49 protein-coding genes (1 of these 49 running past the window's edge) are annotated in these 57096 nt (G+C 74.7%); 11 read left to right on the top strand and 38 right to left on the bottom strand.

The annotated features are described in order from the left end of the window. On the bottom strand, positions 1-340 hold the 5' portion of the coding sequence (locus ACZ69I_RS23740; protein WP_467677037.1) for a hypothetical protein. The gene continues 32 nt to the left of window position 1, outside the view; the window shows 340 of its 372 coding nt (coding positions 1-340); its start codon is at positions 338-340; its stop codon lies beyond the left edge, outside the window. A gap of 69 nt (positions 341-409) precedes the next feature. Continuing rightward, positions 410-661 (bottom strand): hypothetical protein, encoded by a 252-nt coding sequence (locus tag ACZ69I_RS23735; RefSeq protein ID WP_467677039.1) that lies wholly within the window; start codon positions 659-661, stop codon positions 410-412. Between the two features lie 274 nt (positions 662-935). On the opposite strand from ACZ69I_RS23735, the gene ACZ69I_RS23730 reads away from it, so the two are divergent. After that, on the top strand, positions 936-2114 hold the full coding sequence (locus ACZ69I_RS23730) for a PP2C family protein-serine/threonine phosphatase (RefSeq protein ID WP_470834401.1): 1179 nt from the start codon (positions 936-938) through the stop codon (positions 2112-2114). Between the two features lie 15 nt (positions 2115-2129). Here ACZ69I_RS23730 and ACZ69I_RS23725 read toward each other — a convergent pair whose 3' ends face one another. The 4 genes from ACZ69I_RS23725 to ACZ69I_RS23710 all read right to left on the bottom strand — a co-directional run bounded on the left by ACZ69I_RS23725 (position 2130) and on the right by ACZ69I_RS23710 (position 5717). Beyond that, positions 2130-2345, bottom strand: a complete 216-nt coding sequence (locus ACZ69I_RS23725; protein ID WP_470834400.1) for a hypothetical protein — start codon at positions 2343-2345, stop codon at positions 2130-2132. 104 nt (positions 2346-2449) lie between these two features. Further along, positions 2450-3694, bottom strand: a complete 1245-nt coding sequence (locus tag ACZ69I_RS23720) for a cytochrome P450 (protein WP_470834398.1) — start codon at positions 3692-3694, stop codon at positions 2450-2452. Positions 3695-3750: 56 nt separating this feature from the next. Further along, positions 3751-4647 carry an SDR family oxidoreductase gene (locus ACZ69I_RS23715; protein WP_467677045.1) on the bottom strand — a complete coding sequence of 299 codons (897 nt, stop codon included), beginning with the start codon at positions 4645-4647 and terminating at the stop codon, positions 3751-3753. A 302-nt stretch (positions 4648-4949) separates the two neighbouring features. Then, complete coding sequence (locus ACZ69I_RS23710; protein ID WP_470834397.1) at positions 4950-5717, bottom strand: response regulator transcription factor; 768 nt, start codon at positions 5715-5717, stop codon at positions 4950-4952. Positions 5718-6318: 601 nt separating this feature from the next. Here ACZ69I_RS23710 and ACZ69I_RS23705 point away from each other — a divergent pair. Then, positions 6319-6978: a sensor histidine kinase gene (locus tag ACZ69I_RS23705; protein WP_467677049.1), complete on the top strand. Its 660-nt coding sequence runs from the start codon at positions 6319-6321 to the stop codon at positions 6976-6978. Positions 6979-7127: 149 nt separating this feature from the next. Beyond that, on the top strand, positions 7128-9842 hold the full coding sequence (locus tag ACZ69I_RS23700) for a helix-turn-helix transcriptional regulator (protein ID WP_470834396.1): 2715 nt from the start codon (positions 7128-7130) through the stop codon (positions 9840-9842). Between the two features lie 85 nt (positions 9843-9927). On the opposite strand, the gene ACZ69I_RS23695 is transcribed toward ACZ69I_RS23700, so the two are convergent. After that, on the bottom strand, positions 9928-12558 hold the full coding sequence (locus tag ACZ69I_RS23695) for an AfsR/SARP family transcriptional regulator (RefSeq protein WP_470834395.1): 2631 nt from the start codon (positions 12556-12558) through the stop codon (positions 9928-9930). A gap of 939 nt (positions 12559-13497) precedes the next feature. Here ACZ69I_RS23695 and ACZ69I_RS23690 point away from each other — a divergent pair. After that, positions 13498-15357, top strand: a complete 1860-nt coding sequence (locus tag ACZ69I_RS23690) for an HAD-IIIC family phosphatase (RefSeq protein WP_470834393.1) — start codon at positions 13498-13500, stop codon at positions 15355-15357. 17 nt (positions 15358-15374) lie between these two features. Here the strand turns inward: ACZ69I_RS23690 and ACZ69I_RS23685 are convergent, their stop codons facing one another. From ACZ69I_RS23685 to ACZ69I_RS23675, 3 genes are all read right to left on the bottom strand, one after another. Continuing rightward, positions 15375-16358 (bottom strand): AfsA-related hotdog domain-containing protein, encoded by a 984-nt coding sequence (locus tag ACZ69I_RS23685; RefSeq protein ID WP_467677057.1) that lies wholly within the window; start codon positions 16356-16358, stop codon positions 15375-15377. 129 nt (positions 16359-16487) lie between these two features. Beyond that, the gene (locus ACZ69I_RS23680; RefSeq protein WP_467677059.1) at positions 16488-17531 is read right to left on the bottom strand and encodes a helix-turn-helix transcriptional regulator; all 1044 of its coding nucleotides are present in this window, start codon (positions 17529-17531) and stop codon (positions 16488-16490) included. Positions 17532-18679: 1148 nt separating this feature from the next. Continuing rightward, positions 18680-19699: an AIR synthase-related protein gene (locus tag ACZ69I_RS23675; RefSeq protein ID WP_467677061.1), complete on the bottom strand. Its 1020-nt coding sequence runs from the start codon at positions 19697-19699 to the stop codon at positions 18680-18682. 263 nt (positions 19700-19962) lie between these two features. Here ACZ69I_RS23675 and ACZ69I_RS23670 point away from each other — a divergent pair, with 263 nt between their 5' ends. The 3 genes from ACZ69I_RS23670 to ACZ69I_RS23660 all read left to right on the top strand — a co-directional run bounded on the left by ACZ69I_RS23670 (position 19963) and on the right by ACZ69I_RS23660 (position 24460). Next, positions 19963-20358, top strand: a complete 396-nt coding sequence (locus ACZ69I_RS23670) for an acyl carrier protein (protein ID WP_467677063.1) — start codon at positions 19963-19965, stop codon at positions 20356-20358. 164 nt (positions 20359-20522) lie between these two features. Continuing rightward, entirely contained in the window at positions 20523-22868 is a 2346-nt protein-coding gene (locus tag ACZ69I_RS23665; protein ID WP_467677064.1) for a LuxR C-terminal-related transcriptional regulator, read from the top strand. Continuing rightward, complete coding sequence (locus ACZ69I_RS23660) at positions 22868-24460, top strand: AMP-binding protein (protein ID WP_467677067.1); 1593 nt, start codon at positions 22868-22870, stop codon at positions 24458-24460. Before ACZ69I_RS23665 ends, ACZ69I_RS23660 begins: the two co-directional genes overlap by 1 nt. Positions 24461-24487: 27 nt before the next feature. Here the strand turns inward: ACZ69I_RS23660 and ACZ69I_RS23655 are convergent, their stop codons facing one another. The 15 genes from ACZ69I_RS23655 to ACZ69I_RS23585 form a co-directional block, all read right to left on the bottom strand. Continuing rightward, positions 24488-24790 (bottom strand): DUF1330 domain-containing protein, encoded by a 303-nt coding sequence (locus ACZ69I_RS23655; protein WP_467677069.1) that lies wholly within the window; start codon positions 24788-24790, stop codon positions 24488-24490. A gap of 109 nt (positions 24791-24899) precedes the next feature. Then, the gene (locus tag ACZ69I_RS23650) at positions 24900-25427 is read right to left on the bottom strand and encodes an anthrone oxygenase family protein (protein ID WP_470834390.1); all 528 of its coding nucleotides are present in this window, start codon (positions 25425-25427) and stop codon (positions 24900-24902) included. Next, positions 25424-26137 carry a TetR/AcrR family transcriptional regulator gene (locus ACZ69I_RS23645; protein ID WP_467677073.1) on the bottom strand — a complete coding sequence of 238 codons (714 nt, stop codon included), beginning with the start codon at positions 26135-26137 and terminating at the stop codon, positions 25424-25426. The genes ACZ69I_RS23650 and ACZ69I_RS23645 overlap by 4 nt, the downstream gene beginning before the upstream one ends. Positions 26138-26223: 86 nt before the next feature. After that, on the bottom strand, positions 26224-26709 hold the full coding sequence (locus ACZ69I_RS23640; RefSeq protein ID WP_467677076.1) for a nuclear transport factor 2 family protein: 486 nt from the start codon (positions 26707-26709) through the stop codon (positions 26224-26226). Positions 26710-26796: 87 nt separating this feature from the next. After that, the gene (locus ACZ69I_RS23635) at positions 26797-27078 is read right to left on the bottom strand and encodes an acyl-CoA carboxylase epsilon subunit (RefSeq protein WP_470834389.1); all 282 of its coding nucleotides are present in this window, start codon (positions 27076-27078) and stop codon (positions 26797-26799) included. Between the two features lie 11 nt (positions 27079-27089). Beyond that, a complete protein-coding gene (locus ACZ69I_RS23630; RefSeq protein WP_470834388.1) occupies positions 27090-28643 on the bottom strand; it encodes an acyl-CoA carboxylase subunit beta in 1554 nt (517 codons plus the stop codon). An 85-nt stretch (positions 28644-28728) separates the two neighbouring features. Beyond that, complete coding sequence (locus ACZ69I_RS23625) at positions 28729-29085, bottom strand: acyl carrier protein (protein WP_467677082.1); 357 nt, start codon at positions 29083-29085, stop codon at positions 28729-28731. A 71-nt stretch (positions 29086-29156) separates the two neighbouring features. Next, positions 29157-30056: an alpha/beta hydrolase gene (locus tag ACZ69I_RS23620; RefSeq protein ID WP_467677084.1), complete on the bottom strand. Its 900-nt coding sequence runs from the start codon at positions 30054-30056 to the stop codon at positions 29157-29159. Further along, positions 30053-31630 carry an FAD-dependent monooxygenase gene (locus ACZ69I_RS23615; RefSeq protein ID WP_467677599.1) on the bottom strand — a complete coding sequence of 526 codons (1578 nt, stop codon included), beginning with the start codon at positions 31628-31630 and terminating at the stop codon, positions 30053-30055. Before ACZ69I_RS23615 ends, ACZ69I_RS23620 begins: the two co-directional genes overlap by 4 nt. After that, the gene (locus ACZ69I_RS23610; RefSeq protein WP_467677086.1) at positions 31627-33234 is read right to left on the bottom strand and encodes an NAD(P)/FAD-dependent oxidoreductase; all 1608 of its coding nucleotides are present in this window, start codon (positions 33232-33234) and stop codon (positions 31627-31629) included. Before ACZ69I_RS23610 ends, ACZ69I_RS23615 begins: the two co-directional genes overlap by 4 nt. A 3-nt stretch (positions 33235-33237) precedes the next feature. Beyond that, positions 33238-34776: an FAD-dependent monooxygenase gene (locus ACZ69I_RS23605; protein ID WP_467677088.1), complete on the bottom strand. Its 1539-nt coding sequence runs from the start codon at positions 34774-34776 to the stop codon at positions 33238-33240. A 2-nt stretch (positions 34777-34778) separates the two neighbouring features. Then, a complete protein-coding gene (locus tag ACZ69I_RS23600; RefSeq protein ID WP_467677090.1) occupies positions 34779-35714 on the bottom strand; it encodes an aromatase/cyclase in 936 nt (311 codons plus the stop codon). Positions 35715-35764: 50 nt separating this feature from the next. Beyond that, complete coding sequence (gene fabG / locus ACZ69I_RS23595; protein ID WP_467677092.1) at positions 35765-36547, bottom strand: 3-oxoacyl-ACP reductase FabG; 783 nt, start codon at positions 36545-36547, stop codon at positions 35765-35767. A 26-nt stretch (positions 36548-36573) separates the two neighbouring features. Next, entirely contained in the window at positions 36574-36843 is a 270-nt protein-coding gene (locus ACZ69I_RS23590) for an acyl carrier protein (RefSeq protein WP_389718533.1), read from the bottom strand. Between the two features lie 310 nt (positions 36844-37153). Further along, positions 37154-37780 (bottom strand): hemerythrin domain-containing protein, encoded by a 627-nt coding sequence (locus tag ACZ69I_RS23585; RefSeq protein ID WP_470834386.1) that lies wholly within the window; start codon positions 37778-37780, stop codon positions 37154-37156. Between the two features lie 268 nt (positions 37781-38048). On the opposite strand from ACZ69I_RS23585, the gene sigJ reads away from it, so the two are divergent. Continuing rightward, positions 38049-39095 carry an RNA polymerase sigma factor SigJ gene (sigJ, locus tag ACZ69I_RS23580; protein ID WP_470834384.1) on the top strand — a complete coding sequence of 349 codons (1047 nt, stop codon included), beginning with the start codon at positions 38049-38051 and terminating at the stop codon, positions 39093-39095. 10 nt (positions 39096-39105) lie between these two features. Here the strand turns inward: sigJ and ACZ69I_RS23575 are convergent, their stop codons facing one another. The 12 genes from ACZ69I_RS23575 to ACZ69I_RS23520 all read right to left on the bottom strand — a co-directional run bounded on the left by ACZ69I_RS23575 (position 39106) and on the right by ACZ69I_RS23520 (position 51971). Continuing rightward, positions 39106-40458: a cation:proton antiporter gene (locus tag ACZ69I_RS23575; protein WP_470834383.1), complete on the bottom strand. Its 1353-nt coding sequence runs from the start codon at positions 40456-40458 to the stop codon at positions 39106-39108. 108 nt (positions 40459-40566) lie between these two features. Beyond that, on the bottom strand, positions 40567-41007 hold the full coding sequence (locus tag ACZ69I_RS23570) for a nitroreductase family deazaflavin-dependent oxidoreductase (RefSeq protein ID WP_470834381.1): 441 nt from the start codon (positions 41005-41007) through the stop codon (positions 40567-40569). A gap of 50 nt (positions 41008-41057) precedes the next feature. Further along, complete coding sequence (locus ACZ69I_RS23565; RefSeq protein ID WP_467677102.1) at positions 41058-41606, bottom strand: flavin reductase family protein; 549 nt, start codon at positions 41604-41606, stop codon at positions 41058-41060. A 44-nt stretch (positions 41607-41650) separates the two neighbouring features. Continuing rightward, positions 41651-43162 carry an FAD-binding oxidoreductase gene (locus tag ACZ69I_RS23560; protein ID WP_470834380.1) on the bottom strand — a complete coding sequence of 504 codons (1512 nt, stop codon included), beginning with the start codon at positions 43160-43162 and terminating at the stop codon, positions 41651-41653. Between the two features lie 122 nt (positions 43163-43284). Next, positions 43285-44919, bottom strand: coding sequence for an MFS transporter (locus ACZ69I_RS23555; protein WP_467677106.1), 1635 nt, complete (start codon positions 44917-44919; stop codon positions 43285-43287). Between the two features lie 178 nt (positions 44920-45097). Next, positions 45098-45463, bottom strand: coding sequence for an antibiotic biosynthesis monooxygenase family protein (locus tag ACZ69I_RS23550; protein WP_389718513.1), 366 nt, complete (start codon positions 45461-45463; stop codon positions 45098-45100). A gap of 53 nt (positions 45464-45516) precedes the next feature. After that, positions 45517-46119, bottom strand: a complete 603-nt coding sequence (locus tag ACZ69I_RS23545; protein ID WP_467677108.1) for a nitroreductase/quinone reductase family protein — start codon at positions 46117-46119, stop codon at positions 45517-45519. Between the two features lie 39 nt (positions 46120-46158). Then, complete coding sequence (locus ACZ69I_RS23540) at positions 46159-47853, bottom strand: NAD(P)/FAD-dependent oxidoreductase (protein ID WP_470834377.1); 1695 nt, start codon at positions 47851-47853, stop codon at positions 46159-46161. Positions 47854-47916: 63 nt separating this feature from the next. Then, positions 47917-49131, bottom strand: a complete 1215-nt coding sequence (locus ACZ69I_RS23535) for a ketosynthase chain-length factor (RefSeq protein ID WP_470834376.1) — start codon at positions 49129-49131, stop codon at positions 47917-47919. After that, positions 49128-50384 carry a beta-ketoacyl-[acyl-carrier-protein] synthase family protein gene (locus tag ACZ69I_RS23530; RefSeq protein ID WP_467677114.1) on the bottom strand — a complete coding sequence of 419 codons (1257 nt, stop codon included), beginning with the start codon at positions 50382-50384 and terminating at the stop codon, positions 49128-49130. Before ACZ69I_RS23530 ends, ACZ69I_RS23535 begins: the two co-directional genes overlap by 4 nt. A gap of 31 nt (positions 50385-50415) precedes the next feature. Further along, complete coding sequence (locus ACZ69I_RS23525) at positions 50416-50745, bottom strand: TcmI family type II polyketide cyclase (RefSeq protein WP_467677116.1); 330 nt, start codon at positions 50743-50745, stop codon at positions 50416-50418. Positions 50746-51104: 359 nt separating this feature from the next. Continuing rightward, the gene (locus ACZ69I_RS23520; protein ID WP_470834375.1) at positions 51105-51971 is read right to left on the bottom strand and encodes a hypothetical protein; all 867 of its coding nucleotides are present in this window, start codon (positions 51969-51971) and stop codon (positions 51105-51107) included. A 685-nt stretch (positions 51972-52656) separates the two neighbouring features. Here ACZ69I_RS23520 and ACZ69I_RS23515 point away from each other — a divergent pair. From ACZ69I_RS23515 to ACZ69I_RS23505, 3 genes are all read left to right on the top strand, one after another. Beyond that, complete coding sequence (locus ACZ69I_RS23515) at positions 52657-54450, top strand: KR domain-containing protein (protein ID WP_470834374.1); 1794 nt, start codon at positions 52657-52659, stop codon at positions 54448-54450. Between the two features lie 247 nt (positions 54451-54697). Then, entirely contained in the window at positions 54698-55549 is an 852-nt protein-coding gene (locus ACZ69I_RS23510) for a response regulator transcription factor (protein WP_470834372.1), read from the top strand. Between the two features lie 163 nt (positions 55550-55712). Further along, positions 55713-56075, top strand: a complete 363-nt coding sequence (locus ACZ69I_RS23505) for a pyridoxamine 5'-phosphate oxidase family protein (RefSeq protein ID WP_470834415.1) — start codon at positions 55713-55715, stop codon at positions 56073-56075. 346 nt (positions 56076-56421) lie between these two features. On the opposite strand, the gene ACZ69I_RS23500 is transcribed toward ACZ69I_RS23505, so the two are convergent. Then, the coding region (locus ACZ69I_RS23500) for a phospholipase A2 (protein ID WP_470834371.1) at positions 56422-57096 on the bottom strand (675 nt) is incomplete at its 5' end.

Below are 57096 nucleotides of genomic sequence, written 5' to 3'. Positions count from 1 at the left end.
TTTCCTGGTCGCCCGAGGCGGAGCCCTCCTCGGCGACGGCGAAGGCCGCCGAGAGCACCGTGACGATCTGGTCGACCGCCACATAGCCGCCCTGCACGGCGGCGGTCACCGGGCCGCTCAGCGCGGGCGCCCCGCCCGGCCCGCCGCCCGCCGGGCGGGCGGTGTCGAAGACGCCGCTCCACACGGTCGGCCCGTCGGCCGGGCCGGGCCGCGGCGCCGCACTCGCCTCCCGGTCGGAGGCGAACGCCGCCCCCAGCACCGAGAAGACGCCGCCCGCGTCGTCCGCCGCACCGCTCAGTTCCACCGTGACCTGCGCCGAGGGTTCTCCCGCACCGCTCACCGTCGTTCCTTTCCATCGCGTCGTTCACGTCGGGCCGAAGACCGGGCCCGAAGGCCGGGGTCGCCGGCGTCACCCCGAGGGCTCCTCCGGAACCGGCTCCTGGGAGGGGGCGTCCGCCTCCTCCGCCGTGCCGGAGGCACCGCGCCGGCCCGTTCCGGCCTCGTCGGTGTCGGGCACGTCCTCATCCCCGCCGGCGCCGTCGCCGGTGTGCTGCGCCGGCTCCCAGGGGTCCTGGGTGCCGTCGGCCTGCTGGTCGGGCGGGTCCCTGGGGACGGGCGTGCTGCCGTCCGCGCCGGGGGAGGCCGGTACCTGCTCACTCATCGCTGTCTCCTCTCGACCGCTGGGCCCCGAAGCTGTCCCCGCCCTTGCGGCGGGGGCTGTGCCGGGGCTGGGGGTGCAGGTACCCGCGCAGGGCAGGACAACTCGTACTGATCACCGTGGACCACCCGCGTCCGATCGGCGACACGGACGCGGCCCGCGCCACCGGCGGACAGGAGCACCGTGCCCGCCCCCGCGGCGGGCGGCCGGGCGGGCCCGGCGGGGCGGTGTGAGACTGCTGGTGTCGCGCCGCCCCGCCGCGGACAGGGAGGAAGACGTGCCGTCATCGCAGCCCAGCGGGCTCGAGGAGTTCCTCGCGGACCCCGACAACGCCGTGCTGGACCTGGTCACCGCGGTCGGCCGGTGCGCGACGGCCCTGGACGTGCCCCAGGCGGTGGTCTACCTCGCCGACATCCAGCAGCGCCGTCTGATCCCGCTGAGCGAGGAGGAGGGCCCGGAGCCGGCCATGGACGGCTCACTGGCCGGCTGGGCCTACCGCACCCTCTCCCTGCGCGTGGAGGAATCCCCCATCGGCGGCATGACCGCCTGGCTGCCCCTGCTGGACGGCGCCGAACGGCTCGGCGTGGTCGCCGTCCACGCCCCCTTCCTGGACGCCGCCCTGCTGCGCCGCGGCAAGGCGCTGGCCGCCCTGCTCGCGATGATGATCACCTCCAAGCGCGCGTACAAGGACAACCTCGTCCAGCGCACCCGCGCCGAGCCCATGCGCCTGCCCGCGGAGATGCTGCGGGCCTTCCTGCCGCCGCGGACCATCGGCAACACCCGCGTGGTCTCCACCGCCGTCCTCGAACCCGCCTACGAGATCGGCGGCGACGCCTTCGACCACTGCCTCACCCGGACGGACCTGCACGCCACCATCGTCGACGCGATGGGCCACAACCTGCTCTCCGGCCTCACCACGGCGGTCGCCCTGGCCGCCTGCCGCAACGGCCGGCGCACCGGCGCGGACCTGCCCGAACTCATGGCCGCGGTGGACACGGCGCTGGAGGAGTGGCTGCCCGATCAGTTCTGCACGGGTGTGCTCACCCGCCTGGACCTCACCAGCGGGGCGCTGCGCTGGAGCAACTGCGGGCACCCCCCGCCCCTGCTGATCCGCGGCAACCGGCTCGTCGAGGGCGCCCTGGAAGGCGAGCCCGACCCACCCATGGGCTTCTCCGCCGACTTCCGCAGCGGCGAGCGCCAGGTGCACGAGAGGGTCCTGGAACCCGGCGACCGCGTCCTGCTCTACACCGACGGCATGACCGAGGCCCGCCTCCCGGACGGCACGGAGTTCGGCCTGGAGCGGTTCGCCGACTTCGTCACCCGCGCCTCCAGTGCCGGGGAGGTGGCGGCGGAGACCCTGCGCCGGCTCATCCACTCGGTCCTGGACGCGCAGAGCGACCGGCTGCGCGACGACGCCACCATCCTCATGATCGAGTGGCGGCCGCCCAGCCGCTGACCGCGCCGCGGGCTCTCAGTTCCGGTTCCCGCCCCCCTCGTCCTGGTGGATGTCCTCCTGGGCGGCCGGGCTGGGCGTGAGGGTGTCACCGGCCTCGCCGTCCTTGGCCCGCTCGCGCTCCGCGTCGGGCACCGGCCGCTCCTCGGCCTCCGCCACCTCCTCCAGCACCTCATCGGCCGCGCTCTGGGCGGGGGCGTGCGGGCGGGCGTCGCTGCGGTGGTGCTCCTGCATGGTGGTGCTCCTTGATCGCTCGAAATGCCGAGTCGTGCCGAGTCGTGCCGAGTCGTGCCGGGCCGTGCCGAGTCGTGCCGGGCCGTGCCGGGAGGAGAGGTCCGTCAGGCCTCCTGCTCCCGCCCGTTCGTGGTGAGGACGAAGCCGCTGCGCGGCCGGGTGGGCATCCGGTGCAGCGGGATGCGCAGGTCCTGCTCGGGCACCCGGTACTCCAGACGGGCCAGCCGGGGCAGCAGGACGCTCAAAACGGCCAGGGTGACGTCCTCGCCCGGGCAGCGGTGCCCCGCGGCCGCCGCGCCGCCGCCCTGCGGCACCAGGTCGTCCCGGCCGGGCTCGCCGCCGGTGAACCGCGCGGGGTCGAACGCGTACGGGGCGGGCCACAGCGCCGGATCGTGGTTCTGCCCGTACAGGTCGAGCAGGACCAGCGTGCCCGCGGCGATCGGCTCCCCGCGCCACGCGGTGTCCTTGGGCGCCAGGCCCGCCACGAACGGCGCGAAGGGGTAGAAGCGGCGCACCTCCTGGGCGAAGGCCCGCCCGTAGCCCGCCGCGTCCCGCCCGAGCGGCTCCCGCAACCGCGGGTGGCGGTGCAGGGCGTGGGCGCCGAAGACGGTGAACCAGGTCACCGCGACCGTGGGCCGGATGATGTTCAAGAGCTCGACGGCCGCCGTCCGCGGATCGAGCGGGCGGCCCCCGGCGTCCCGGTGGGCGGCCACGGCGTGCACGGCGTCGCCGGGCGTTCCCGTCCGCTGCGGCTCGGCCCGGGTCTGCTCCACCAGCCGGGCAAGGGCCCGCTCCTGGCGGGCCCGGGCCCGCCGGGCGCGCACATGGCGCGGCCCCGCGGTGGCGAACCCGTCGACCATCGCCACCAGATCCCGCGCCATCTGCCGCGCCCCGTCACCGGGCCGGTCCGCCCAGGGGATCCCGGCCCACCGGCACACCGCCCGGGTCAGCACCACGCTCACCTCGTCGAACAAGGTGACCTGGGGCAACTCGGCCCACTCCTTGCGGGCCTGGTCCCACTCCTGGGCGACCCGCTGCGCCAGCGCCTCGATCCCGGGCCCGTCCTTGAGCAGGGACAGGAACAACGCCTTGCGCACCCGGTGCTGTTCACCGTCCAGCGTGTGCACCGCGCCGTGGCCGAAGAGCGTGCTGAGCACCGGCTCGGGCAGCGCCGAGCGGCGCCGCACGTGCTCCTCGTCGTAGAAGAAGGCCACCGCCTGGGGGCCGCGCAGGGCGATGGCGGGCCTGCCCATCAGCCGGGCGCGCACCACCTCGCCGCCGGAGCGCCGGCTCAGGTCGGGCAGCCAGGCGTAGCCCTGGACCAGCAGGGGCAGCGTGCTGTCGATCATCGGTCTTCCTCCTGGGGAACGCGGGAGACGGGGCGCGGGGCCGCGGCGCGGCCGGCTCAGGGCAGCGGCGTGCCGCCCGTGGCGTTCACGATCCCGGCCGTGATGAAACTGGCGTGCTCCGAGGCGAGGAAGACATAGGACGGCGCCATCTCCGCGGGCTGCGCGGGACGGCCCATCGGCGCCTGCGCGCCGAACTCCGCGGTGTCGGGCAGCGTCGCGGGGATCAGCGGCGTCCACACCGGGCCCGGCGCGACCGCGTTGACCCGGATCCCGCGCTCCACCAGCATCTGCGCCAGCCCCTGGGTGAAGGTGACGATGGCGCCCTTGGTCATGGCGTAGTCCAGCAGCTGCGGGCTGGGCTTGTAGGCCTGCACCGACGTGGTGTTGATGATCGAGCCGCCGCGCGGCATGTGCGGCACCGCCATCTTGCACAGCCAGAACATGCCGTACAGGTTGGTGCGCATCACCCGGTCGAACTGCTCGGTGGAGATGTCCTGGATGCCCTTGGGCTGGGCCATCTGGTAGGCGGCGTTGTTGACCAGCAGGTCGATCCGCCCGAACTCGGCCACCGCACGCTCCACCAGCGCCCGGCACTGCTCCTCCTCGCGGATGTCGCAGGACACCGCGATCGCCCGGCGCCCGGCCTCGCGCACCCAGCGGGCGGTCTCCCGCGCCTCGTCGGCCTCGGACGGCAGATGGGTGAACAGCACGTCCGCGCCCTCGCGGGCCAGCGCGATGGCCACCGCCCGCCCGATGCCGGAATCACCGCCGGTGATCACCGCGGCCCGCCCGGGCAGCAGCCCGGAGCCGCGGTAGGAGTCCTCGCCGTGGTCGGGCGGCGGGTCCATGGGGCCGCTCCAGCCCGGCGGTTCCTGCTCCTGCTGGGGAAACTCCGGCCGCGCTCCCCTGGTGGTGGGGTCCTGCGGGCCCTGCTCGCCGGGGGTGTCCTTCATCTGCCGCCTCCTTGGTGCCTGTCCCTACCCTCCACACGAGCGGAGCGCCTCACCACCGGAAAAAAGGACCGGCGGGGAGGCGCGCCGCGACGTGCGGGCCCCGGGTGCCCGGGCACCCGAAGGACAAAACACCCTCACAAGGACCTTGCGGAGCGCGGCAGGCATGTCCCGGGCGATCGCGGGGAGCCGAAGACCATGAAGATCCTCATCGTTCTCGTCGTCCTCGCCGTCGCCGCCGCCTGGTACATGAACTCCCGCAAGAAGCGGTGAGCCCGCCCGCCCCTCCTTCGCCGGAGGGGCCCTCAGCCCTGGCCGATCCGGAAGCCCACCCCGTGCACCGTGACGATCCAGTCGCGCGAGCCGAGCTTGGCGCGCAGGCTGCTCACATGGGTGTCGATGGTGCGCCGGGACCAGGAGCCCGCCCACACCTCCCGCATCAGCTGATCCCGCGTGATGACCGCCTCCGGCCGGGCGGCCAGCAGGTGCAGCAGGTCGAACTCCTTGCGGGTCACGGCGATGCTGCGCCCGCCCAGGCGCACCTCCCGCAGCGCCGCGTCGATGCGCAGCGCGCCGATCGACAGGACGGGGGAGAGCGGGCGGGGCCGCATGCGGCGCATCACCGCCTCCATCCGGGCCAGCAACTCGCGCAGCCCGCAGGACTTGACCAGGTAGTCGTCGGCGCCGGCCCGCAGGCCAAGGACCACGTCCAGTTCCCCGCCGCGGGCGGTCAGCGCCAGGACCGCGGTGCGCCCCGAGGCCCGCAGCAGCCGGCACAGCTGCAGCCCGTCCACGTCGGGCAGGTCGAGGTCGAGCAGCACCACATCGATGTCGAGCGCGCCGCAGGCCTCCAGCGCGGCCCCGCCGTCGCGCGCCTGCTCCACGTGGTGGCCGTGCCGGCGCAGGGCCTCGGCCAGCGGCTGGGCGTCCTCGGCGCACGCGTCCACGATCAGGACGCGCCAGAGCTGATCCGCCGCCCCCGCGGCCCCGACCGCGGGGCCCAGCCCGGGCGAGAAGCCCTCCCGGCCCGGCAGCGCGCGGGCGCTGAGCATGTCGGCCGACGCCTGGATCATGGCTCGCCTCCCCAGCGAAACGGACCTCAAAGACGGTTACGGGACGTCGGCCACCGTAAGAAACGCCGTGCCAGCTCCCGGTCATCGCACCGACAGGAAATCCTCAAGCAGCCGCAGAGAACGTTCAATTGCGGGCACGGGTTCGGGCAGCGCCCCGGGGCGCCGGGCCGCTCCAGCGCTGCGCAGAGTTGCCGCACCGGTGCACCGCACCTGACACAGCCGTGCACCTGCGCTGGCACAGCACCGCCGATGCTGGCAGCAGCACCCGACCCGGGCACCACCACCCCGGTTCCCCCGGCCGGAGCCTTGACCAGCGGCCGCGGCAGGCCGCCCGGTGCACCCACACCCGGCAGCAGCGCGGCCCGCTCCCGCGGCCGGCGGGAGGCAGGCGCCCAGGCGCCCGGGCGCGGACCGCACAGGCCTCCGGTGCCACGTACGGATTCCTCCTGAGGGGCGTGAGCGCGATGAACGTAGGGGCCGTCGACGACGACGCACCGCGCGGGGCCCGCGCCCCGCGGCCCGCCCGGCCCGGCGCGCCCGGGCACCCGCCCGCCTCGCCGGCCCGGCCCCCGGCGGCGGCACGCGGTGCGGGGCAGCGCCGGTGACCGCCGTCGCCTACGACCTCGCCTCGGCCGCCGCCCACCAGGTGCGCGGCCCGCTGGCCTCGATCCGGCTGCGCCTGCAGATGCTGCAGGACCAGCGGCCCGACATCGCCGAACTGCCCGCCGTGCTGGGCGAGGTGGAGCGCCTGGCCGCCCTGCTGAGCCAGATCCTGGCCTGGGGCGCGGCCCGCCACCCCGACCCCGCCCCCGAGCCGGTGGAGGTCCTGGACGTCGCCGCCGCCCGCCTGGAGGCCTGGAGCGTGGTCGCCGACGCCCGGGGCGTGGGCCTGGACCTGGGCGGGACCGCCGCCACCGCCCTGCAGGTGCACGGCGCCCTGGAACACACCCTGGACGTCCTGCTCGACAACGCGCTGCAGGCCGGCCCGCCCGGCACCACCGTCACCTGCACCGTGCACGTCACCGGGCGCCGCGTGCACGTCGCCGTCACGGACGAGGGGCCGGGCATGACGGGCGAGGAGATCGCCCGCGCCGGCAGCCCCTTCTGGCGCGGCGCCACCGCCGCCGGCCGGATGGGCACCGGCCTGGGCCTGTCCATCGCCGCGTCCCTGCTCACCGCCTCCGGCGGCCGGCTCAGCCTGGGCCGGGCGGCCTCGGGCGGCCTCAGCGCCACCGCCGTGCTGCCCATGGCCCCCGACTGACCCCGCCCGCCCCCTCCGTTGTTCTCCTTGCGTGCTCTCTTTTGGGCCCGGTGGCCGGGAAGTTGCTGCCGCGCAGCTTGTGACCGCCGCCGCGGCGCCCATGAGCGCCCCCGTCCCCCGAAACTGACAGCACAGGTGGGGGAGGCGGGATGCTGTTTCTCGAACGTGAGGCGGAGTGGGACCGGCTGCAGGAGGCCTGGCAGCACTGCGCGGCCGGCGAGCCGGCGGTCGTGCTCGTCGAGGGCGCGGCCGGCTGCGGCACCACGCACCTGCTGCGCCGCCTGACCCGGCACGCCGCCGACCACGGGGCGTACGTCCTGCACGGCGAGGCGGCCCCCGACGGGCCACCGCCCCGCCCCGCGCCGCCCGGCGCCGTCCTGCGCCGCCTCCTGCACACCCTGCCCGCCGGCACCCTCACGCACCCCGGCTGCTCGCCGGCCCAGTGGGGCGCCGCGGTGCGCGCGCTGGCCGCCCGGGCGCCGGTCGTGGTGTGCGTGGACGACCTGCAGGACTGCGATTCGTACTCGCTGGGCCACCTGGCGCACCTGAGCCACAGCCTGCGGGGCGTACCGGTGCTGCTCGCCCTGGGCCAGGTCCTGGGCGTGCGCCCGCCCCACCCGCCCGCGCCGACGGGGCCGTTCCTGCGCCACGAGGACTTCCGCCGCGTGCGGGTGGGCCGCCTGAGCCCCGGCGCGGCCGCCCGCGCCGCCCGGACGGACGACGGCCCGGGCGGCGACCTGCCCCCCGCCCGCCTGTACGCCCTCACCGGCGGCAACCCGCTGCTATGCCGGGCCCTGCGGGCCGAGGAGCCGCCGCCGGGCGCCGGGCAGGAGCCGCGCCCGGCCCCGGGCGGCCCCTTCCTGCAGGCGGTCGCCGCCTGCCTGCGGCGCAGCGGCGAGGCGGCCGGCCGCCTCGCCGAGGCCCTGGCGGTGCTGGGGCAGGACGCGAGCGCCGAACGCGTCGCCGCGGTGGCCGGCATCACCCCGCGCACGGCCGCGCACGCCCGCGACATCCTGGACGCGGTGGGGCTGGTGACGGGCTGGCGGCTGCGGCACCCGGCCGTCGCCGCCTCCCTCCTGGCCGGCCCCGCCCCGGGCGAACTCGCCGCCCTGTACGTACGGGCCGCGCGCACGCTCCACGCGGGCGGGGCCGGAGCGGCCGCCACCGCCCGCCGCCTGCTGCTGGCCCACGCCCCCGGCCACCACCCCCCAACACCCGCGACGCCCGCCTCACCCGGGGCGCCCGCCTCACCCGGTGCGGCCCTCTGGGCGCCGCCGGTCCTGGCCGAGGCCGCCCGCCAGGCCCTGCTGGAGGACGACAGCGCCACGGCCGTCGACTGCCTGCGCCTGGCCGCGCGCCTGAGCCCGCCCGGTGCCGCACGGTGGCCCCTGACGCTGCAGCTCGCCGCCGTCATCCGGCGCACCGACCCCGCCCGGGCCGAGGAACTGCTCACCGAACCCCTGCAGGCCCTGAACCGGGGCGAGTTGGGCCAGGGCCCGGCCGCCCTGCTGGGCCGTCTCCTGCTCACTCAGGGCCGCATCGAGCAGGCCGGGGCGGCCCTGGAACACGCCGCCCGCCGGCGCACGGCGGGCGAGCGGGGCGAGGACCCGCTGCGCGGCCTGCTCGCCCCGCCCCCCGCCCCCGCCCCCGCAGCCCCGGGCGCGCCGTCCGGCGGGCGCGCCGAACTGCGCGCGGCCACGGCCGCCCTGTGGCCGGCCGCCCCCGCCGGCGAGGACGAGACGGCCGTCGAACGCGTCCTGAAGGACACCCCGCTCACCCACGCCACGTTCGACCTCGTCCTGCGCGAGATCCGCAGCCTCCTGCACGCCGGGCACGGCGCCCAGGCCGTGGTGTGGTGCCAGAAACTGCAGGCCGAGGCGGACCGCGGCCGCGCCCCGGGCTGGTTCGCCGCCCTGGGGCTGCTGCACGCCCAGGCCCTGCTGCGCCTGGGCGACCTGCGCGGCGCCCGGCAGGCGGCCGCCGCGGCCATGGCCGCCGTGGAGGACCGCGGCGGGCTCCTGCTGCCCGCCCTGCTGGCCGTCGAGATCACCGCCTGCACGGCCGCGGGCCAGTACGAGGAGGCGGCCCGCCGCCTCGAACTGCCCCTGCCCGACGCCCTGTTCGACAGCGTCCACGCCCTGGAGACGCTGCGCGCCCGCGGCCACTACTACCTGGCCACCCACCACCCCGCCGCCGCCCTCGCGGAGTTCCTGGACGCCGGCCGGCTGGCCGGGCGCTGGGCCCTGGACCACCCACGGCACATCCCCTGGCGCACCGACGCCGCCGCCGCCCTGCTGGCCCTGGGCGAACACGCCCGCGCCGCCCGCCTCATCGCCGACCAGGCGGCCCTGCCCACCGGGCGCGACGCCCGCCCCCACGGCACCGGCCTGCGGCTGCGCGCCGCCCTGGCGCCCGCCGCCGAACGGCCCCGGCTGCTGGCCCGCGCCCTGGAGGAACTGCGGCGCGGCGGCGACCGCCTCGAGCACGCCCGCGCCCTGGCCGACCTGGCCGGCGCCCTGCAGCTGACCGGGGAGGGCAGCCGGGCGGGGATGCTGGCCCGCCGGGCCTGGCACCTGGCCGCCGACTGCGGGGCGCAGGCGCTGTGCGAGCGCATCCTGCCGGGCCGCACCGGCCTGCCCGCCAAACACCTGGGCGGGCCCCCGCTGCGGGAGGGGCAGCTGACCGGCCCCGAGCAGCGGGTGGCGGCGCTGGCCGCGTTCGGCCACACCAACCGGGAGATCGCGGCGAGACTGTACGTGACCACCAGCACCGTCGAGCAGCACCTGACCAAGATCTACCGCAAGCTGGGCATCCGCCGGCGCAGCGAACTCCCCCTGGACCTGGAGTACGACGACACGCCGTGAGGGCCTGTCTTTGCCCCCCGTCGTCCGCGCCGGGCGTCGGGGCGCAGGCGGGGGTTCAACGCCAGGCCCCGCACACCGCGCCCGCTCACGCGCGGGCGGCCGGCGCCGCCGCCGGGGGCGCGGTGCGCCCGCACCAGATGCCCGGGCGGATCTCGGCCCAGGCCGGGTGGCCGGCGCCGTCCTCGCGCAGCCGCTCCAGCCAGCGCCGGGCGTAGGCCTCCAGGTGGCGGTTGCCCAGCACGCCCGCGAGCGTCAGGCACTGCTGGAAGTGGGGGCGGGCCGCGGCGCCGCCGGTGGTCCGCAGCGCGTGCAGGGCCAGGATACGGCGGGCCTCGTAGCAGCCGCGGGTGTCCTCGGGGGCGTCCTGCAGGGTGGGCAGGACCAGGCGGGCGGCGGTGCCGGTGGCGCCGGCCTCCAGGTGGAGGTCGGCCAGGCCCGCAAGGACGCGCCCGCGCTCGGGGGCGCCCTCGCCGCTCTCGGCGGCCCGCAGGGCGCGCTGGTAGAAGTCGTGGGCGGCCGCCGGGTGGTGGCGCTGCCAGGCCAGATCGCCCAGCGAGCGCAGCATCCGCACCGTCGCCGCGCGGTCGCCGAGCCGGCCGGCGGCGTCCAGGGCCAGGGTGTGGGTGTGCTGCCAGGCCTCCCAGGCGGCCGAGATCTCCACGAAGGCGCTCATGGCGTCGGCCAGCTGGACGGTCTGGGCCCACAGGCCCGCCGCGTGGGCCTGGCCGGCCAGGGTGACCAGCGCGTCGCGGCGGCGGGCGAACCAGTCCAGCGGGGGCAGGTGTGCGCCGCGCCCGGTGTGCTGCGCGGCCAGCGACCGGACGGCGGCCGCGCACAGGCGGGCCAGCGCCGCGCGCACGGCCGCGCTCGGCCCCTCGGCGGTGCGCCGCTCGGCGGCCAGCAGCCGGGTCAGGACGGGGAAGAGGTAGCCGCCGCCGTCCGGGCCGGGCCCCAACAGGCCCGCGGAGATCAGGGAGTTCAGGGTGTGCCCGACGTCCTCGGGCCGGACGCCCAGCGCGGTGGCGGCCGCCTCGCCGGTGAACGGCCCGGCGGGCAGCAGGCTCAGCAGGCGGGCCGCGCGCAGGTCGGCCTCGGGCGCCGCGTCGTAGACCCCGCTCAGCTGCCGGTGGCAGGCCTCGTCCAGGGCGCGCAGTTCCCGCAGGCGGGTGCTCTCCGGGCGCAGCAGGGCGGCCAGTTGGGCGGGGGACTGGTGGGGGTGGGCGGCGAGGTGGGCGGCCAGGGCGCGCAGCGGGCCGGGGAAGCGGCCGCACAGCTCGGCCAGTTCGTCCCAGTCGGCTCCCTCATCGGCCCCGGTGGGTCCGGCGGGCGGGCCGTCGCCGGGCGGGCGGGCGCCGGCCAGCAGCCGGCGGGCGTCCTGCGGGGCGAGCGCGTCCAGCGCCAGGGCGGGGCCCTCGGGGCCGTCCGGCGCCGCCCGGCAGGTGGCCAGGACCGCGCACCGGCCCACGAGCGGCAGCAGCGCCCGCAGCTGGGCGGCCTCGGCGACGTCGTCCACCACCAGCAGCATCCGCCGGTCGTGCGTCAACTCCCGCAGTTGCGCGCGCAGTTCCTCGCCCGAGCGGGGAGCTGGGCCGGGCGCGCCGCAGGCGCCCCGCAGCTGGACCAGTACCTGGGTCAAATCCAGCGGCCGGCCGTCGTCGCCGCGCAGCCGCACCAGCACCCGCCCGTCGGGGAAGGCCGCGGCGGCCCGGTGGGCGGCGGCCACGGCCAGCGCGCTCTTGCCCGCCCCGGCGGGCCCGGTGAGCTGCAGGCAGCCGCCGCCGGCGCGCTCCAGCCACGCGGCGATCTCTGCCAGTTCCGCCGCCCGGCCGGTGAAGCGGGGGTCGGTGGCGGGCAGCTGCCCGCCGGCCGCGGCGGGCCCCTGCGCCGCGCGCCCGGCAGCGGTGGCGGCCGGGGTGCGGGCCGGGCCCGCCGCGGCGGCGGTACGGCCCGGGGGGCCGGGGCGCAGCAGGCCCCGGTCACCGGTCAGGATGCGGTGCTGCAGGCGCTGCAGCCGCAGCCCCGGCTCGATGGCCAGCTCCTCGACCAGGGTGCGGCGCAGGCCGCTGAACACACGTAACGCCTCCGCCTGCCGGCCGGCCCGGTACAGGGCCACCATGAGGTGGGCGTGGAACTCCTCGTGCAGCGGCAACTCCGCTGCCAGCGCCTGCAGTTCCCCCACCAGCTCCTTGTGGTGGCCCAGCTGCAGCTCCGCCCGCATCCGCTGTTCCAGCGCGGCGATGCGCACCTCGTCCAGGCGCACGGCCACGGTGGCCAGCAGGGCGCCGTGCGCGGTGTCGGGCAGCAGCGGGCCGCGCCACAGCGCCAGCGCCCGGCGCTGCAGCTCGGCGGCGGCCGCGTGCTCGCCCCGGTCCAGCGCCTCGCGCCCGCGCTCGTGCAGCTCCTGGAAGACGACCAGGTCCAGCTGGGCGGGGTCCACCTGCAGCAGATAGCCCGGGGCGCGGGTCAGCAGCGCCCGCCGGCCGAACTCCGGCTCCACGCGCAGCAGCAGCTTGCGCAGCTGCGAGATGTAGACCTGCAGGGTGGTCATCGCGGTGCGCGGCGGCTCCTCGCCCCACAGCTCATCGACGAGCGTGTCCACCGAGACGACCTCGTTGGAGCGCACGAGCAGGGTCGCCAGCACGCTGCGGAGCTTGGCCGCACGCGGCGTCACCTGCTGCCCCTCGCCCGCGGCGCGCACCTCCAGTGGTCCCAGCACCCGAAAACGCATCCGGCCCCCGCCCCTCGCTCAGCGCAGCACGCCCGGCCCGGCGGCACGCGCCTTCGGTGTGCGGGCGTACGGCGATGACCCACGCTAGCGGGCCCGCACCCCCTGACATCGGACGCCACCGCCCCTGCCCGCCCCGCCCCGGCCCCCTGTCCCGCCCGCCCGCCGCTGCGGAGGCCGGGCGGGCGGGACGGGGAGAGCCGGGGGGCGCGGCCGTGACGGCACAGCGCGCACACACAACCACCACAAGCCGCGCTTTAGCCGTCCTGGGCAGGGTGCAAGCGTCGGCACCGCATGCCTCCTGCCGGCGCCGCCGCCCCAACGCGCCCCGAGGGAGCCGATGTTGTCCACCCCAGCCGCCGCGCCGACCCTTCGCCTGCGGGGGCGGCGCGCCGGTGGACGGGCACCTGCGTCGAGCGCCGCGCCGCGCGCAGCACAGCCGGGCACCGCACCACGCGCGCCGCGCCCGGGCCCGCGGCTCGCCCCGCGGCCTGGCCCGCACGGCGTGCGCTCCGGTCCGCGACGCGGCGGGCCCGACGGCATGCCGCGGCCGCCGCGACGCGGCTCGTATCCGGGCGCGTCCGGCGCCATGCCGCGAGCAGGGTGGTGCGGCTCGTGCTCGGGTGGGTGGGGCGTCGCGCCGGGCGTGCCGCGTCCCGGCCTGCAACGCGGCGCGCCCGGCGCCGCGCCACGGCCACCGCACCTCAGTTCGCCCCCCGGCCCGCGCAGCCCGCACCCCGCCCCCGCGCCGGGGAAACGCCTCCGGCGAACACCGGCCTCCGCGCCCGCAGGCGGTGGCCGGTGCGCGGTCCCGTCCGGGGCGCCGCGCTTCCCCCTCGCCCCGCCCGCCGCGCCGCCCGCACCCGCACCCGCACCCGCGTCCCGTCCGCGGCCAGGAGCTGAGGAGATCACCGAAGGAGACACCGGCCGATGAACACACCGCCGCGGCCCTCGCCCGCGCAACGGCTGCGCGCCCTGCACAGGGACGGGCGGCTGGCCGCCGACTGGCCCGCGGTGGTGCCGCTGCTCGCCGAGGTTGCCGATGCCGCGGCCCGCGGCCGTGCCGGGGGCCTGGAGGAGTTGCTGGCCTGCGGGGAGATCCTGGCGGGGGTGGAGCCGGGCGCCGTCCTCGCCCGGCACCCGGCCGTCCCGCTGGCCACGATCGCGCTCACCGGGTCCCTCGCCACGGCCCGGCTCGCCCACCCGCTCACCGCCGAACTCGCCCGGCACGGCGTGCTGCTGCGCCTGGTCACCGGCGACCGGGGCGCCCACGGGCGCGAGCTGGCCGACCCGGGCTGCCAACTCGCCCACGCCCGGCCCGATCTGACGCTGTGCCTGCTGGATGCGGGGGCCGTCTTCGACGAGCTGGCCGCGCCCTGGGACGTCAGCGACGCCGAACTGGCCTGCACCCGCCTGGCCGCCCGGCTGCGGGCGATGGCCGGCGCCCACGCGGAGCGCGAGCCCGGCACCCTCGTCCTGAACACGCTGCCCCTGCTGCGCCGCCACACCCACCAGCTCCTCGACGAGACCGGGCGCACCCAACTGTCGGCGATCTGGCGCGACTTCAACGCCGGACTGCTGCGCCTGGCCACCGCCTGCCCGCAGGTCGCCGCCGTGGACCTGGACCCGCTCATCGCCGAGACGGGCCCGGCCCGCGGCCCCCGCGGCGCCGCGCCCTTCACCGACGCGCTGCTGGCCGCCTACGCCCGCGAGGCCGGCCACCTGCTGCGCGCGCGCCGCGGCCTGACCAAGAAGTGCCTGGTCCTCGACCTCGACGAGCCCCCGGGGGACGACGAGGGCCTGGCGGGCGTGATGCGGGCGGTACTGCGCCAACTGGCCGACCGGGGCGTCCTCCTGGCCGCCCCCGGCCCCGGCCGGGACGGGCCCGCCGGCGTGCGGGGGATCGCCGAGCGGCTGGGCCTCGGCGTCGGCGACCTGGTGCCGGCCGACGCCGACGAGCGAGGACGCGCCCTGCCCCGTACCGCCCTGCCCGGCGTCACCGTCCCGCCGCTGGGCGGCGACCCGGCGCTGCGCGCCGAACGGCCGGTGCAGGACAGCTGGTTCACCGCCGCGCCGCCGTCGGCGCGCGAGCGGGAGCAGCCCGCCCGCCGCCCGGGCGAGAGCACGTGGCGCACACCCCCGCGCCGCGCCCTCGAACGCCGCACGGGCGAACGGCGCAGATGCTCCTACGAGGAGTCCCCGCACGACCTCACCGTCCGGGTCACCCTGGCCACCGCGCCCGCGCACGACTACGCCCGCCTGGCCCGGCTCTCCCTGCACACCGGCCCCTTCAACCTCACCGGCCGGCGGCTGAGCGAACGGCGGCTGGCGGAGCTGGCCGCCAGCCCCGCCCACCAGGCGCTCGCCGTCCGCGTCCGCGACCGGTACGGCCAGGACCGCCTGGCGGGCGCGCTCGTCACCCGCCGGGCGGCCGACGGACTGCACCTGGAGACGTTCCTGCTCAGCCGCCGGGTGCTGGCCCGCGGCATCGAGGAGGGCATCGTCGTGGCGCTCCTGCAGGCCGCGGCCCGCCGCGGCCTGCCCGCCGTGCACGCCTGCTACCGGGCCACGGCCGCCAACGGGCAGGCCGGCGCCCTCTATCCCGGCCTGGGCTTTCGCCCCCGCCGCCCGCCCACCGCCGCGGCGGCGGCCCGCGGCGAGCAGTGGTTCACCCACGACCTGCGCGAGCTGCCCCCGCCCCCCGCGCACCTCACCCTCGACCTGCGCCTGGACGACGGGCAGGGACCGCCCCCCGAACCCGCCCCGGGACCCACCGGCCGGAGCGGCTGACCCCCCGCCCCGGCGCCTCAGAAGTCCTCGGTGACCGTGGCGACCGCCTCCAGGACGGCCCGCCCCACCTGCGCCAGGGTCAGGGTGACCGGCACCTGGCGGCGGCCCCGGGCGTCCTGGCCGCACCGCCCGGCCACCGCCGCGCACCGCAGCGCCGCCCCGGGCTCCACATAGCCGCGGAAGTGCACCTCCAGCGAGGACAGGGCGCAGCGCTCGGCGGCGAACCGGTGCGCCCGCCCCGCCGCGAGCAGCGCCGTCTGGCGCAGCGCCTCCAGCTGCAGGGCCGCGGGCACATGGCCGTGCTCGGTGACCGGGGCCAGGGGCCAGCCGGCCGGGACGGCCACCTCCACCGACAGCCGGCCGTGGCCGGGCCCGGCCGGGCTGTGCACCAGGACGTTGCCCGGCGCGGTGCGCCCCACCTCGGCGGGGTCCACCGCCTGCCGCGGGCCCGCCGGCCGCGGCGGCGCGCCCTGCACCGCGGCCCGGCTGAGCACCTGGTGGTTGCGGTGGACCACGGGCGGCAGGAACACGACGTTGGCGCTGCCCGCGCCGCAGGGCACGTCGTCGATTCGCAGCTCGGTACGGAACGCAAGGGCGCGCGGCACCCCGTCGATGACCTTGTCCGGGCGCACCCGCAGCAGCGTGGTCAGCAGCACCGGGCCCGCCCCGGCCGCGCGCCAGGCGGAGATGTCGGGAGCGGCGACGGTGAAGCGGTAGAAGATGCCGGTGCGGTTGGCCGGCACCCCGAAGTGGCTCTGGCCGAGGAACTCGCCGATCTCCCGGACCATCTCGGCGCCCGCCTGCAGATCGTGGAAGCGGCGCGGGCCGTCGCCGAACACCGGGTGGGCGTGCGGCAGTTCACCGGTCAGCACGAACTCCGCCTCGCCCTCGGCCAGCCCGGCGGGCCCCACCGGCTCCCACGAGCGGAGCCGGTGCACCAGCCGCAGCGTGCCGCCGTGCGGCGCCGGTGCGCCCACCGGCAGACCTTCGTCGCCGCCCACGCGCTCACCCCCTCCGCGCCCCGCGGCGCCGCCCCGCGCGGTCTGTGCGGCGCCCCTGCCCTGGCGACAGCCTCGCCCCGGGGCGGCGGACGGAGCCAGGAAGATCAGCTGGCAGCAAGCTGTACGGCATCAAGTCTCCCCGCCCCCCGGACCCGCCGCGGCCCGCTGCGCCTCGCTCCGCGGCGCGCGGCCCACGGCCTCGTCCAGCGCGCCCGACAGCGCGACGTTCACCCCGGCCTGGAAGCGGCTGGTGGCGTCCAGGTCCTCCATGATCTCGGCGATGTGGCGCCGGCAGGTGCGCACCGACATGCCGAGGCGGCGGGCGACCATCTCGTCCTTGTAGCCCTGCGCCATCAGCTTGATGATGGAGCGCTGCACGTCGTCGGTGATCGCGGCGCTGTCCTCCGCGTCCGGCTCGAAGACCGTGCCCTGGGCCCACTGCTGGTCGTAGAGCTTGCACAGGAAGGCCACCAGGGTCGGCTCGCGCACGACGATGGCGCCCGGGCGCCGGTCCAGCTCGCCCTGCTCGGGCAGGAACACGATCTCCCGGTCGTAGATGATCATCCGGTCGATCAGCTGGTCGGTGGTGCGCACCTCCGCGCCGGCCGCGGTCACCTCGCGTATGTAGGCGGTGGAGGCCGGGTCGTTGCGCACGGTGTGCTGGTAGAGGTGCTCGACGCGGATGCCGCGCGCCAGGCGCTCCAGGGTGCGCCGGCGGGCGCCCTCCAGCAGGTGCGGCGGGCGGGGGCCGCCGGGCTGGACGGTCAGAGCCTGCGTCTGGCAGCGCGCCCCGAAGTCCTCGATCATGACTTCCAGGACGCTGATGTTGGTGATGACGTCGAAGGCCTCCATGCGATTGCGGCTTCTACGGCTTTCGAAGTACACCGGCAGCAGCGACAGCAGGCTGTTGCGGGTGCTGGAGACCGACTGCTGCAGCTCCCTGATCCGCTGTTCGGCGGGGCCGACCAGATCCGCGGCCGCGGAGTCGGGGCTCGCCGGCGCCAGGGTGTCCCGGTCCCCGGGCACCGGGTGCAGCAGCCGCAGGTCCAGCAGCGTACGGGCGATGCGCGCCGCCTCCTGCGGGGTCAGCCCGAGGGTGGCCGCGATGGCCTGGGGGGCGTACTTGCCCGCCCGGACGGCGGCGCGGTAGGCCGCGATGGCCTGTTCATCCAATTCATGAAAACAGGGGTCAGATGGGGAACTTTCAGACATCGCTGCAACCGCCCCCGACGGAAAGAGAATTAGTTGCCATGCAACTTTACGCCACTGGCCGACTCTTAGCCGAGATTAGTCGGAGTGGGCACACTGGCGACGAACAACTCAACACCGACTGGGGGATAGTCATGAGGATTTCCGGCATGCGGAGAGAGGTTGTTGGGACGCTCGTTGCCATCGGCGTATTGGGGGCACCGGCGGCGGGGGCCGCGCAAGCCCACGGTGCGCCCGGTGGCACCGTCACCGTGGTGGCGTCGCAGGAGGCGCCGCACGGCTTCGGGCCCGAGGACGACGGCTGGGGATGACGCCGGGCTGAGGTGACGGAAAGTTGAATGGGTAGGCCACCGGAGTCCCGGTGGCCTGCCTCTTTGCGGATGCGCGCGCTCCGGCTGCCGCTCGCGGTGGCCGGTTCGGGTACGCCCGCCCGCGCGCCGGGGGGCGGGAGCGGCCCCCGGGCCGGGCCTGGGGCTTTCCCTTTCCGCGGCCCGCACCCGAAGGAATCCAGCCAGAATCCACCGGTTCTCAAGTGCGTGATGCGGGCCCCTGGGTGAATGCGCGGCGGGGCGCGGGACTTGCCGACCGGGCCGGTAATCCGCCCACCGGAATAGAGTGTTCTTCTCGGGTATTCGGCACTGCAGCGTGATCAATTGGCGTCCGCTTGCGGGCCGCCGGCCCCGATAGCGGACAGCCGCCGGGATTTCCGGTACGGGTGCGGCGGAAAGCATTCCGCATAGCGTCCCGGTCCGAGCGGACAGCGGAATAACGGATACCGCGCCGCGTGCGGCATGCCCAGCGCGGCCGCCCGCACGGCGTGGCCGCGCCAACCGCGCCCGCAGCCCGGCTGGTTGGCACCCGTCCGGTCGGACCAGCCAGGGGTCCCTCCCGCCGGGTGGCGACCCGGTACGCGCGGCCGCCCCCCCCCCGGCACGGCGTCCCCGAACCAACCACCCCTATGGCCCGGCTGATTGGCGCCCTTGCCCGTCGGGTCGGGTCAGCCGGGCGAGCCCCGTCCGTCCGGCGGTAGCCCGGAACACGCGGCCGCCCCGCACGGCGCCACCGCCCCGACCGCCCCTGCCGCCCGGCTGCCCGGCACCCTCCCCCTCCGGTCACCCCAGTCGGGCAGGCGCCTCCCAGCCGGTGGTGGTCGGTGCCGTGGGGTGGCCGTCGGGGGGGATCAGGAGGATCGGGGGGGTGCCCGGCCCCGCCACCTCGCCGACCACTGCCGCCTCCCGTCCGTACGGATCGGCGCGCACCGCCGCCAGCAGGGCGTCGACGGCCTCCGCGGCGACCACCACGCACACACAGCTGGTGGTCGCCGCGTCCAGTGGGTCGACCCCCAGCATGTCCAGGGCGACCCGCGCCTCGTACTGCACCGGCAGCGCCGCCTCCCGCACCCGCAGCCCCAGGCCCGTCTCCTCGGCGTACGCCCGCAGCACCGCCGCGAGCCCGCCGCGGCCCACCGCCCGCACCGCGCGCACCGCCCCCGCCGGCACGGCCTCCCGCACCCGGCCCAGCAGCCCGGTCAGCGGCACGCAGGCGCCCGAGATCACGCTCTCGTGGCCCAACTGGGCCCGCACCGACAGGACATGGGCGCCGAACCCGCCCAGCGGGGCGCTGACCACGAGCCGGTCGCCCGCCCGGGCCCGTGCCACGGGCCCGGGGGAGCGCAGCAGGCCGATGCCCGTGGTGTGCAGATAGATCTGGTCGGCCTCGCCCGCCCGTACCACCCGCGCATCGACATCCACGACGACCACACCGGCCGCCCGCGCCGCCGCGCGCACGGAGTGGGCCACCTGCCGCACCCGGTCCAGCGGAAGCCCCGCCTCCACGACCGCCGACAGCGACAGCCCCAGCGGCACCGCGCCGGCCGCCGCCAGCTCGTTGACGGTGGCGCACACCGCGGCATGGCCGATGTCGCCGTCGCCGTAGAACGGCGGATCGACGACATGCGCCCCCGCCCGCAGCACCGGCACACCGTCCCCCAGCCCCGGACACGGCCCGCACACGTCCCCCAGCGCAGCACGCAGGAACGAGCGCAGGCCGCCCGCCGGGCCCTCACCGTCGTCCGCGAGCCCCACCTGCGCCGTCCCGAGGGACGCCGAGGCGGGGGCCGGGCTCGAAGTCATCAGGCTCACCCCTCTACTCCTACGGGTCTCGATCCACCGCGACCCGCACGGGCGCCCACCGAGGGGGTGCCCCGCCCCGGACAGGGGGCCCGCCGGGGCATCCCGGGGTGCGGCGGCACGGTCCGCCGACGCCGGGCCGCCGCAGGGATGGTGCGCCCCTGCACGCCGCCGCCCCCGCAACGCGGCACCACAAGTGGCGCTTTAGTTCCGCTGCCGACGCTGTCGGAACCCCCGAACCGGCAGCCCGTCCGAGGAGCCTGGCCATGACGACCCGTATCTCCGGGCAGACGGCGTACGCCACCGAACTGCGCGGCTGGCTCACCGCCCGTCTCGCGATCTACCTGGCCCGCCCGGAGAACTCCATCGACCACGACACCCCGCTCGCCGCCTACGGCATGGACTCGGTGTGGGCGCTCAGCCTCTGCGGCGATCTGGAGGAGGAGAAGAACCTGATCGTCGACCCGACCCTGGTCTGGGACCACCCCACGGTCACCGGCATCGTCGCCCATCTCGCCCCGTGCCGCGCCGCGGCCCGCCCCCTCCACGGACAGTCACGGCACCCCGGCGGGCAGCCGCCGGGCACCGCGGTCAGACCCGTGGCCCGGCGGGCGGGCGAGCCGGCCCCCGAGCACGGGGCAGGACCGCAGGACGCGGGCTGAACCGCGTCCGGCGCAGAGCGCGGCCGGAGCGCCGCCCGGCCGGTGGGCCAGCGGCCGCGCGGCGGCTTCAGGGCGCCTTAAGTCACAGTCCGTAGCTTCCGGGCGCACGCCGTGGGGGGTTCGAGCGGGGCCCGGCACGGTGCCGTTCAGTCATGAGGGGGAACATGTCGACGGATCTGCAGACGTTACAGCCGACGGCCGAACTGGTGGGCCGGGAACTGGACCTGGTCGCCGTCCAGGGCAGACTCCAGGACCCGGCCGCCCGCCTGATCACCCTGACCGGGACCGGCGGCGTGGGCAAGAGCCGGCTGGCCGCCGAGGCCGCCCGCGGGGTCGCCGAGCTGTTCCCCGGCGGCATCCACCCCCTGGACCTGCCCGCCTGCCCCGACCCGGAGACGGCGCTCGCCCGCATCGCCCAGATCGTGCGCGCCGCCACCGGGCGCACCCTGCTCCTGCTGGACGGCGTCGAACACCTCGCGGGCGCCCTGGCCCCCGCCCTGGCCGGCCACCTCGCCGCCACGCCCGCGCTCACCGTCCTGGCCACCGGCCAGGAAGTGCTGCGCCTGTACGGCGAACGGGTCGTGCCCGTACCGCCGCTGCCGGTGCCGGGACCGCTCCTGGACCCCGACGTCGCCGACGTCCAGGACAACCCGGCGGTGCGGCTGTTCATCTGCTGCGCCCACGAGGCCAACCCCCAGTTCGCGCTCACGGCCGAGAACGTCGAGGCCGTCGTCGACATCTGCAACCTCCTCGAAGGCGTCCCGCTCGTCCTGGAACTGGCCGCCCGCCGACTGCGCCTGTACCCGCCGCAGGAGCTGCGGGCCTGGCTGCGGCGCGGCGGCGACAGCCATCTGCCCGGACCCGTGGACGTCCCGCCGCGCCAGCGCTCCACCCTGGCCATCGCCGACTGGAGCTGCCGCGGCCTGAGCCAGGACCAGCGCGTGCTGCTCGCCCGCCTCGCCCTGTTCCAGGGCGGCCTCACCCTGGCCACCGCCGAGAAGGTCTCGCCGCTGGGCGCGGGGGAGACCGCCGTGGCCCTGGAAGGCCTCCTGGACCGCAACCTGCTCACCCTGGAGGAGAATCCGCGCACCGAGAGCCGGCTGACCATGTCGCGCACCCTGCGCGCCTACGGCCTGGCGCTGCTGGACGCCGCCGGGCCCGGCCCGGCCGGCGCGGCCCGCCAGGCCCACGCCCGCTTCTACCAGAAGCTGCTGCACACCCTGGAGGGCCGCTTCCACGGCTCGGAGCAGCAGCGCTGGCTGCGCGCCGCGGCCGCCGAACACGACAACGTGCTGGCCGCCCTGCACCACCTCACCGACACCCACGAGCGGCAGGCCGCGCACCGCACGAGCGCCGCCCGCCCCCACCGCGGCGCCCGCCCCGCGCACGCGCGCCCGGCGGCCCTGCTGGAGCGGGCCGCACTGGTCACCGCCTGCCTCTGCCCCTGGCTCATCCGCGGCGAACTCACCGAAGGGCTGCGCTGGTTCGACTCCACCGAACGGGCCCTGCACGACGAGGAGGGGGAGGAGGACGAGGAACGGCTGCGCGCCCGCGCCCGCCTGAGCACCGGCGCGGGCGTGCTCGCCGCGGCCCTGGGCGATCACGAGGGCGCCGCCCACCGCCAGCGCCGCGCCGTCGAGGCGTTCAAGCGGCTGCGCGAGCCGGGCGCGGGCGCGCTGGCCGCCGCCCGGCGCGGCTACGCCCTCTTCCGCTGCGGCGACCGGGCCACGGGCCAGTCCCTGCTGTCGGCCGCCCGCACCACCCTCAACGTGCAGGGCGACACCGCCGGATCCGCCGAGGCCGCCACCGCCCTGGCCGAAGTCCTGCTCGCCGGCGGCGACAGCGCAGCGGCCCGCGCCCTGCTGGAGCGGGCCGACCGCATCCAGCGCCAGCACGGCGCCATCCGCGATCTGGCCCGCACCCTGTGCGTCACCGCCCGGCTCGCCCTGCACGAGGGCGACGAGGCAGCCGCCCGTGCCGCGCTGCGCGAGAGCACCGGCCTGTACGAGTCGATCGACGAGCGCACCGAACTGCCCGCCGTCCTGGACACCTTCGCGCTGCTGCTGCTGCGCACCGCGGGCCAGCCCCAGCGCGCCGCCCGCCTGCTCGCCGCCGCGCAGGCCCTGCGCGCCCGCACCGGCGCGGGCACCGAGGGCGCGGACCGCGAGCAGCTGCAGGGCGCCGCCGCCGAACTCCGCCGCCAGCTGGGCCGCACGGTCTTCGCCTCCGCCTGGGCGGAGGGCCTGCGGCTGCGCCCGGAGGCGATGGCCGCCGAGGCGCTGGCGGTGGCCGAACCCGGCCGCGCCGAAGAGCGCGGCGAGGCCGGCGCCCTGACCCCGCGCCAGCTGCAGGTCGCCCTCCTCGTCGCCGACGGCATGACCAACCGCCAGATCGCCCACCAGCTGGACATCGCCGAGTGGACCGTGGTCAACCACGTCCGCCACGTGATGCGCAAACTGGGCTGCAACTCACGGGTCCAGGTCGCCTGGGCCGTCGGCAGGAGGCAGTGATGGCGGCCGCCCAGCACACCCCGCCCGCCGCCGCCCGCCGCCACCCCCCGGCCCCCGCCCCCCTGGCCCCCCTGCTCGGCGCGCTGCGCCCGCCCGCCGAGGTCGGCCGCCGCTTTCAGCAGCAGGGCCGGTGGCGCACCGAGACCGTGCTGCACGACCTCTACCGCGGCGCGGCCCGCCACCCGCACCGCACCGCGATCGTCTCCCACCACGCCCACCGCCCCGCCCCAAGCCGCCTCACCCGCCTGACCTACGCCCAACTGGCCGCCTGCACCGACCGCTTCGCCCTCGCCCTGGACGCCCTGGGCGTACGCCCCGCGGACCCGGTCGCCTTCCAACTGCCCAACCGCTGGGAGACCTGCGCCCTGTTCCTGGCCTGCCTGCGCATCGGCGCCGTCGCCGTCCCCGTCATGCCCGGCTACGGCGCCCACGACCTGGCCGCCGTCCTGGGCGCCGCGCAGCCCCGGCTGTGCGTGGTGCCCGACCAGTGGGAAGGCGTCGCGCCCGCCCGGATCCTGGCCGGCCTGGCCCCCGGCCTGCCCTGGCTGCGCCACCGGGTGGTGCTCGGCGACACGGTGGACACCGGCGCCGTCGACTTCGCCCAGCACTTCCTGCGCACCCCGCACGAACGCCACCGGCCCGCCGCGGGCCTGGCCCTGCCCCCCGGCCTGCCCGACCGGATCTGCCTGGCCGTCACCTCGCTGGGCCTGCACGCCGCCCACAGCATGGCCCTGCACACCCCCAACTCCCTGCACGCCGGCCTGCCGCCGGCCCCCGCACCGGGCGGCGCCAGCTTCACCGCCCTGCCCCTGGCCACCCTGCCCTCCCTGCTGCACGCGGTACTCGGCCCGCTCACCCGCGGCGGCACCGTCGTCCTGCAGGACCTCTTCGACCCCGAGAGCGCCCTGGACCTGATGGCCGCCGCCGACGTACGCCAGGCCTACGCCACCCCCGCCCAGTGGGCCGAACTCGCCGCCGCCCAGCGCCGCCGCCCGCGCCCGCGGGCCGCACTGAGCCTGGCCCTGACCTCCGATCCCGCCGCCACCCCCGCCGCCCTGGCCCAGCAGGTCCACCACCTCCTGGGAGCACCCCTGCGCGCCCGGCCCCGGCCCGGTCCGGGCCGGGGCCCGGCGCGCGGGCCGTCCTCGCCGACGGCGGTGTGGCGGCGCGAGAGCGGCAAGCTCAGCCCGACCTGGGCCCCGCAGGAACCCACCGGACCGGGCGACCCGGTGGACCTGGACGAGGCCGGCCAGCCGCGGCTGCGCACCGAGGAGGTCGGCGGCCTCTTCCTGGTCCCGGTCACCGAGATCGAGGAACGCCTCCTGGCCCATCCCCGGGTCGCCGAGGCCGCCGTGGTGGCCTGCACCGACCCCCAGCACGGCGAACTGGCCTGCGCCGCGGTGGTCCCCGACGGGGACCCGCCCACCCTGCTCGAACTGCGCGATCACCTCCTGGGCCAGGGCGTGCCGCCCGCGCACCTGCCCGCCCGCCTGGAACTCATGGGCGGCCTGCCCCGCGCCGCGAGCGGCGAGCTGCACCGCCGGCGCCTGCAGGGCGCCCTGGCCGCCCGCAGCCCCACCCGCTCGGCCTGAGAGCCGCTGTCCTGTCCCCGGCCGGACTCAGGGCTGGTCGGCCGGCATCCCGTCGAAGACGAGGATGCGGCCCCGGGTGTTGCGCGCCCGCAGCGGCACGATCGCCTGGTAGGCGGGCGAGTCGTACCAGCGCCGGGCGGCCTCGGTGCTGGGGAACTCGATCACCCCGGTGAAGGCCTGGCTCTCACCCTCCAGGACCTGGCTGGGCGCCCCGCGCACCAGGTAGCGGCCGCCGTGTGGCTCCAGGGTGGAGACGAGCTGCGCGCTGTAGGCCGCCACCTCCTGGGGATCTCCGGTCAGTTGGGCTTCGGCTATGACGTACGCGGTCATCTGCGGTGTCCTTTCTCGGGTGTGCTGTGCACGGGCCGTGGGCATGCAGAAGTCCCCCCGCTCCCGGCAAAGGGGTGCGGAGGGACTTCGGCCGGATGCGGCCGGAGGGCTAGCGGCGGCCGGCGGAGAGGGGCTCGGAGGCGGACCGGGGCAGCGCGGAGGCTGCCGTGCGGGTCAGGGCGGCGACGATCAGCAGGGCGAACGCGCCGAGGGCCGCGACGACCCGCACCACGTGCGCGCCCTGCCACTCGTCACGCGTGTCCGCCCAGTCCGCGGGCGGCGCCGCCACGTTCCAGTCGTTCTGGTCACCGTTGATCGGCAGGTTGATGGTCAGCGTCACCACCAGCACCACCAGCATCAGGGCGAGCGCCGCCACCGGCAGCCACAGCTGCCGGTCGCGGGAGCGCCGCAGCGTGACGATCAGCAGGACGGTGGTCAGGATCGCCGGGATCAAGGTGGCCGAGGCCAGCGTGTCCAGGGCGTCCAGCTCGACCTGGCGGACCTGCGCGTACACCCTGCCGTCGTAGTCGCGCAGCGAGGTCTCCAGGACGAGGACGGCCACCAGGAACCCGGTGAAGATCCCCAGGAAGATCAGGCTCGCGAAGCGCGAGACAGTGGCCAGGGGGCTGTGTTTCATTCCAACTCCTTGCAAGGGGCGGCGTGTGCGGCGTGATCGGCGTCGGTCTCGTGCCGGGTCCGGCGCGGCGGGCCCGCGCCCGGCGCCGCGGGGGTGCCCGCGCGCGCGGGACGCACGGCCAGCGAGGCCGCGACGGCCCGGCCCACCGCGGCGGTGAACTCCTCGGTGGACCACGGCCATCCACCCGGGGCCACGTGCGTGAGCGTGGCGCGCTGGAAGCAGACCCCGAGCAGCAGTGCGGCGGCCGCCCCCACATCGGCGTCGGCGCGGATCCGGCCGCGCTCGCGCAGCGCCCGCAGGTGGCGCCCGACCGCCTCGAGGAGCTCGTCGGGGGCCGCGGCGGTCCCGTACGGCAGCGGGCGCAGGCCGGCCAGCAGCGCGTGGTCGGCGAACAGCGCGCCGATCAGCGGCATGGACTGCTCGTAGAACCACACCAGTTGGCGCACCAGGCGCACACAGCACGCCTCGGCGTCCTCCTCGCGCACCGGCTGCGAGAGCAGCGCCCCGGCCGCCGGCAGCCGCTCGCGCAGCAGCGCGCCGAGCAGGTCCACCTTGCCGGTGAAGTGCTTGTAGAGGGCGGCCTCGGAGCACCGCGCGTCGGCGGCGATGGCCTTGGTGGTGGCCCCGGCCAGCCCCCGCTCGCGCAGCAGGTGCTCCGCGGCGTCCAGGAGACGGGCGCGGGTGGGGTAACCGTGTGCCGTAGTGGACATTCACTCACCCTTCCGCGTACGGGCACCGGCCGGCCGGTGCCCGGTGGTGCGGCACCGGGCCGCACCACCAGCTGTCCCCGGCGCTGTCAGCCGCCCGTCTTGGCCTGCGGCTCCTGCCCGGACTGCCACACCAGGTCGAACACGAAGCGGCGGATGCGCCAGCCGTGTGCGGTGCGCACCGTCTCCGCCTCCAGATGCCCGCCGATGTCGAAGTGAGCGGCCGGCTCGTCGGTGTCCCGGACGTGCACGGCCATCAGGTGCGCGCGCACCCGCGCGCTGTCCCCGTCCACCTCCACCACGTGGTTGGCGCACAGGTGATGGGTGCGGGCGAACGTCGTGCGCGCCATCTCCTGGAAGCCCGCAAGACCCTCGATGCCCTTGAACTCCCCGAAGGGGAAGGTCAGATGCACATCCTCGGTGAACACCGTATCCAGCCAGGCGTCGTGGGAGCGGTCCTTGTCCAGGTGCATGACGTAGCGGTCACACAACTGGGCCACCTCCAGACGGTCGTTGAGCCGTCGCAGCTCCTCGCGCAGCGCCGCCACGGTGGCGTCGTCCTCCAGCAGGGACATGGTCGTTCCTTTCTCCGGCGGGCGCGAGGCCCGTGAACGCCGGACAGGGGGGTGCCCCGGTGATCCAGGGGGTGGGAAGGGCGGATCTCAGGCGGCCCGCCGGAAGGAACTGCTGCGCCAGGCACGCGGCTCGAAGGGGGTGGGCTGGGGCCGGTACCACCGGGCCGGGGCCCACCGCTGCCGCGCCTGCTCCTCCTCCCGCGCGGCCAGGCGCAGCTGCAGCACCGCCAGCAGCGCGGCGAGTTCCTCGGGGGTGGGATCGCCCCGCTCGATGCGCACCAGCGGTGCGGGCAGGGCGGGGGCGCCGTCCCGGGACGGCGCTGCCGCGGCCGGTGCCACCGCGGTCGGTGTCTGTGCGGTCGGTGTCACTGGGTACGTCCTCACTGCGGCGGGTTGCCGTGCTTGCGCCGGGGCAGGCCCGCGTCCTTGGCCTCGAGCATGGACAGGGCGTTGATCAGGGCCGCGCGGGTGGCGGCGGGGTCGATGACGTCGTCGACCAGGCCGCGTTCGGCGGCGTAGTAGGGGTGCACGAGCTCGCGCTTGTACTCCTCGATCTTCTGCGCGCGCATCGCCTCGGGGTCGTCGGCCGCGTTGATCTCGCGGCGGAAGACCACGTTGGAGGCGCCCTCGGCGCCCATCACGGCGATCTCGTTGGTGGGCCAGGCCAGCGCGATGTCGGCGCCGATGGACCGGGAGTCCATGACGATGTAGGCGCCGCCGTAGGCCTTGCGCAGCACCACCGAGATCCGCGGCACGGTGGCGTTGCAGTACGCGTACAGGAGTTTCGCGCCGCGCCGGATGATGCCCTCGTGCTCCTGGTCGACGCCGGGCAGGAAGCCGGGCACGTCCACCAGGGTGACCAGCGGGATGTTGAAGGCGTCGCAGAACTGTACGAAGCGGGCGCCCTTCTCGCTGGCCCGGATGTCCAGCACCCCGGCCATCGCGGCGGGCTGGTTGGCCAGGATGCCCACCGTGGCGCCGTCCAGGCGGGCCAGCGCGCACACCAGGTTGGGCGCCCAGGCGGCGTGCACCTCCAGGTACTCGCCGTCGTCGACGATCTCCTCGATCACCTCGCGGATGTTGTACGAGCGGTTGCCGTCGGCCGGCACCACGTCCAGCAGGGTCGGGCACAGCCGGTCGGTGGGGTCCTCGCCGCGGGCGCGCGGGGGCAGTTCGCGGTTGTTGGAGGGCAGCATCGACAGCAGGTAGCGGACCTCGCCGATGCAGGTCTCCTCGTCGTCGTAGGCGAAGTGGCACACCCCCGAGGTGCCGGCGTGGGTGTCGGCGCCGCCCAGCCCGTTCTGGGTGATCTCCTCGCCGGTGACGGCCTTGACGACGTCGGGCCCGGTGATGAACATCTGCGAGGTGTCGCGGACCATGAACACGAAGTCGGTCAGCGCGGGGGAGTAGGCCGCGCCGCCCGCGCACGGGCCGAGCATCACCGAGATCTGCGGGATGACGCCGGAGGCCTTGGTGTTGCGCTGGAAGATGCCGCCGTACCCGGCCAGCGCCGAGACGCCCTCCTGGATGCGGGCGCCCGCCCCGTCGTTGAGGGAGACCAGTGGCGCCCCGGCCGCCAGCGCCATGTCCATGATCTTGTGGATCTTCGTGGCGTGCGCCTCGCCCAGGGCACCGCCGAAGATGCGGAAGTCGTGCGCGTAGACGAAGACGGTGCGGCCCTCCACCGTGCCCCACCCGGTGATCACACCGTCGGTGTAGGGCCTTTTCAGCTCCAGGCCGAAGCCGGTGGCCCGGTGCCGGCGCAGCGCCTCCACCTCCTGGAAACTCCCCTTGTCCAGGAGCAGGTCGATCCGCTCGCGCGCGGTCAGCTTGCCCTTGGCGTGCTGGCGTTCGGTGGCCGCGGGATCGGGGCCCTCCCGCACCCGCTCCTTGATCTCCCTCAGCTGCTCGACGGCGTTGTGTGGACGGTCCATCGTTTTCACTCCTCCCCGGGCGGGCCGATTGCTCCGGCGGGCCGATGTCCTGCTCCGGCGGGCCGAACTCCTGCTCCCGCGGGTTTCATCGCGGTGCGCCGCCCGCCACGGCCGCCGCCTGCGGCTGCGCCACCAGCTCGGCGAGCAGCCCCGCCAGTTGCGCGAGGGTCGCCTCGCGCAGCAGGTCGTGCGCCACGATCGACACCTGCAGGGCCGCCTCCAACTGCCGCTTGAGGTGCAGCGCGAGCAGCGAGTCCACGCCCAGGGCGCGCAGCGGCCGGTCGGGCCTGACGCGGTGGGCCGGGGGCACCCCCAGGGCGCGCCCCAGCTCCCGGCACAGCCAGGTCTGCAGGGCCCGGGCCCGCACGCCGGTGTCCATGGCGCGCAGGACGGACCCGTCGGTGGGCCAGGCGAACAGCACAGAGGAGTTGGACAGGGCCATGGTCGTATCGCTTCCATCTCGAGAGGGGCACAGGATGTGCGGGCAAGAACAGGAGGACTGCGGGGGCGGGCTCAGGCGGCCGCCTGCCGGCGCGCGGGCGCCGCCGCACGGCGGGCCAGGCACTCCTCGAAGAAGGCCAGCGCCCGCAGGTGGTAGGTGCGGGCCGACCAGCCCAGGCTGATGTTGTGGCCCGCCTCGGGCTGGCGGTCCACCACCAGGTGCTCGACGGCCCCGAGCCGCTCGCGCAGCTCGGCCAGCGCCTCCTCGTCGTGCCGCCACCACGCCTCGTGCTCGGCGAAGGTGAGCCGGGTGGGCACCCGCACCCGTGCGGCCAGGCGCGCGAAGGCGGCGGGCCAGCGCGCCGCCTCGGCCCGCTCCAGCGCGGGCATGGGGGTGACCATGTCCGCGCAGGCGCGGAAGGTGTCGGGCGGATACAGCCGCAGCGCACCCCAGTTCTGCCGCCAGTGCCCGTGCCCGGCGGCCGAGGGCAGCCGGTTGGCGGGCACCGCGAAACGGTGCCCGCAGCCGGAGATGTCCAGCCCCAGCAGGCCCGCCGGCAGCGGCGCGCCGGCCGCGCACGTCAACGCCAGCTTCCCGCCGTAGGAGTGGGCCAGGACGAACACGCCCGCCCCCACCTCGTGCCCGGCGGCGAACCGGGCCAGCGCGGCGCGCAGCGTGGCCGCCTGGGCGGCCAGCGGCTGGCCCCGGGGCAGGCGCGGCGCCGACGCGCCGTAGCCGGGCCGGTCCACGGCCAGCACCTGAAAGCCCAGGCGCATCCCCACATCGAACAGGGACTGGCCGGGGTGCGCCTGCCCGTCGAAGTAGGCGGCGCTCATGCCGCCGCCGTGCAGGGCCAGCACGGTGGCCCGGGGCGCGCCGCCGACGGCCGGGCCGAGCAGCGCGGACAGCGTCAGGCCGCCGGCGTCCAGGGTGATGTCCCGCACGCCCGGCGAGCGGGCCGGCCCGCTCACCGCACCCGCGCGGTGCCCGCCGCGCGCTCCTGGGCGGAGCCCGCGGCCGCGGGCGGGGCGCCGAACCAGCGGTGCAGCGCCGCCCGCAGCCCCTGCGGCGCTTCGGGGTCCCGGGCCTGCTCGGCGACCCAGGCCACATAGCCGTCCGGGCGCACCAGCAGCGCCGCCGCGTCCGCCAGCGCCCCCGGCACCTCGGTGCGCACCCGCGCGGTGACCACCTGCCCGGCCCAGGGCGCGGCGGCCGCCCGCACCGCCGCGTCCCCGGCCAGGTCGAGCAGCACCCCGCGCGCCGGATGCAGCAGCTCCATCGTGCTGGTCGGCCCCGCCGCGCCGGTCAGCACGCGCGGCGGGATCCGGCGCCCCAGCAGCCGGTGGCCGCCGGCCATCGTGTCGTAGCGGATGTCGATCCCGCTGACCAGCCCGGCCAGGTGCCGCTTGACGTCGTCGTACTGGATGAGCTCCCCGAACAGGGCGCGCAGCGGGTCCATCTCGGGCCCGCCGACGAACAGCATGCCCTGCGCCTGGGTGTTCATGAGCAGCCGCGCACCGGCCGCGTGCCGCTCGGCGTGGTAGGAGTCCAGCAGCCCCCGCGGCGCGCTGCCCCGGCTCTGCGCGGCCAGCTTCCAGCCCAGGTTGGCGGCGTCCTGCACGCCGGTGCTCAGCCCCTGCCCGCCGGCCGGCAGATGGATGTGCGCGGCGTCCCCGGCCAGCAGGACCCGCCCGCGCCGGTACTCGGTGACCTGCCGCGTGGCATCGGTGAACGAACTGACCCAGTGGGCCGTGCCGTTGCTGATGTCCTCCCCGGTGATCCGCCGCCAGGCCCCGGCGACCTCGGCGAAGGACACGCTGCGCTCGCGCTCCTCGTCCGGCGCCCGGTCGGGCACCACGATGATGCGGTCCACGCCCTCGCCCAGCGGCGCGGCCATCACCATGCCGTGCTCCAGGCGCTCGCCCAGAAAACGCGGCCGCAGCCCGCACCCGGCCACATCGGCCAGATACATGGTGCGCGTCGCGTCCGTGCCCGGGAAGGAGAACCCCGCGGCCCGGCGCACCGCACTGCTGCCGCCGCCGCAGCCCACCAGGTACGGGGCGCTCAGCTGCTGCACCCCCCGCGGCGTGGCCACCGCGATCTCCACCCGGTCCTGGTGCTCCTGCAGCTCCAGGAACTCCCAGCCGCGCCGCAGATCCGCCCCCAGGGAGATCACCCACCGCTCCAGGACCTCCTCGGTGCGCGACTGGGGAATGCCGCGCGCCCCGAAATGGGCGTCGGGCAGCACGGTGTAGTCGAACTGCACCCCGCCGAAGTGGCCCAGCGGCGCCACCTCCAGGCCCTCGAAGTGCGCCAGCAGCCCGCGCTGGTCGAACACCTCCATGGCGCGGGCGGTGAAACCCAGCCCGCGGGACTGCCCGGTGGGCCGCTCCAGCCGTTCCACCACGATGACGTGCGCCCCGCCCAGGCGCAGTTCTCCGGCGAGCATCAGCCCGGTCGGGCCCGCCCCGACCACGATCACGTCCGCGTCCATGCTGGACCTTCCTTCGAATCCGGTGGCCGAACTGGCCTGGGAACGCCTCAGCCGAAGAGCTGAGCGATGTGCTGCGGGGCGGTGGTCCTGCCCCACTCCACGGCCTGCCCCAGCAGTTCGGGGGTGGCCTCGAAGCAGCGGGCGGCCGGGTCACCGAGCGCGAACGGCGCCGGCAGGAACGCCGACTCCCGCACCCGGGCGAAGATCCGCCGCGCCGCCTCGGCCGGCTCCAGCTCACCGGCCTCCACGGCCCGGCAGTTGGTCCGGGTGAACACCAGCAGCGCCTTGATGTCCTCGCCCACCGGGGCGGGCAGACCGGGCGTGGTGGTCTGCTCCAGGTCCTTCAGGACCTGCTCGTCGCGGCCCTCCATGAACCGGCGGTAGGCCCGCTCGACGGTCATCGTCGGCATGATGCTGGTCGACTCCCACACCCGCAGCACCGCGTTGAACAGGTCGTAGTGGCCAAAGCCCACGAACGAGCTGTAGACGAGATCGTCGTGGACGTCGTACAGGCCCTGCTGGAGCCGGTCGATGTAGGCGAACCGCTCGGTGGACCAGTCGCCGTCGCGGGCGGCCTCGATCAGCCGCCAGGCCAGCGAGTTGACCACCTCCACGGTGTTGGTCAGCCCCCGCGAGTACAGCGCGTCGGTGAACCCCGCGGCGTGCGCGGTCAGGCAGTAGCGCTCGCCGACGGTGCGCGAGGAGGAGTACTGCAGACGCCCGGTGCTCACCCACGGGCGCACCGCGCGCGCCTGGGTGAACTGCTCGGCGATCTGCGGGAACCGCGCCAGGAACGCGTCGAACTCCTGCTGCGGCGTCGAGCCGTCCTTGGGATGGGTCCGCTCGTCCAGCGTGAGCCCCACACTGCACAGCGGGCTGAGCGCCCCCTCGTGGTTGTCGAAGGGGATCACCCACAGCCAGCCGCCGTCGAAGACGTGGTGGAGCGTGCCGTGGTGCCACGGACTGGGCTGCTTGTGGCCCGCCGCCGAGGGCGCCTGGTCATAGGCGGTGACGCCCACCATGTGCGTGAACATCGACCGCGAGTGGTGGCGGGCCCGGGTCGGCTCCTCGCGCAGGCCGAACTTCTCCGCGACCGGGGAGCGGAAACCCCCGCAGTCCACCAGGTACTGCGCCCGGTGCTCGCCGCCCTTCTCGCAGCGCAGCAGCACCCCCTCGGGCCCCGTCTCGATGTCCGCGATCCGGGTGTTGAGCAGCGGATCGGCCCCGTAGCGCACCGCCAGGTGGAACAGGAACGCGTCGGTGTCCTGGCGGAAGAGGTGGCTCTCGGTGCGCTGCCACTCGGGCACCACCAGCTGGTTGATCTCCTCGGGGTTCTGCTCGAGGCCCTCGCGGTGGTAGACGAAGCCGAAGTTCTGCTTGCGCCCCGACATGGGCGAGACCTTGTCCTGGATGCCGCGGAAGGAGGCCAGCGCCTCGATCTCGGGCACCCGGTAGCGCTCGGCGACGATACGGGTCATGGCCGAGGTGTAGGGGATCGTCGACTCGCCCACCGCGAACCGCGGGTGGACACCGGCGTCGATCAGCAGGACCTTCACGCCGTTGCGGGCCAGGACCGCGCCCAGCATGCCGCCCGCCATGCCCGCGCCCAGGATGGCCACGTCGTAGCGGTCGTCCGGTCGGTCGCTCGTGTTCATCGCTCACTCTCCGAAAACAGCAGGGGACAGGACGGGGGACGAGCGGCGCGCCGTGCCCGGCACGGGCCGGGGCGCACCGAACCAGCTCGTGAGCGCCTGGTGCAGGGAGAGCGCCTCGCCCGGCTGCACCCAGGCGACGTGCCCGTCGGGGCGCACGAGGAGCGCGGCGACGCCCTCCAGGGGGCCGGGCAGCCGCCCGGCCGGCCGCGCCGCCACACAGGCCACCCGGCCGGGCCAGGCCGCGGCCACCGAGCGCAGCAGCGCGGCCTCGGGGCGCAGCGTGAGCAGCACGCCCTGCCCCGCCCGCAGCAACTGCGCACCGGTGGACTCCTGGCGGCCCACCCGCAGGCGTACGTGCGGCAGGCGGGCGCCCAGCAGCGGATGCTCCCCGGGGCCCACGTCGTACCGCACGTCCAGGCCGGAGATCATGCCCGCCAGGTGCCGGCGCACGTCCTGATGCGGCAGCAGCTCGCCCATCAGCGCGCGCAGACTGCCCGCCTCGGCGCCGCCCAGCAGCAGCTGCGCCTGGGTGCGGATGTTGTCCAGGACCCGCCGGCCCACCGCGTGCCGCTCGCGGTGGTAGCTGTCGAGGAGCGTCTGCGGGGCCCGGCCCCGGGCGACGGCGGCCAGCTTCCAGCCCAGGTTCACCGCGTCCTGCAGCCCCAGGTTCAGGGCCTGGCCGCCGATGGGCATCTGCTGGTGCGCGGCGTCGCCGGCGAACAGCACCCGGCCCTGGCGGTAGTTCTGCAGGAGCCGGCAGGCGTCGCCGAAGGAGTTCACCCACAACGGCACCCCGCCGGCGATGTCCTCCCCGGTGACCCGCTGCCACACCGCGCACACCTCGGCGAAGTCCGGCTCCCCGGACCGCCGCGGGGCCGGCACGCCGAACTCGTGCACCATCACCCGCGTCACGCCGTCGGCGCGCCGGGCGGCGACGGCCAGCCCCGCCGGCCGCCGCTCGAAGCGGCGCTCGGCGATGTCCAGGCCGGCGACGTCGGCGCGCAGCAGTTCGCGCCCGGCGTCCTGGCCGGGGAAGGCGGCGCCCAGCAGCCGGCGCACCGTGGAGCGTTCGCCGTCGCAGGCGGCCAGGTAGCGGGCGCGCACCCGCACCGGGCCGGCCGGGCCCGCGGCCACCACCTCCACGCCCGGCCCGCTCACCCGCACCGCGCGCACGTCGTGCCGGCGCCGCACCCGCGCGCCCAGACCCGCCGCCCAGTCGCCGAGCAGCTCCTCGGTGCGGGTCTGGGGCACCTTCCACTGCCCCGGGTGGGTGCTCTCCAGCGTCAGGTCCAGCGGCAGCCCGCCGAAGTGCCCGCGCACCTCGCACGGCGGCGTGCCCAGCTCCTGGAGCAGGCCGCGGCTGTCCAGGATCTCCATGGTGCGGGCGTGCAGCGTCGAGGCCCTCGACTGCGTGGTGGGGCCCTCGCGCCGGTCCAGTACGACCACGTCCGCGCCGCCCAGGCGCAGTTCACCGGCGAGCATCAGCCCCACCGGCCCCGCGCCCACCACGACGACATCGCTCTCCACACGGTCCACGGCCATGGTCAGCGCTGCTCCGCGTAGTCCTTGGCGTGGCCAAGGGTGGCCCGGCTGTTGGTGGACAGCGCGCCGCGCACGTAGTCGCGGGCGTCGGCGACGGTGGCCTCCGCGCCCAGGATCCGCGCGATGTTCGCCGTGTTGAGCACCACGGTGTGCTGCGAGGTGGCGGTGGTGAGGCCGTCGGCGCCCTCCTGGAAGGTCCAGTAGCCGGTGTGCAGCGTCATCAGCGCGGGCAGCGTGACCTGCTTGTAGGCGATCTTGTGGTGCGGGAAGCAGACCCGGTAGGACTTGGTGGTGTGCACCGAGCCGTCCTTGGCGCGGGTGTCCATCTCCAGGCTCTGCAGGCCCGGGGTGTCCTCGCGCAGGCGCACGGTCGCCACGTGCGGCAGCCGCTCGGCCCACGCCCCGGCCTCGTTGACGAAGTCGTACAGGTCCTTGGCGCTGCCGCGCACCCGCACGCTGTCCTCGAAGGAGAACGTCAACTCCGCGTCGGCCACCGCCAGTTCCACGTTGGCCTGCAGGGCGGCCAGCTCGGCGCGCGAGTTGCGGTCCACCGCCTCCTCGATCCACCGCAGGCCCGCCGGGTCGTCGTCCAGGGCCCGGTAGTCGTGCAGGAGGCGGATCCGCGAGGCGTTCGCGGACAGCGGCTCGATCAGCCAGGCGCCGCCCATCGCGGCGACCGGCGGCGTGGACACCTCCTGACGGAAGGTGATCTTCAGGTTGGTGCCGTCCAGGGTGCGGCGCGAGGTCCACTGCTTGGCCTCGCCGTTGGCGGTCGCCCAGATCCGGATGCGCTCCTCGCGCTCGCCCTTCTCGACGTGGTCGACGTGGATGGTGGGCGGGAAGATCCGCGGCCAGTTCTCCACCTCGGCGATCAGCCGGTAGACGGTCTCGGCCGGGGCCGCCACCGTGATCTCGTGCTCGACCTCGCGCGTCGTCATGGTCAACTCTCCTTGGTGTGTTGGCTGGTGGGCCCGGGCCGGGGCCGGGCTCAGAAGTTGCCCAGGCCGCCGCAGACGTTCAGGGCCTGCGCGGTGATGGAGGCGGCGGTGTCGGAGGCCAGGTAGCCGACCAGGCCCGCGACCTCTTCGGGCGTGGAGTAGCGGCCCAGCGGGATCTTCGCCCGGAACTTGGTGAGGATCGCCTCCTCACTGGTCTCGTAGGCGGCGGCGTAGCCCTGGCGCACCCGCTGCGCCATCGGCGTCTCCACATAGCCCGGGCACACCGCGTTCACGGTGATCCCGGTCGGCGCCAGCTCGTTGCCCAGCGCCTTGGTGAAGCCGACGACGCCGTGCTTGGACGCGGAGTAGGGGGCGCCCAGGACCACGCCCTGCTTGCCTGCGGTGGAGGCGATGTTGATGATCCGGCCGCGGTCCTTGTGCCGCATGCCGCCGGCGTTCAGGACCGCGCGGGTCATGCGGAAGACGCTGTTGAGGTTGGTGTCGATGACGTCGTCCCACAGCTCGTCCTGGAGGTCGGCGGTGACGCCGCCGCCGGACCGGCCCGCGTTGTTGACCAGCACGTCCACCGGCCCGAAGCGCTCGACGGCGCCGCTCACGAAGGCGTCCACCGAGGCGGCCGAGCGCACGTCCAGGGCGGCGCCGTCGACGTCCAGGCCCTCCTCGCGCAGCTGCTTGACGGTCGAGGCGACGTTCTCCGCGGTGCGGGCGCCGAGGAACACCCGGTGGCCCTGGCCGGCCAGCAGCCGGGCGACGGCCAGGCCGATCCCGCTGGTGGCTCCGGTGACGAGGGCGACACGCTTGTCCTGCTGCATGGTCAGTTCTCCCTGGATTGGCCGGGTCAGACCGCGGCGGAGGCGGACAGCCGTGCGTTGACGGCGGCGATCAGAGCGCGCGGGGTGCGGTTGTCGGCGAACACGTCGTCGTCGAGGGCGATGCCGTACTCGCGCTCGATACGGCTGCCGGTCTCCAGCAGGGCGAGCGACTCGTAGCCGAGGTCGTCGAAGTCCTGGTCGAGGATGTCGCCCTCCAGGGCGGCACCGTCGTCGGCGCCGGCGCCCTCCAGGAGGATGCGCGTGAGGTCGGCGAGCGCGAACTGAGGAGTACTCATGATGGCTGTCCCTTCGGATGGGCGGATCTCGTGGCGCGGCGGGCGGGCAGCACGAAGGCCGCACCGGACACGAGGTCCGGTACGGCCCGGAAAGGAGCTGCGGCACCCGCAGGTATGGCGGATGTGACGGATGTGACGGATACGGCGGGATGGGGCGGATGCGGTGGTAGGGGCCCCGGCGGGCCCCGCCCCCCAATGCCGACGCCCCTGCCGGCGGCGGGGGATTCACACCGGCAGGGGCGCGCTTGGGGGAGGGGCCCGCACGGGGCCCGCTCGCGGGCCGGCCGCGGAGAGGCGGCCGGAGGTGGGATCAGGCGGCGAACAGCCTGCGCTTTTGGTAACTCGACTCCCAGAAGAGCTTGTTGAGCACCTTCACCGGGGCGGGCATGGTGTCCAGGAACCGCTTGCGCTCGGCCACGTCCCGGCCGTCCATGACCCAGGGAATGTAGACGGCCGCCCCCTTGGGGCCCTGCTTCTTGGCCATCGCGCTGCGAAAGGCGTCCCAGTCCTTGTTGGTCAGCACGTCCTGGATGAGCGGCAGCGCCGCGTCCTCCTCGTGGCGCATGTGCGAGCCGAGCGCCTGCGCCAGCCGCTCGACCCGCTCGCCCAGGTCCGCGGACTTCTGCTCCAGGCCCGCATCGACGGCGCTGAGCACCGCGTCCAGCGAGGCGTGCTCCGCCTCCATCTCGGCCAGGAGCTTCTGGTCATCGGGCCGCCCGGTCACCTGCTGCTTGACCCGCGGCCACAGCACGGCGTCCTCCACGGTGTGGTGGACGTGCAGCTGGCGCTTGAAATTCTCCCAGCCGGCCCGGACCTGAGGGGTGCCGGCCCGGCCGGACGCCACGGCCGCCGCGAACCTTTCGAGGTCACGCCGGAACGCATCGTGCGTCGCGTACATGACGGCGAAGTTGATCGGAGCCTGCTGTGCAACTGCCATGGTGAGCCGTTCCTTTCGTCGGCGACCGGCCCCCGCCGGTCGACATATCAGACAACGCGCGGCCGCGGAGGGGGAGTTCGGATCTCCCCAGCCGGACTCCCGCCACCCCGCGGCCCGGGGCTGCCCTCGCGAACGAGAGGGGAACGGCATGGACGGGTGTGACATGGAGCCCCGATTCTGTGAGGTGAAACACATCCGGCGGGCGGATGTCACACTCCGGCCCGGCCGCGGCCTCACATCGGTGAACGCGTCACACGGGAGGTGCACCATGTCCGGGAGTGCGGAAGACGGCTTCGGCGACGAGGACTTCGGCGACGAGGACTTCGGCGACGAGGGCTTCGGCGGCGACGACGCCGTGCACGAGGACGTCACGGCCGAGGGCGCCGTGCAGGACGTCGTCGAAGCCTCCACCGAGGTCTTCGTCGGCTATCGGGAACTGCTCTTCTCCATCGTCTACAACCTGCTCGGCTCCGTCGCCGACACCGAGGACGTCCTGCAGGAGACCTGGCTGTCGTGGTCGGGCAAGAAGAGCCGCTCGCCGCGGCAGGAGATCGAGAACCCGCGGGCCTATCTGGTGCGGATCGCCGTCAACCACGCCCTGGCCCGCAAGGACGCCATCACCCGCAGGCGCGAGACGTACGTGGGGCCCTGGCTGCCCGAACCCCTGATCACCAAGACGGCCGAGGACCCCGCCCCGGACGTCGCCGAGCAGGCGCTGCGCACCGAGTCGGTGTCGATGGCGATGATGGTGGTCCTGGAGACGCTGACCCCGCTGGAGCGGGCGGTGTTCGTGCTGCACGAGGTGTTCGGCTACGCGCACACCGAGATCGCCTGCATCCTGGACCGCAGTCCCGCCGCGGTGCGCCAGCTCGCCCACCGGGCCCGCGCTCACGTGCAGGCGCGCCGCCCCCGCTACGAGACCACCCCGCAGGTCCAGCAGGAGGTCACCGAACGCTTCGTGGCCGCGGCCCTGGGCGGCGACCTCGACGCGCTGATGGAGATGCTGGCCCCCGAGGTCACCATGTGGACCGACGGCGGCGGCAAGGTGCGCACCGCGGGCCTGCGGCCCGTCTCCGGCCGCGACAAGGTCTGCCGGATGCTCGCCGGGTACGCCGAGCGGGCCCCCAAGGACATCGACATCCACTACCGGCACGTCAACGGCGACGCCTCGGCGGTGGTCTTCTCCGAGGAGTCGCCCTACGCCGTCATCGTCATGGATCTGACGCCGGCCGGCGACCAGGTGCGCGGCATCTACGCCGTCACCAATCCCGACAAGCTGGCGCGGGTGCGTTCCGGCTCCGATGACCAGGAGTGAGCGCGGCCGGTCAGTGCGGGCGGGGGCCGGGCAGCGGATCGCCGTCCTCGCCCCGGCCGCCCGCGGCCACCGGCACCGAAGGCCCGGCGCCCGCCGTGCTCCCGGACCGCTGCGGGCCGGTGGCCGCGGGGGTTCCGCTCATGCCGAGCAGCCGCAGCAGCGGGCCCGCCATGGCGGTGGTGAGAAGGGCCATGACCACCATCATGGTGAACATCTGCGCCGAGATCAGGCCCAGTTCGCGGCCGATGCCCAGGATGACGAGCTCGGTCAGGCCGCGGGTGTTCATCAGGGCCCCGAACGCGGTGGCCTCCCGCCAGCCCAGGCCCGCCGCCCGGGCAGGCAGCGTCGCCCCGGCGAACTTGCCCAGGACCGCGGTCGTCACGATCACCGCCAGGGCCAGCAGCCCGGAGGCGCCGAGCGCGCCGACGTCCACCGAGAGGCCGGTGACGACGAAGAACACCGGCAGCAGCAGCGTGGAGACCCGCTCGATGGGCGCCTCGACCTCGTGGTGCAGCTCGGGGGCGCGCCGGCGCGGCATGACCAGCCCGAAGGCGAACGCGCCGAAGATGGCGTGGATCCCGATCCAGGAGGTGACGAAGGAGGACACGAACACCCCCGACACGATCAGGACGAGCAGGGCGCCCCGGTCGGCCGGGGCCGGCCGCCGCAGCAGCACCCGGGCCAGCAGCGGGCGCACCCCGCAGGCCATCACCAGGCCGTAGGCCACGGTCAGCGCGAGGACCAGGAAGAACTCGCCGGTGCCGCCCGCGCCCGCCACGGCCACCACCAGGACGAGCACGCACCAGGCGACCACGTCGCCGATGGCCGCGCAGGCCATCGCCAGGGTGCCCACCCGGGTGGTGGACAGGCCGCCGTCGCGGATGATGCGGGCAAGGACCGGGAACGCGGTGATCGAGAACGCGGTGGCGAGATAGAGGACGAAGGTGCCCCGGCCCACGTCGTGGGTGCCCTGCGAGGAGTACAGCAGGGCCGCGGCGCCCGCGCCGAGCGCGAAGGGCACGGCCATGGCCAGCGCGGCCACCGCGCCGACCGAGCGGCCCCGCCCGCGCAGCCGGGTCAGGTCGAGCTCCCAGCCGGCCAGGAACATGAAGAGCACCAGGCCGACCTGGGAGATCGCGCCGAGCAGCGGCCGGGCGTCGTCGGGGAAGATCCGTGCGGGCAGCTCGCCCGGCAGCAGCCCCAGCAGGCTGGGGCCGAGCAGCAGGCCCACGGCGATCTCCGCGACGACGGGCGGCTGGTGCAGCCGGCGCACGAAACGGGCCATCGCGGCCCCCGCGAGCAGGACGACCGCAACATCGATCAGGACAATCGCTTCCAGTGGCAGGGCATCGCCCGTCGCCATCTCGCCTCCACAGGCATCACGGAATGCGGGGCCTCGCCGGCGGATACCCGGTCCGACAGCCACCGCCGTTCACGACCGGACCCCCGGTGGGGGCGTACGGGCAACGGTTCAGGGGCGCTCGCCCACCTCCCTGAGCGGGCGGGGCTCCACGGGGCGCAGCTCGATGAAGTCGAAGGCCTTGAAGCGGCGCAGCAGCGGCCGCAGCGGGGCCGGCACGACGGCCTGCCGTTCGTCCACGAACACCCGCGGGTCGGCCAGCTGGATGCGCCGGCCGCGGGTGTGCAGCTCACAGCCGTTGTGGGCGAGGGTGTTGCGCACCCAGTCCGACTGCGGGCCGTAGGGCAGCGACATCACGTAGTGCGGGCCGCTGCGGAAGACCTTGACGGGGGTGCGGTAGGCGCGGCCCGACTTGCGGCCGCGGTGCACGACGGCGCCGAAGCCCGGCATGCGGGTGAGCACCGGGCCCACGAAGCGGTTGGCGAATCTGCGGTTGAAACGGGCCAGGCGGCGCTGGACGGACGCGCCGGGGCTTTTGGTGGTGCCGGACATCCACGGCTCCCTCTGCTGGTCGGGTCGGTGGCCGGGAACACGAGGGGTTCCTAGCTGTCGAACATGGGGTGCGGGCCGTGGGGTTCGTCCTCCAGGGAGCCCATCGAGCCGCGGAAGAAGATCAGCGGTTCGGTGTCGGCGCGCGGCACCCCGAGTTCGGCGACCTCGCCGACGAAGATGGTGTGGTCGCCGCCCTCGAAGGCGTTGACCAGGCGGCAGGAGAGGAACGCCATGGCCTGGCCGAGCACCGGCACGCCCACGCTGGAGTAGCGGTGCTCGACGTCGCTCAGGGCCGCGGTGTGCTTGCCCGCGAACGCCCAGGCCAGCGGCTCCTGCTGGCCGGCCAGGAAGTTCACGGTGTAGGCGCCGGACTCCTCCACCAGGGCGCGCAGCCGGGAGGCCTGGTGCAGGCAGAACAGCACCAGGGGCGGGTCGAGGGAGACGGAGGTGAAGGAGTTGACGGTGGTGCCGGCCGCGCGGTCCCCGCTGCCGCTGGTGATCACGGTCACGCCGGTCACGAAGAGGCCGCACACGGTGCGCAGCGTCTTGCCGTCGATGGCCTGCTGCTGTCGTTGGATGTCTGTCGGCGTCGCGGTCATGCGCGCCTCCTGGGAGGGGGAGAGTCGGATGCGGGCGGGCCGGGTCAGCTGACGCTCTGCGCGAAGGTGAAGACCCGGTGCGGGTCGTAGGCCTTCTTCACGGCGACCAGGCGCGGGTGGTTCTCGGCGTAGTAGGAGCGCTGGAAGTCCTGGAGGGCGGGGTCGATGAAGTTCTGGTAGGTCTCGCCCGAGGAGTAGGGGTCGATGGCGGCGAAGCCGCGGTCCACCCAGGCCTGGCCGGCGGCCTTGTCGGCGGCGGTGGGGGTGGCCGCGCCGGGGATGGCCACCAGGAAGTTGGTGGTGACGATGCTGTCGCGGTGCACGTAGGCGGTCGCGGTGCGGCTGAGGTCGGCGGCGGCCCCGCCGACGGGCAGCACCTGCATCTGGTGCATCTGGCCGGGCCGGCGCTCGGCGTCGAAGACGGCCAGCGCGCCGGCCCAGCCGGTGCGGGACATGGGCTCGTTGAACATGCGGCTGCGTTCCAGGCTGAAGGAGGGCCGGGGCAGCTGGCCTTCGGCGGTGGCCTCGGCGCGGTGGCACTGGGGCACGGTCTTGGCGGCGCAGCCGTAGATGCCCATCATCAAATCGCGGTAGGCGACCGGGCCGCCGGTGCGGTTGGCGGGCTGGCCGGTGAGCGCGAGCAGCCGGCCCGTCTCGTCGTCGAGCTGGGCCTGGCTGCCGGTGGAGACCAGGCGGATCGCCGGGATGGGGACGGCGCCGGGCGCCGCGTCGGGCAGGGTGATCACGCAGGCGCCGCCGATGGCGCGGGGCGCGTCCACCAGCCAGCGGGTGTAGCCGTCGACCATGTCCAGTGCCTTGTCCCAGGAGAAGACCAGGGTGGCGGTGGAGACGTCGGTGACGGGGGAGGGGCGCAGCGTGTAGGAGGTGACGACGCCGAAGTTGCCGCCGCCCCCGCCGCGTATCGCCCAGAACAGGTCGGGGTGGCTGGTGGTCGACGCCGTCACGTAGCGGCCGTCGGCCAGCACCACCCGGGCGGAGGTCAGCGCGTCGCAGGCCACCCCCAGCGGGCGGGTGAGGAAACCGACGCCGCCGCCGTGGATGAACCCGCCGGCCGCGACGGTGGCGCAGGCCCCGCCGGTCACCGCGAGCCCGGCGGGGGCCAGGGCGTTGAGCACGTCGACGTTCTGGGTGCCGGCGCCCAGGGTGGCGCGGTCGCCGGAGAGGGCCACCGCGTTGAGCCGGGAGACGTCGATGACCAGGCCGGTGGTGGTGGAGTAGCCGCCCAGGCTGTGGCCGCCGCTGCGCACGGACAGCGCCAGGGCGTGGTTCTGGGCGAAGGCCAGGCACAGCGCCACGTCGGAGGGGCTCTCGCAGTAGGCGACGGCCTTGGGGCTGATGGTGTCGTACTGCTTGGAGTCCAGCTGTTTGGCCACCGCGTAGCCGGCGTCGCCGGGCAGCACCAGGTCGCCGCGCAGGTAGCTGCGCAGCCGCTCCCAGGGCAGGCCGGCCAGCGCGTGCCCGGCGGTGGGCCGCAGAGCTATCAGGCCCAGGGTGGTGGCGCCGGAGGCGCCCAGGAGGGTTCTTCGACTGATCATGGGGATGTCCAACCACGAGCGCCCCCGGCCCTGTCGGGGCCGGGGGCGGATTCGGATTCGGGAAGGTGTGGTGCCGTGGTGGTGCGGGTGGGGCCGGCCCGGCTCAGGCGCCGGGGCCGGGGTCAGCCGGCGACGGGGGCGTCCTGATCCGTCGTGGTGCTCTCCGGCCCGGCCGGTGCTCCGTGGCCCATGCCCGAGGGGGTGGGGCCGCCCTTGAGGGCCAGGCAGAGCGCGGCGCCGGCGAACATGGTCAGGGCGGGCACCAGCATGGTGGGCTGGAGCGCGTCCACGAAGCTGTTGGAGAAGACCTTGCCGGCCAGCTCCTGGAAGGTGTGGGCGACGTCGTCGGGCACGTTGGCGGGCAGCGACCCGCCGCCCTGGTCGGTGCCGACCCCGACGGTCTTGGCGCCGTCGAAGGCGGAGGTGAAGCCCTCGCGGTAGGGCGCGGGCAGCTTCGCGGCGCTGGTGGCGGCCTCCTCGCGCAGCTGGGAGACCAGCTGGGCCTGCAGGACCGCGCCGATGACGGCGCCGGCCATCACCGAACCGACCTGGCGCAGTGCGTTGTTGACGCCGGAGGCGGCGCCGGTCAGGTGCGGCGGCACGTTGCGCATGACCTCCGAGCCCATCGGGGCGAAGGTGCAGCCGGCGCCGAGCCCGGCCACGAACAGCGGGCCGACGAACGTCGTCCAGCTGCTGTCGGTCTCGGCGGTCAGCAGGATCCAGGTGATGCCGATGCCGAACATCGACAGGCCGGCCGTCAGGATGTACTTGCCGCCGAATTTCTCCGAGAGGATGCCGGCCGGGCCGGCGGTGAACAGCGAGCCCAGCGCCAGCGGCACCAGGACCAGGCCGGTCTTCATGGCGCTGAAGCCCAGCACCGACTGCAGGTAGATCGTCGTGGGCAGCAGGATGCCCAGGACGCCGAAGGACACCGCGATGCCGACGAGGTTGACCACGGAGAAGTTGCGGTCCTTGAACAGCGAGAACGGCAGCAGCGGTTCGTTGTCCTGCTGGCCGCGCTCGTAGAGCAGGAACACGCCGATCAGGGCGACGGAGGCGCCGATCAGCGTCCAGATCCAGGCGTTCCAGTCATAGCGCTCGCCCTCGGTCAGGCCGAAGGCCAGGCAGAACAGCGCGGCCGAGGCGAGCAGCACGCCGGGCAGGTCGTAGCGGTGCTTGATGACCCGGGTGTGCTTGGGCATGACCCGCGCGCCGAACACCAGCACCAGGACGCCGATGGGAATGTTGATGAAGAACACCCACCGCCAGTCCAGGTGGGTGACCAGCAGACCGCCGAGCGTCGGGCCGATCGCCCCGGACACACCGGCCACCGCACCCCAGACGCCGTAGGCGGCGCCGCGCTTCTCGGGCGGGAACACATCGGTGATGATCGACAACGTCTGCGGGATCAGCATCGCCGCACCCACGCCCTGCACCGCGCGGAACGCGATGAGCTGGGCGGGATCCTGCGCCAGGCCGCAGGCCAGGCTCGAGAGGGTGAACAGGGCCACGCCGGACAGGAACAGGTTTCCCTTGCCGTGGATGTCGCCCAGCCGGCCGGCGGTGATGATCAGGGTGGCCAGTACGAGGGTGTAGGCATTGACGACCCACAGCACCTGGTCGATCGAGGCGCCCAGGTCGTCGGTCATGTCCGGGATGGCGATGTTCACGATCGTCAGGTCCACCAGGGTCATCACGAACCCCAGGCACAAGACGCTCAGAACCGCCCACGGATTTGTCTGTCGTACTTGAGTCATGTCCCTCTCCTAGTGGGCGTCCAGGCCGTCCGGGCCGCTCACAGCGTGTGGTGATGCATCCAAGAGGGCCGGGCGCACGCGGGGTGTGACATGCCCGCCGCCAGTGAGACGCACGCCACACCCGGGCGGCGCCCGGCCGGCCCGGCCCCCCCGGCACGCCCCGCCTCTTGACGCTGCGTCAGGCGATGCAGATCCCCTCGACGGCGACCTTCTCGTAGGCGTGCGGGTAGGCGGTGATCCCCTCGGGGTACTTCGCCGCCGCCTGCTGGAACTGCGGGGTGCTGAACGCGGCGAACAGCGCCTGGGTGGACTCCCACACCGCGACGTTGACGACCAGCCGGCTGCCGGCCGTGCCCTTGTGCAGCTGCGTCTGGATGCAGCCGGGGCTGGCCTTCATGTACGCGGCGTCCTCGCGCCAGACGGCCAGGAACTCCTCGTAGTGCTCCGGCGGCACGTCGAAGACGTTGACCAGGGTGATGGGCCCGGTCGTCTCCTGGAACTGCTTCATCAGCGGGGTGTCCGGGTCCAGCGCTTCGATCTTCATGGGGGTCCTTTCGCGGAGCGCGCCCCGCGGGCCGGGGCGCGCGGGAGAGGGGGTCAGAGGTCCTGCGGGTCCAGGTCGTCGGGGGTGATCTCGATGACCGGGATGGCGCGGCTGGCCCGCTTCTGGAACTCGGCGATGAAGGGGAAGACCTCGGTGAACTCCCGCCACCTGCGGTCGCGTTCGTCGCCGGCCAGGATCCGCGCGGTGGCCGGGAACTGCTCGGGCCCGATGTCGACCGTCACCTGCGGGGTGGCGCGCACGTTGTGGAACCACGCGGGGTGGGTGGCCTTCGGCCCGCCGGGCACGTCGAAGTGGCCGGGCGCCGCGCACACGATGTAGCGGCCCCTGTCGTAGACGTAGCCCACCGGCAGGGTGCGCGGCAGCCGCGACTTGCGGCCGGTGGTGGTGAGCAGCATCGCGTCCAGGCGGCCGAAGTGGCCCATGACCTTGCCCTTGGACTTGCGGTACAGGAACAGGTGCAGGTGCAGGAAGGACTTGTTGACCTTCTTGACGTACTTGTTCGGCGGCTTGGAGTACAGATAGACGTTGAACCGGGTGAAGGCCTCCACCAGCGGGTTGGTGTTCTCCATCTGCGGGCGGGTGGAGGACCACGAGGACAGGGCCCTGTCCTCGGTGTCCGGCATGGTCTGCGGCATCGCCGGGTCCCTTTCCTTCTCGAAGAGTGCGGGCGCCGCCTAGAGCGGCTTCTTGCCCTTGAGGGCCGAGCGCACGGAACTGGACAGCAGCGAGCGGGCCATGTCGCGCATCTCGCCGGCCGGCGCCTTGCGCAGGGACCAGTGCATGAACTTCGCGACGTCCGCCGTGCTGGGGTACACGAACCGGGTGGACTCCTCGTCCTTCCACCCGAAGACCGGGTTCAGGCCCTCGCAGTCGCGCAGCGCCGCGAAGATGATGTCCGCGGCCGTGTCCCCGTCCACCTCGCCGACCTCGAACTTCTCGCAGGTCTCCGCGGTCAGCTCCAGGATGTGGCGGAAGTCGTCCTGCGGCCACCACAGGCCCGGATAGGCGTTCTCCTCCAGCTCCTTGAGGTGGCGCTCGTCGCCGTCCAGCTCGTACTGCACGCGGGCCCGGTGCAGGCGCATCACGCCGGGCGTCAGGAACCCGCCCCACACGCGGAAGACCGCGTTCCACAGCCGGAAGTGGGAGAAGGCGATGTAGGAGCTGTTGACCAGGTCGTCGTTGTACTGCAGCAGCCCGCGCTCGACCTGCTCGACGTAGGCGAAGCGCTCCACCGACCAGTCGTCGTCCTTGATCGACTCCAGCAGGCGGCTGCACAGCGCGTACACCACCTCGAAGGTGTTGGACAGCCCGCGCGAGTACAGCGGGTCCAAGAAGCCCGCCGCGTGCGACATCAGGCACCAGCGGTGCCCGATGGACTTGCTGGAGGAGTACTGCAGGCGGTCGGTGGAGATCCACTCGCGCACCCGCTTGGCGCCCACGAACTGCCGCTTGACGGCCGGGTACTTGTCCAGGAAGGAGCGGAACTCCTCCTCGGGCGTCATGTCCTGCGGCTTGGGGTAGGTCCGCTCGTCCATCGTCAGCCCGACGCTGACCATCGGGTTCCTGGAGCCCTTGACGTTGTCGAAGGGGATGATCCAGAACCAGCCGCGCTCGATGAGGTGGTGCAGGGTGCCGCCGTGCCACTGGGCCGGGGGCCGCTTGCTCACCGGGTGGTGCGAGACGTCGTCGAAGGGCTTGATGCCGATGTAGTGCGTGAACAGCGACCGGGCGTGGTGCTTGAAGCGGGCCGGCTTCTCGCGCAGCGCGAACTTCTCCGCCAGCGGCGAGCGGAAACCGCTCGCGTCGATGAGGTACTTGGCCCGGAACACCTCGCCGTTCTTGCCGCTGACCGTCACCCCGTCCTCGTCGAAGTCGAGGTCGGTGGCGAACCAGTTCTGCCGGGTGAGGCAGCCGTACTTCGCCGCGACGTTGAAGTAGTACTGGTCGCTGTCCTGGCGGAAGAGGTGGCTGGCGTCGGTGAGCGCCTTGGGGATGACGAACATCGTCGCTTCTTCGGGGTCGGGCTCCTGGCCCACCTCGTGCTTGATGAACCCGAAGTTCTGCTTCTTGCCGTGGTGCGGGCCCAGATGGTCCGCGACCGCCTTGACGTTGAGCAGATGGCCGAGCTCGGGCACGTCGAAACGCGACTTGAGAATGTGCAGCCACTCGATCAGCTGCGGCGTCATCGACTCGCCGACCGCGAACCGCGGGTGCTGGCCCGCGTCCACGAGCACCACCTTGGCGCCCTGGCGGGCCAGGATCGCCCCGGCGACCGAGCCCGCGAGCCCGGAGCCGAGGATGAAGACGTCGCAGTGCTGGACCTTGTCGGATTTCTTGGCCTGGCCACTCGCCATGACCTTGCTGGGCATACGCGCCACCCTCTCTCGGGACGGACGGATTGCTTGCTGTGCCTGTCGGGGCGTGAGCGGCCGCTAGGGGGCGGTGCGGGACACCACCAGGGCGGAGTTGAAGCCGCCGTACCCGCGGGCGAGGACCAGGGCGGTCTCCAGGCGGGCCGGGCGCGCCTGGCCGGTGACCAGGTCCAGGCGGTGGGCGGGATCGGGCGTGACGTGCACGGTGGGCGGGATGACCCCCTCGCGCAGCGCGAGCAGCGCGGTGGCCACGTCCAGCGAGGCGGCCCCCGACAGCAGGCGGCCCACCATCGTCTTGGGCGCGCTCACCGCCACCCCCCGGGGCCCGAACACCGCCGCAAGGGCCTGCGCCTCGATCCGGTCCAGCTCGGGGACGGCGGCCGCGTCCGCGAACACCACGTCCACCTCACCGGCGCTCACCCCGGCGTCGGCCAGGGCCAGTTCGATGGCCCGCCGCAGCCCCGGCGGGCGGCCGCTGCCCGGCTTGGGGTCGAAGGTGGCGGCATACCCGCGCACCGCCCCGTACACCCGCGCGCCGCGCGCGCGGGCCGCGCCGGCCTCCTCCAGGATGAGCAGCGCCCCGCCCTCGCCGGGCACATGACCGGCCGCCGCGGCGTCGAAGGGCAGATACGCCCGCGCCGGATCCCGGCTGGTGCTCATCCGGCCCCCGGCCCACTGGGCGACGTGCCCCCAGGGGCAGATCGAGCCGTCCACCCCGCCCGAGACGATCAGCCGGCTGCCCTTGCGGATCTGCCGGCGGGCCTGCGCCAGCGCGTCCAGGCCGCCGGCCTGGTCGGAGACGATCACGCCGCTGGGGCCGCGCATCCCGTTGCGGATGGAGATCTGACCGGTGTTCACCGCGTAGAACCAGGCGAAGGACTGATACGCGGAGACGTAACTGCCGCCCTTGGACCACAGGTTCTGCAGCTCGCGCTGGCCGAACTCGAAGCCGCCCGCCGAGGAGGCGGTGACCACCCCCATGTCGAAGGGGTCCCACGCGCCCGGGTCGACGCCGGCGTCCTTGAGCGCCCAGTCGGCGGCGACCAGCGCCAGCCGCGTCATGTGGTCGGTCTGCGCGATGAGCCGGCCCGGCAGATGGTCCTCGGCCCGGAAGCCGGGGACCTCCCCGGCGAGCCCCGCCGGATAGCCGGCCGCGTCGAACCGCTTGATGTCCTCGATGCCGCACTTGCCGGCGAGCGTGGCATCCCAGTAGGCCTCCAGGCCCAGGCCGTTGGGGGCGGTGACACCGATTCCGGTGACCACGGTGCTCTTCACGCCGCCCTCCGCAACACCATCGCGCTCTGGAACCCGCCGAAGCCGCTGCCCACGCTCAGCACCGTGTCGGTGCGCTGCTCGCGGGCCACCAGCGGCACGTAGTCCAGGTCGCACTCCGGGTCCGCCTCGTGCAGATTCGCCGTCGGCGGCACCACGTTGTGCTCGATGGCCAGGACCGAGGCGGCGATCTCCAGGGAGCCGATCGCCCCCAGCGAGTGCCCCACCATCGACTTGATGGAGCTGACCGGGGTGCGGTAGGCGTGCGCGCCCAGGCTGTGCTTGAACGCGGCGGTCTCGTGCCGGTCGTTCTGCTTGGTGCCCGAGCCGTGGGCGTTGATGTAGTCGACCTGCCCGGCCTCGATGCGGGCCTCGTCCAGGGCGAGGCGGATCGCCTCGGCCATCTCCCGCCCGTCGGGGCGCAGCCCCGTCATGTGGAAGGCGTTGCAGCGCGTGGCGAAACCGGAGATCTCGGCGTAGATGTACGCACCGCGCCGCTCGGCCCGCTCGCGCTCCTCCAGGACGAACATCGCCGACCCCTCGCCCAGCACGAAGCCGTTGCGGGTCCGGTCGAAGGGCCGCGAGGCCCGCTCGGGCTCCTCGTCGCGGGGCGTGGTCGCCTTGATGGCATCGAAACACGCCACCGTGATCGGCGAGATGGGCGCCGCGGCGGCCCCGGCCAGCATCACGTCCGCACTGCCCTCACGGATCAGCTCGGTGGCATGGCCCACCGAGTCCAGCCCCGAGGTGCAGCCGGTGGAGACCACCGCGGCCGGGCCCTCGGCGCCGATCCGCCAGGCCACCTCCGAGGCGAACGAGCTGGGCACGAAGTAGTCGTACAGGTGCGGCACCGCATAGCGGTGGTCGACCAGGTCGAGCCGGCCGCCGTCACTGACGATGTTGTACTCGCGGTCCAGGGCCATCGTCGCCCCCACCCCGCTGCCAATGGTGACGCCGGTGCGGTGCGGCTCGATCGACTCCGCGCTCAGACCGCTGTCGGCCATCGCCTCGGCGGTGGTGACCACCGCGAACTGCGCGGCCCGGTCCATGCGCCGGATCTCCTGCGGCGTCAGCCCGTGCTGCTCGGCGTCGAAGTCGACCTCGGCGGCCACCCGCGAACGGAAGGGCGCCGGATCGAAGAGGGTGATGCGCCGGGTGGCGGTCCGGCCGTTGCTCAGCAGGTCCCAGAACTCCTTGGCGCCGACACCGCCGGGCGCCACGACCCCGATGCCGGTTATCACTACGTCGCGTCCCATGCGGACGGCGCTCCCTTCCGGGGGAAGAACGTCACGAAGACCGGGTCCAGTGGTAGAAACGCTCGGCCATCGCATCCGCGGGCGAGCGCCAGGTCTGCGGGTCGTAGGCCCCGATGTACGGCTTGAGGTCATCGCTGATCTTCACGAACAGCGGGTGGGTCTTGGCCTCCTCGATCGCCTCGCCGCCCTGGTCGGAGTCGAAGTCCTGCAGGTGGAAGTAGAGGCCGCGGTAGGCGAAGAGCTGCCGGCGCCGGGTGCCCATCAGATCGGGCATCTCCGTCCCGTCGAACTCCCCGAAGATCCGTGCCACGTCACCGCCTGAGCCGGGGTCCATGCGCGCCACGATCAAAGTGCTGTGCATCGGCTGTCTCCCGTGGGTGGAAGGAAAAAGTGGTGCGTGAGCCGGCCCCGCCCCGCCGCCGCGGAAAGGGCGGACGGGGGGCGTGGGGCGGGCTCTGGGGCGAAGTCCCGCCAGGGCCGTGAAAAACGGCCCGCGGGCAAAGTGCCGGACATGTCGCGACGGCCGGCGCGCCGCCGAATTCGGCGGGGCCCGGGGACAGTTCACCGGACTCTGCCCCATACCTTCTTCGGTCGGCGCCCGAATTTCAATGGGAAGAAGTGCAGAACTCCGTCAGAAATTCTTCAGAGAATTTCAGACCCGCCACAACAACCCCGCCACGACCCCGCCGCGACCGCAACCCCGCCCCGCGGCCCGCATGCTCAGCCGCCCGGCCCCGAGGCCGGCACCGCGCCGGGGGAGCCGCCCGCGCGACGGCGCGCGAAACACGCGTGCACATCGGACTCCGCGTACGAGGTCCGCCCCGCCCGGCTGCGCCGCCGCCAGCGCTGCTCACTGGCCAGGCGGTAGACCGTGCCGGTGGACACCGACCACAGCCGCGCCACGTCCCCGGCGCTCAGCCACCGCTCACCCTGCCCGCACAGGGCGCGCCGCAGCTCCGTCCACAGCTCGCCCGGCCAGGCGTGCTCGGGATCGGCCTCGCAGCGGATCGCCGTGCACGCCTGCGTGCCCGCCCCGCGGAAGTCGGCGACCAGCGTGCCGGCGCAGCCCTCGGCCACACACGGCCCGACCCGCACCCGCCGCACCGGCGTGCCCCGGCCCACCCGGCGCGCGGCCGCCGCCAGCCGGGCGATCTCCCCGGCCGCGTCGGTGGCCGCCGGATGCGCGGCCAGCCACTCGCCGTGCAGCAGCAGGAACGCCGCGAGCCGGGAGACGCTGCGCTCGGGCGCGGGCACCCGGCGCTGGGCGCTGACCAGACCGGCCCACGACCCCAGCGTCCGCACGATCGAGGTACGCACCTCGGCGGCCGCCTCGTTGAACGGCATTCCCGGCAGCGTCGGGTTCCCGCTGACCCGCTCCCGCACCCCCAGCCCGCCGCCCCCGCCGAGCCGGTGCACCAACTCCTCGTACAGTGCGGGCAGTTCCCGCAGGCTGCGGGCCAGCAGCCGCAGACAGCCCGGGCACAGCCGCAGCCCCTCGACCGCCGCGGCCCCGTCCCGGCCGGGCCCGCAGTGGGCCCCCTCGCACCGGGTACGGACGGCGGTCGCTTGCAGTTCACGCTGATTCATCTGTATTCCCCCGTAGTCCCGCGCGCCGCCGCACCCCGCCGCCGTGCAAAAAGAAGGGAGGCCCGGCCGCACGCAAACGCCGTATACAAACGACATACGCAAAACGCGTACGCACCCAGGGATCCAGGGACCGGAAAAGGAAAAAGCAAAGGGCGCGGTCACACGAAGAGGAAAAGCCCCGTGCGTCGAAGGGTTCGCCCGCCCTTCGCCCGCCCCGGGCCCCCGCCCCGCACCCCCACGTTCCGGCTCACCCGCCGCCCCCGCCGTGCCGCGCGGACAGCTCCTGCGTGCTCCCCGTCCCCGGTGCGCGGGGGCGCCCGGGACAGTGCGCGGGACCGGCTGACCGGCCGGCCCGGCACCTGCCTTCGAACGCGACCGCGTACGGGGGCGGGATTTCGGCCACCGTAAGGAATCGCGTGCCAGCGCCATGCCAGAGCCATGCCAAGAGAACCACTGGACTGCCCCGCCCGCGCCCCTCCGCCCCTCCCACCGGGGCGCCCCCACCGGCCCGGGCCCGCGCAGTGTTGGCCCGCCGGTGCACTCCAGCTGGCGCTGCCCTGGCGCTGTGCTGGTGCGTCCTGACCCATGCTGGGGCGCCAAGAGCGGTCCCCGGCTCCGGCCTCGGCTCCGGCCCCGGTCCAGGAACGGCAGCGGTCTGCGCCCGCCGGTGGGCGCGGGGACGGGTATGGGCGCGAGCACTGGTACGGGCGCGGGCGCGGGCGCGGGCGCGGGCACGGGTACGGGCTCGGGCACGGGTACGGGCTCGGGGCACGGCACGGGCACGGGATGCGAGTACGGAAGAGACGACGACGGGGTGGACGCGATGAACGACAGTGCCCTCACCACGAACGCGACCGCCGGTGCGTCTGGGGCGGAGCAGGCGCAGTGTTCTGCTGTGGTGGGTGCGTCTGGGGCGGAGCAGGTCCAGCGGTCCGTCGCGGTCGGTGCGTCGGCGTCGGAGCAGGTCCAGCGTTCTGTCGCGATCGGTTCGCCTGCACAGCAGCAGGCCCCGCGTTCCACCGCTGCCGGTGCGTCTGGGGCGGAGCAGGCGCAGCGGTCCGTCGCGGTCGGTCCGTCCGCACCGCAGCAGGTCCAGCGGTCTGCCCCCGCCGGTCCGTCCGCGCCGCAGCAGGCCCAGCGTTCCACCCTCGCCGACTCGCCCGCACCGCAGCAGACCCACCGCCCCGAACCCACCCGCCCGGTCCACTCCACCCCGAACTGGGCCTGGGCCGCCGCCCCCCTGCGCCCGCCCCGCTCACCCGCTCTCGTCCCCACCCCTGCCCCCGAGCGCAGCCTGCTCGTCGTCGACGACCGGGACACCGGGCGCGCCTGGGCGCCCCTGGGCATCCGTACCGCCCGCGTGGGCCGCGACGTGGCCGCCGACGCCGCGTCCTGGAGCGCCTACCTCGCCGCCCTGCACCGGGCCGGTCACCCCCCGCACGCCCTCGTCTTCGACCTGCCCGCCGCCACCACGAGCCCCGAACGCGCCGCCGAACTGACCCTGCCGGCCCTGCACGCCCTGGGCCGCGCCGCCGGGCCCGCCCCGGCGCGCCTGGTCTTCCTCGTCACCGGCCGCGCCCGCCCCGAACTGGCCGCCGCGCTCGGCGCGCTGGCCCAGCAGGCGGTCGCCGAGAACGGTCGTGTCCACGCCCTCTGCCTCGCCGTGCAGGTCCTGCCGCCCGGGGCCGAAGACCCCTTCCGTCTCGCGCTCGCCGAACTCGTCCTGCCCCGCACCGAGTTGGCCGAGGTTCGCCACACGGCCGCCGGCCGTGAGGTCCGCGTCCCGCGCACCACCCCGGCACCGGCACCGGCACCGGGTCCGGGGCGGGTGCCGCGGGCCGCCCTGCGCGGCGGCGGCCGCTATCTGCTCACCGACACCGGCTCGGGCACCGGCACCCGCCTGGCGCTGTCCCTGGCCCGCCGCCACCGGGCCCACATCGTGCTGCTGGCACCGGCGGGCGCCCCTGTACCGGCCGAGTCCCGCATCGTGACCGTGACCGGCCGCCCCTCCCGCGCCGACGACGTCCACGCCGCCGTGCGCACCGCGCTGGACCGCTTCGCGGGCCTGGACGGGGTGGTGCACTGTCCCGGCCACGGCGAGCACCGCCCCCTGGCCGCCCTGCCGGCCGCGACCGCTGCTCACGTCCTGGCGGACGCCGTGAGCGGCGCCGGCCACCTGGACCGCGCGACCGCCGAACTGCCCCTGGACTTCTTCGCGCTGGCCCTCCCGCCCGGCGGCCCCCTTCCCGTGACCGGCGCCGCGTTGCCGGCCGCGGTGGGCCGCGCCCTGGACGCCCTGGCCGCCGAACGCGCCCGCCTGGCCGGCGCCGGCCAGCGCCACGGCGCCTGCCTCACGCTCCACCGACCCGCCGGCACCGGCCTGCCGGACGCGCTGACCCGCGCCCTGGCCGGCACCCATGGCGCACCGGCCCCCTGCCTCCCCGCCGCACCGGCCCCCTGCGCCCCCGCCGCACACTGAACCCCGCGGGCCCCGCCCCGCCCGCTCTCCCAGTCCTATGACAAGGTCTGCCCCCTGCCCTGACCACCCCGTGACAGGACCCCCCGCCGCCCGCCCCCGCCATGGCAGGAGGCGGGCAGGAATCCCCCCTTCCCGCCCCCGTCTTGCGCCCGCCCCCCGGCACGCGTTGACGCTGCGCGGGCCCCCTCGTAAGGCTCGGGGCTCTCCGTTCCCATCCACGGACTCCTCGGGAAGGCCTGCGAGATTGATGAACGTACTGATTGTCGAGGACGACGACGGAATGGCCGAGGCGCTCCGGCAGATGCTGGGCATGCACGGCTACACCACCCGGCACACCCGCACCGGAAGCGACGCACTGGAGCAACTGCCCGACGCCGACCTGGTGTTGCTCGACCTGATCCTGCCCGACCTGGCCGGGCACGAGGTGTGCCGGCGCATCCGGGAGCAGTCCTGCGTACCGATCATCGTGCTCAGCGGAAGCCACCACGAACTGGACCAGGTGCTGGCCCTGAACTCCGGGGCCGACGACTTCGTCCCCAAGCCCTTCGGGCGCTATGAACTCCTCGCCCGCATCGGGGCGGTGCTGCGCCGCAGCGCCGGCTGCCTGCGCCACGACACGGCCGCCGCGGCCGGCGGGCCGCTGCCGGCGGCCGCGCCCATCGTGCCCGCCCAGCGCCGCACGCCGCTGCAGAGCGCCCCCGAGCCCGCCTTCGAGGAGGCCCCCGAGCCCGAGCCCGTTCCCTGGCCCGGACCCGTGGAGCAGCCCCGCGACGAGCAGCGCCACCTGTGCGCGGGCCCGCTCACGCTGGATGTGCGCACCCGCAAGGTCCACCTCTACGACGATGAAGTGCGCGTCACCCGCAAGGAGTTCGACCTGCTGGCGATGTTGCTGGAGGAGCCCGGCACGGTGCTGCGCCGCGAGGAGATCATGGCCCGGGTGTGGGACGAGAACTGGTTCGGCTCCACCCGCACCCTGGATGTCCATGTCGGCTCGCTGCGCGGCAAGCTGGGCTCGCCGCACTGGATCGAGACGGTCCGCGGGGTGGGCTACCGCCTCACCGTCCCGGCGCTGGCCCTGTGCCCCGCGCTGGAGGGCTGAGAGCCGCCCCGGCCGCGCCGGGCACCGCGGGCGGGCCCGGGAGGCTTGCCCTTTTCCTCCCGGGGACTCGGGGCGCCAGGGCCTTTGGTTGTAAGTCGCAGGTCGGTGGTGAAGTGACCGGCGGCGACAGAGGATTGGCGACGTGGAATCTTCCGGGTTTGACGTGGGTGCTTTCCTGCAGCAGCCGCTCACCGCTCGTATCGCGACGAGCGGGCCGACGGTGCGTCCTGTCTGGTTCCTCTGGGAAGAGGGAGCCTTCTGGACCCTGACAGGCTCGTGGACCCGCTTGGCCGACCGCGTGCAGGACGACTCGACCATCGCCCTCGTGGTCGACGAGTGCGATCTCGCGACGGGGTGTGTCCGCCAGGTGATCGCTCGGGGCCGAGCCGAACTTGTGCCCTTCGACGTGCCGAGGGGACGGCGCAAGCTGGCCCGGTATCTGGGCGCGGAGTTCCGGGCCCGGGTGCAGACCTGGCCAGGTTCACCCTGCCCGACCCGCACGTTCTGCCGCTCGACGAGCCCATGACGGGGCTCGACCCGGTCAGCGCCGAGCGCACTTGCGCGTTGGTACGTTCCTGGGGCGCGGACAAGACCGTCCTCTACTCCACGCACAGCCTCCCCGAGGCGATGACGCTCGCCTCACATTTGTGGCTCACTCGCATGCGTCCGAGAGGAGGTGCTGTGATGTCCGGCATTGCGATACAGCACGGTCGGTACGAGCACTACGACGGCGGCAAGTGAATGCATTGCCCTGGGCGCGGATTGGTCCGCGCCCAGGGCAATGCATCGAGGCGAGCTTTAAAACGGGGGCTCGTCGCTGTATCCCTGGGCGTCCTCGGCCTGGGGCTGCCGCGTACGGCACGGGCAGTTGCTCACACCGTGTAGAGGTGCACTACGCCCTCGTACATGGTTCGCGCGATCTGTCGACACTGCTGCCGTGAGAAGTCGGACCGGGGGTCGTACGGAAACAGTCTTCCATTGCATTCCATCAACAGGTCCTGCAGGAAGATTTTGTCGACCCGCTCTTTGGCCTCCCGCCCCACAGCCGTCGTCAGGAAGTTCTGCTCACCGAGGATGGACTCATAGTTGCGGTAGCCGAAGTCGTGACGGACGCACGCATTTTTGAAGTCGAAGCTCTCGAACGTGTCCGGCACCTTGCTGCAGCCGTCGGTCGCCCAGTCGAAGACGAACGGATCGGGCGCCCCTCGCAAGTGCTGTGAGAGAGCATCGAACCATACGTCGGTGGCATCCGTTCCGGGCTCGGTCAGTTGCCTCATACGCTCCAGCTTGGCTTCACGGGTTTCGCCGCTCGCGTAGGGAGCGCGCTTGTTCTCCCACTCCCTGCCGGTGCCCTTCCACTCGTACACGGCGGAACGGTCCGTGGTGAGGCCGTAGAGGTGACGGCCGGTGACGGCGAACATCCTTCCGGCCTCTCCGATCTCGCTCCATTTTTCCGGAGTGCCGTTGTACTTGATCACCGCGCCGGTGTCCTGTCGGGTGGCGAACAGGCCTGCCCCGCCGGCGTAGAGGTCATTGGCCGGCCCGCC

This window comes from Streptomyces sp. NPDC036815 (assembly GCF_055609205.1).
Note: the sequence above shows the minus strand (reverse complement) of the source record. Positions and strands in the feature narration are given on the sequence as shown.

Coding starts and splice junctions, on each gene's coding strand:
- ACZ69I_RS23735 (WP_467677039.1), bottom strand. CDS start 661: ATGAGTGAGCAGGTACCGGCCTCCCCCGGCGCGGACGGCAGCACGCCC.
- ACZ69I_RS23725 (WP_470834400.1), bottom strand. CDS start 2,345: ATGCAGGAGCACCACCGCAGCGACGCCCGCCCGCACGCCCCCGCCCAG.
- ACZ69I_RS23720 (WP_470834398.1), bottom strand. CDS start 3,694: ATGATCGACAGCACGCTGCCCCTGCTGGTCCAGGGCTACGCCTGGCTG.
- ACZ69I_RS23715 (WP_467677045.1), bottom strand. CDS start 4,647: ATGAAGGACACCCCCGGCGAGCAGGGCCCGCAGGACCCCACCACCAGG.
- ACZ69I_RS23710 (WP_470834397.1), bottom strand. CDS start 5,717: ATGATCCAGGCGTCGGCCGACATGCTCAGCGCCCGCGCGCTGCCGGGC.
- ACZ69I_RS23700 (WP_470834396.1), top strand. CDS start 7,128: ATGCTGTTTCTCGAACGTGAGGCGGAGTGGGACCGGCTGCAGGAGGCC.
- ACZ69I_RS23690 (WP_470834393.1), top strand. CDS start 13,498: ATGAACACACCGCCGCGGCCCTCGCCCGCGCAACGGCTGCGCGCCCTG.
- ACZ69I_RS23675 (WP_467677061.1), bottom strand. CDS start 19,699: ATGACTTCGAGCCCGGCCCCCGCCTCGGCGTCCCTCGGGACGGCGCAG.
- ACZ69I_RS23670 (WP_467677063.1), top strand. CDS start 19,963: ATGACGACCCGTATCTCCGGGCAGACGGCGTACGCCACCGAACTGCGC.
- ACZ69I_RS23665 (WP_467677064.1), top strand. CDS start 20,523: ATGTCGACGGATCTGCAGACGTTACAGCCGACGGCCGAACTGGTGGGC.
- ACZ69I_RS23660 (WP_467677067.1), top strand. CDS start 22,868: ATGGCGGCCGCCCAGCACACCCCGCCCGCCGCCGCCCGCCGCCACCCC.
- ACZ69I_RS23655 (WP_467677069.1), bottom strand. CDS start 24,790: ATGACCGCGTACGTCATAGCCGAAGCCCAACTGACCGGAGATCCCCAG.
- ACZ69I_RS23650 (WP_470834390.1), bottom strand. CDS start 25,427: ATGAAACACAGCCCCCTGGCCACTGTCTCGCGCTTCGCGAGCCTGATC.
- ACZ69I_RS23645 (WP_467677073.1), bottom strand. CDS start 26,137: ATGTCCACTACGGCACACGGTTACCCCACCCGCGCCCGTCTCCTGGAC.
- ACZ69I_RS23640 (WP_467677076.1), bottom strand. CDS start 26,709: ATGTCCCTGCTGGAGGACGACGCCACCGTGGCGGCGCTGCGCGAGGAG.
- ACZ69I_RS23630 (WP_470834388.1), bottom strand. CDS start 28,643: ATGGACCGTCCACACAACGCCGTCGAGCAGCTGAGGGAGATCAAGGAG.
- ACZ69I_RS23625 (WP_467677082.1), bottom strand. CDS start 29,085: ATGGCCCTGTCCAACTCCTCTGTGCTGTTCGCCTGGCCCACCGACGGG.
- ACZ69I_RS23610 (WP_467677086.1), bottom strand. CDS start 33,234: ATGAACACGAGCGACCGACCGGACGACCGCTACGACGTGGCCATCCTG.
- ACZ69I_RS23605 (WP_467677088.1), bottom strand. CDS start 34,776: ATGGCCGTGGACCGTGTGGAGAGCGATGTCGTCGTGGTGGGCGCGGGG.
- ACZ69I_RS23600 (WP_467677090.1), bottom strand. CDS start 35,714: ATGACGACGCGCGAGGTCGAGCACGAGATCACGGTGGCGGCCCCGGCC.
- fabG (WP_467677092.1), bottom strand. CDS start 36,547: ATGCAGCAGGACAAGCGTGTCGCCCTCGTCACCGGAGCCACCAGCGGG.
- ACZ69I_RS23590 (WP_389718533.1), bottom strand. CDS start 36,843: ATGAGTACTCCTCAGTTCGCGCTCGCCGACCTCACGCGCATCCTCCTG.
- ACZ69I_RS23585 (WP_470834386.1), bottom strand. CDS start 37,780: ATGGCAGTTGCACAGCAGGCTCCGATCAACTTCGCCGTCATGTACGCG.
- sigJ (WP_470834384.1), top strand. CDS start 38,049: ATGTCCGGGAGTGCGGAAGACGGCTTCGGCGACGAGGACTTCGGCGAC.
- ACZ69I_RS23575 (WP_470834383.1), bottom strand. CDS start 40,458: ATGGCGACGGGCGATGCCCTGCCACTGGAAGCGATTGTCCTGATCGAT.
- ACZ69I_RS23570 (WP_470834381.1), bottom strand. CDS start 41,007: ATGTCCGGCACCACCAAAAGCCCCGGCGCGTCCGTCCAGCGCCGCCTG.
- ACZ69I_RS23565 (WP_467677102.1), bottom strand. CDS start 41,606: ATGACCGCGACGCCGACAGACATCCAACGACAGCAGCAGGCCATCGAC.
- ACZ69I_RS23560 (WP_470834380.1), bottom strand. CDS start 43,162: ATGATCAGTCGAAGAACCCTCCTGGGCGCCTCCGGCGCCACCACCCTG.
- ACZ69I_RS23555 (WP_467677106.1), bottom strand. CDS start 44,919: ATGACTCAAGTACGACAGACAAATCCGTGGGCGGTTCTGAGCGTCTTG.
- ACZ69I_RS23550 (WP_389718513.1), bottom strand. CDS start 45,463: ATGAAGATCGAAGCGCTGGACCCGGACACCCCGCTGATGAAGCAGTTC.
- ACZ69I_RS23545 (WP_467677108.1), bottom strand. CDS start 46,119: ATGCCGCAGACCATGCCGGACACCGAGGACAGGGCCCTGTCCTCGTGG.
- ACZ69I_RS23540 (WP_470834377.1), bottom strand. CDS start 47,853: ATGCCCAGCAAGGTCATGGCGAGTGGCCAGGCCAAGAAATCCGACAAG.
- ACZ69I_RS23530 (WP_467677114.1), bottom strand. CDS start 50,384: ATGGGACGCGACGTAGTGATAACCGGCATCGGGGTCGTGGCGCCCGGC.
- ACZ69I_RS23525 (WP_467677116.1), bottom strand. CDS start 50,745: ATGCACAGCACTTTGATCGTGGCGCGCATGGACCCCGGCTCAGGCGGT.
- ACZ69I_RS23520 (WP_470834375.1), bottom strand. CDS start 51,971: ATGAATCAGCGTGAACTGCAAGCGACCGCCGTCCGTACCCGGTGCGAG.
- ACZ69I_RS23515 (WP_470834374.1), top strand. CDS start 52,657: ATGGGCGCGAGCACTGGTACGGGCGCGGGCGCGGGCGCGGGCGCGGGC.
- ACZ69I_RS23510 (WP_470834372.1), top strand. CDS start 54,698: ATGAACGTACTGATTGTCGAGGACGACGACGGAATGGCCGAGGCGCTC.